The organism is Duffyella sp. Ts4, from assembly GCF_051851875.1.
Taxonomy (GTDB): Bacteria; Pseudomonadota; Gammaproteobacteria; order Enterobacterales; family Enterobacteriaceae; genus Duffyella; species Duffyella gerundensis.
Window position 1 is genome coordinate 227,145 of the sequence record NZ_JBLYPN010000003.1, and the last position, 57,213, is coordinate 284,357.

At 56.1% G+C, this 57,213-nt stretch carries 52 protein-coding genes (2 of these 52 running past the window's edge); 18 read left to right on the forward strand and 34 right to left on the reverse strand.

Annotated elements, in window-relative coordinates:
• Together ACJY2L_RS06485 and ACJY2L_RS06490 are read right to left on the reverse strand one after the other, a co-directional pair.
• Positions 1-1,012, reverse strand: the 5' portion of a protein-coding gene (locus ACJY2L_RS06485) for a flagellin N-terminal helical domain-containing protein (RefSeq protein WP_439213272.1). The gene continues 437 nt to the left of window position 1, outside the view; only the first 1,012 of its 1,449 coding nucleotides appear in the window; the start codon lies at positions 1,010-1,012; its stop codon lies off the left edge, out of view.
• 213 nt (positions 1,013-1,225) lie between these two features.
• The gene (locus tag ACJY2L_RS06490) at positions 1,226-1,879 is read right to left on the reverse strand and encodes an SDR family oxidoreductase (RefSeq protein WP_439213273.1); all 654 of its coding nucleotides are present in this window, start codon (positions 1,877-1,879) and stop codon (positions 1,226-1,228) included.
• A 200-nt stretch (positions 1,880-2,079) separates the two neighbouring features.
• Between ACJY2L_RS06490 and ACJY2L_RS06495 the strand changes: the two genes are divergently transcribed.
• Entirely contained in the window at positions 2,080-2,490 is a 411-nt protein-coding gene (locus ACJY2L_RS06495; protein WP_439213274.1) for a GFA family protein, read from the forward strand.
• Between the two features lie 63 nt (positions 2,491-2,553).
• Here ACJY2L_RS06495 and nhaA read toward each other — a convergent pair whose 3' ends face one another.
• Positions 2,554-3,741 carry a Na+/H+ antiporter NhaA gene (nhaA, locus tag ACJY2L_RS06500; protein ID WP_439213275.1) on the reverse strand — a complete coding sequence of 396 codons (1,188 nt, stop codon included), beginning with the start codon at positions 3,739-3,741 and terminating at the stop codon, positions 2,554-2,556.
• 431 nt (positions 3,742-4,172) lie between these two features.
• On the opposite strand from nhaA, the gene ACJY2L_RS06505 reads away from it, so the two are divergent.
• Entirely contained in the window at positions 4,173-5,255 is a 1,083-nt protein-coding gene (locus ACJY2L_RS06505) for a helix-turn-helix domain-containing protein (RefSeq protein ID WP_439213276.1), read from the forward strand.
• On the opposite strand, the gene ACJY2L_RS06510 is transcribed toward ACJY2L_RS06505, so the two are convergent.
• The 4 genes from ACJY2L_RS06510 to ACJY2L_RS06525 all read right to left on the reverse strand — a co-directional run bounded on the left by ACJY2L_RS06510 (position 5,221) and on the right by ACJY2L_RS06525 (position 9,002).
• Positions 5,221-6,246, reverse strand: coding sequence for an alpha/beta hydrolase family protein (locus ACJY2L_RS06510; protein ID WP_439213277.1), 1,026 nt, complete (start codon positions 6,244-6,246; stop codon positions 5,221-5,223). The genes ACJY2L_RS06505 and ACJY2L_RS06510 overlap by 35 nt on opposite strands.
• A gap of 169 nt (positions 6,247-6,415) precedes the next feature.
• Positions 6,416-6,991, reverse strand: coding sequence for a pyridoxamine 5'-phosphate oxidase family protein (locus ACJY2L_RS06515; protein WP_439213278.1), 576 nt, complete (start codon positions 6,989-6,991; stop codon positions 6,416-6,418).
• A gap of 122 nt (positions 6,992-7,113) precedes the next feature.
• Positions 7,114-8,028 (reverse strand): ATP-grasp fold amidoligase family protein, encoded by a 915-nt coding sequence (locus tag ACJY2L_RS06520; RefSeq protein WP_439213279.1) that lies wholly within the window; start codon positions 8,026-8,028, stop codon positions 7,114-7,116.
• Between the two features lie 188 nt (positions 8,029-8,216).
• Positions 8,217-9,002 (reverse strand): MipA/OmpV family protein, encoded by a 786-nt coding sequence (locus tag ACJY2L_RS06525; RefSeq protein WP_439213280.1) that lies wholly within the window; start codon positions 9,000-9,002, stop codon positions 8,217-8,219.
• Positions 9,003-9,280: 278 nt separating this feature from the next.
• Here ACJY2L_RS06525 and ACJY2L_RS06530 point away from each other — a divergent pair, with 278 nt between their 5' ends.
• From ACJY2L_RS06530 to ACJY2L_RS06545, 4 genes are read left to right on the forward strand one after another with little or no spacing between them, the layout of a single operon-like run.
• On the forward strand, positions 9,281-10,423 hold the full coding sequence (locus ACJY2L_RS06530) for an efflux RND transporter periplasmic adaptor subunit (protein ID WP_439213281.1): 1,143 nt from the start codon (positions 9,281-9,283) through the stop codon (positions 10,421-10,423).
• Positions 10,420-13,509, forward strand: coding sequence for an efflux RND transporter permease subunit (locus tag ACJY2L_RS06535; protein ID WP_439213282.1), 3,090 nt, complete (start codon positions 10,420-10,422; stop codon positions 13,507-13,509). Before ACJY2L_RS06530 ends, ACJY2L_RS06535 begins: the two co-directional genes overlap by 4 nt.
• Before the next feature lie 2 nt (positions 13,510-13,511).
• Positions 13,512-13,886: a helix-turn-helix domain-containing protein gene (locus tag ACJY2L_RS06540; protein WP_439213283.1), complete on the forward strand. Its 375-nt coding sequence runs from the start codon at positions 13,512-13,514 to the stop codon at positions 13,884-13,886.
• Positions 13,886-14,011, forward strand: a complete 126-nt coding sequence (locus tag ACJY2L_RS06545) for a hypothetical protein (protein ID WP_439213284.1) — start codon at positions 13,886-13,888, stop codon at positions 14,009-14,011. Before ACJY2L_RS06540 ends, ACJY2L_RS06545 begins: the two co-directional genes overlap by 1 nt.
• Before the next feature lie 94 nt (positions 14,012-14,105).
• Here the strand turns inward: ACJY2L_RS06545 and fucP are convergent, their stop codons facing one another.
• From fucP to ACJY2L_RS06580, 7 genes are all read right to left on the reverse strand, one after another.
• The gene (gene fucP, locus ACJY2L_RS06550) at positions 14,106-15,344 is read right to left on the reverse strand and encodes an L-fucose:H+ symporter permease (protein ID WP_439213285.1); all 1,239 of its coding nucleotides are present in this window, start codon (positions 15,342-15,344) and stop codon (positions 14,106-14,108) included.
• 111 nt (positions 15,345-15,455) lie between these two features.
• Entirely contained in the window at positions 15,456-15,800 is a 345-nt protein-coding gene (locus ACJY2L_RS06555; protein ID WP_187485339.1) for an L-rhamnose mutarotase, read from the reverse strand.
• On the reverse strand, positions 15,797-16,573 hold the full coding sequence (locus ACJY2L_RS06560; protein ID WP_439213286.1) for an SDR family oxidoreductase: 777 nt from the start codon (positions 16,571-16,573) through the stop codon (positions 15,797-15,799). Before ACJY2L_RS06560 ends, ACJY2L_RS06555 begins: the two co-directional genes overlap by 4 nt.
• Entirely contained in the window at positions 16,551-17,411 is an 861-nt protein-coding gene (locus tag ACJY2L_RS06565) for an amidohydrolase family protein (RefSeq protein ID WP_439213500.1), read from the reverse strand. The genes ACJY2L_RS06560 and ACJY2L_RS06565 overlap by 23 nt, the downstream gene beginning before the upstream one ends.
• Before the next feature lie 19 nt (positions 17,412-17,430).
• A complete protein-coding gene (locus tag ACJY2L_RS06570) occupies positions 17,431-18,708 on the reverse strand; it encodes an L-fuconate dehydratase (RefSeq protein ID WP_439213287.1) in 1,278 nt (425 codons plus the stop codon).
• 27 nt (positions 18,709-18,735) lie between these two features.
• A complete protein-coding gene (locus ACJY2L_RS06575; protein WP_439213288.1) occupies positions 18,736-19,578 on the reverse strand; it encodes a fumarylacetoacetate hydrolase family protein in 843 nt (280 codons plus the stop codon).
• A gap of 47 nt (positions 19,579-19,625) precedes the next feature.
• A complete protein-coding gene (locus ACJY2L_RS06580; RefSeq protein WP_067436428.1) occupies positions 19,626-20,366 on the reverse strand; it encodes an SDR family oxidoreductase in 741 nt (246 codons plus the stop codon).
• A gap of 222 nt (positions 20,367-20,588) precedes the next feature.
• On the opposite strand from ACJY2L_RS06580, the gene ACJY2L_RS06585 reads away from it, so the two are divergent.
• Positions 20,589-21,341 carry a FadR/GntR family transcriptional regulator gene (locus tag ACJY2L_RS06585; protein WP_187488006.1) on the forward strand — a complete coding sequence of 251 codons (753 nt, stop codon included), beginning with the start codon at positions 20,589-20,591 and terminating at the stop codon, positions 21,339-21,341.
• Between the two features lie 204 nt (positions 21,342-21,545).
• Here the strand turns inward: ACJY2L_RS06585 and ACJY2L_RS06590 are convergent, their stop codons facing one another.
• The 6 genes from ACJY2L_RS06590 to ACJY2L_RS06615 are packed head-to-tail and all read right to left on the reverse strand — an operon-like array spanning position 21,546 to position 29,085.
• Positions 21,546-22,763 (reverse strand): M20 family metallopeptidase, encoded by a 1,218-nt coding sequence (locus tag ACJY2L_RS06590; RefSeq protein WP_439213289.1) that lies wholly within the window; start codon positions 22,761-22,763, stop codon positions 21,546-21,548.
• A 10-nt stretch (positions 22,764-22,773) separates the two neighbouring features.
• Entirely contained in the window at positions 22,774-24,408 is a 1,635-nt protein-coding gene (locus ACJY2L_RS06595; protein ID WP_439213290.1) for a dipeptide ABC transporter ATP-binding protein, read from the reverse strand.
• Entirely contained in the window at positions 24,408-25,235 is an 828-nt protein-coding gene (locus tag ACJY2L_RS06600; protein ID WP_067436416.1) for an ABC transporter permease, read from the reverse strand. The genes ACJY2L_RS06595 and ACJY2L_RS06600 overlap by 1 nt, the downstream gene beginning before the upstream one ends.
• Complete coding sequence (locus ACJY2L_RS06605) at positions 25,228-26,175, reverse strand: ABC transporter permease (RefSeq protein WP_187488002.1); 948 nt, start codon at positions 26,173-26,175, stop codon at positions 25,228-25,230. Before ACJY2L_RS06605 ends, ACJY2L_RS06600 begins: the two co-directional genes overlap by 8 nt.
• A gap of 9 nt (positions 26,176-26,184) precedes the next feature.
• A complete protein-coding gene (locus ACJY2L_RS06610) occupies positions 26,185-27,783 on the reverse strand; it encodes an ABC transporter substrate-binding protein (protein ID WP_439213291.1) in 1,599 nt (532 codons plus the stop codon).
• A gap of 21 nt (positions 27,784-27,804) precedes the next feature.
• Positions 27,805-29,085, reverse strand: a complete 1,281-nt coding sequence (locus ACJY2L_RS06615) for a M20 family metallopeptidase (protein WP_439213292.1) — start codon at positions 29,083-29,085, stop codon at positions 27,805-27,807.
• 79 nt (positions 29,086-29,164) lie between these two features.
• Here ACJY2L_RS06615 and ACJY2L_RS06620 point away from each other — a divergent pair, with 79 nt between their 5' ends.
• Both ACJY2L_RS06620 and ACJY2L_RS06625 read left to right on the forward strand, forming a co-directional pair.
• Complete coding sequence (locus ACJY2L_RS06620; protein ID WP_439213293.1) at positions 29,165-29,935, forward strand: GntR family transcriptional regulator; 771 nt, start codon at positions 29,165-29,167, stop codon at positions 29,933-29,935.
• Positions 29,936-30,214: 279 nt separating this feature from the next.
• Positions 30,215-30,619 (forward strand): H-NS family histone-like protein, encoded by a 405-nt coding sequence (locus tag ACJY2L_RS06625; protein WP_439213294.1) that lies wholly within the window; start codon positions 30,215-30,217, stop codon positions 30,617-30,619.
• 247 nt (positions 30,620-30,866) lie between these two features.
• Here the strand turns inward: ACJY2L_RS06625 and ACJY2L_RS06630 are convergent, their stop codons facing one another.
• The 5 genes from ACJY2L_RS06630 to melR form a co-directional block, all read right to left on the reverse strand.
• A complete protein-coding gene (locus ACJY2L_RS06630; RefSeq protein WP_439213295.1) occupies positions 30,867-31,391 on the reverse strand; it encodes a GDYXXLXY domain-containing protein in 525 nt (174 codons plus the stop codon).
• Complete coding sequence (locus ACJY2L_RS06635; RefSeq protein ID WP_439213296.1) at positions 31,378-33,603, reverse strand: DUF4401 domain-containing protein; 2,226 nt, start codon at positions 33,601-33,603, stop codon at positions 31,378-31,380. The genes ACJY2L_RS06630 and ACJY2L_RS06635 overlap by 14 nt, the downstream gene beginning before the upstream one ends.
• A 591-nt stretch (positions 33,604-34,194) precedes the next feature.
• Positions 34,195-35,253 carry an NAD(P)H-dependent flavin oxidoreductase gene (locus ACJY2L_RS06640; RefSeq protein WP_439213297.1) on the reverse strand — a complete coding sequence of 353 codons (1,059 nt, stop codon included), beginning with the start codon at positions 35,251-35,253 and terminating at the stop codon, positions 34,195-34,197.
• A 153-nt stretch (positions 35,254-35,406) separates the two neighbouring features.
• Positions 35,407-36,690, reverse strand: coding sequence for a globin domain-containing protein (locus ACJY2L_RS06645; RefSeq protein ID WP_439213298.1), 1,284 nt, complete (start codon positions 36,688-36,690; stop codon positions 35,407-35,409).
• A 209-nt stretch (positions 36,691-36,899) separates the two neighbouring features.
• Positions 36,900-37,829 (reverse strand): transcriptional regulator MelR, encoded by a 930-nt coding sequence (melR, locus tag ACJY2L_RS06650; RefSeq protein WP_187487989.1) that lies wholly within the window; start codon positions 37,827-37,829, stop codon positions 36,900-36,902.
• Between the two features lie 271 nt (positions 37,830-38,100).
• Here melR and ACJY2L_RS06655 point away from each other — a divergent pair, with 271 nt between their 5' ends.
• Both ACJY2L_RS06655 and melB read left to right on the forward strand, forming a co-directional pair.
• Positions 38,101-39,456, forward strand: a complete 1,356-nt coding sequence (locus tag ACJY2L_RS06655) for an alpha-glucosidase/alpha-galactosidase (RefSeq protein WP_439213299.1) — start codon at positions 38,101-38,103, stop codon at positions 39,454-39,456.
• A gap of 84 nt (positions 39,457-39,540) precedes the next feature.
• Positions 39,541-40,965 (forward strand): melibiose:sodium transporter MelB, encoded by a 1,425-nt coding sequence (gene melB, locus ACJY2L_RS06660; RefSeq protein ID WP_439213300.1) that lies wholly within the window; start codon positions 39,541-39,543, stop codon positions 40,963-40,965.
• 80 nt (positions 40,966-41,045) lie between these two features.
• Here melB and ACJY2L_RS06665 read toward each other — a convergent pair whose 3' ends face one another.
• From ACJY2L_RS06665 to ptsJ, 3 genes are read right to left on the reverse strand one after another with little or no spacing between them, the layout of a single operon-like run.
• A complete protein-coding gene (locus tag ACJY2L_RS06665) occupies positions 41,046-41,522 on the reverse strand; it encodes a hypothetical protein (protein WP_439213523.1) in 477 nt (158 codons plus the stop codon).
• A gap of 38 nt (positions 41,523-41,560) precedes the next feature.
• Positions 41,561-42,286 carry a type 1 glutamine amidotransferase gene (locus ACJY2L_RS06670; protein ID WP_439213301.1) on the reverse strand — a complete coding sequence of 242 codons (726 nt, stop codon included), beginning with the start codon at positions 42,284-42,286 and terminating at the stop codon, positions 41,561-41,563.
• Positions 42,287-42,323: 37 nt separating this feature from the next.
• Complete coding sequence (gene ptsJ / locus ACJY2L_RS06675) at positions 42,324-43,643, reverse strand: MocR-like B6 salvage transcription factor PtsJ (RefSeq protein ID WP_439213302.1); 1,320 nt, start codon at positions 43,641-43,643, stop codon at positions 42,324-42,326.
• 267 nt (positions 43,644-43,910) lie between these two features.
• On the opposite strand from ptsJ, the gene ACJY2L_RS06680 reads away from it, so the two are divergent.
• A complete protein-coding gene (locus tag ACJY2L_RS06680; protein ID WP_439213303.1) occupies positions 43,911-44,330 on the forward strand; it encodes an ASCH domain-containing protein in 420 nt (139 codons plus the stop codon).
• A gap of 84 nt (positions 44,331-44,414) precedes the next feature.
• On the opposite strand, the gene ACJY2L_RS06685 is transcribed toward ACJY2L_RS06680, so the two are convergent.
• Positions 44,415-44,939 carry a VOC family protein gene (locus tag ACJY2L_RS06685; RefSeq protein ID WP_439213304.1) on the reverse strand — a complete coding sequence of 175 codons (525 nt, stop codon included), beginning with the start codon at positions 44,937-44,939 and terminating at the stop codon, positions 44,415-44,417.
• Positions 44,940-45,068: 129 nt separating this feature from the next.
• Here ACJY2L_RS06685 and ACJY2L_RS06690 point away from each other — a divergent pair, with 129 nt between their 5' ends.
• Positions 45,069-45,998, forward strand: a complete 930-nt coding sequence (locus ACJY2L_RS06690; protein ID WP_439213305.1) for a LysR family transcriptional regulator — start codon at positions 45,069-45,071, stop codon at positions 45,996-45,998.
• An 82-nt stretch (positions 45,999-46,080) separates the two neighbouring features.
• On the opposite strand, the gene ACJY2L_RS06695 is transcribed toward ACJY2L_RS06690, so the two are convergent.
• A complete protein-coding gene (locus ACJY2L_RS06695) occupies positions 46,081-47,139 on the reverse strand; it encodes an SDR family oxidoreductase (RefSeq protein WP_439213306.1) in 1,059 nt (352 codons plus the stop codon).
• 96 nt (positions 47,140-47,235) lie between these two features.
• Between ACJY2L_RS06695 and ACJY2L_RS06700 the strand changes: the two genes are divergently transcribed.
• The 3 genes from ACJY2L_RS06700 to ACJY2L_RS06710 all read left to right on the forward strand — a co-directional run bounded on the left by ACJY2L_RS06700 (position 47,236) and on the right by ACJY2L_RS06710 (position 49,362).
• Positions 47,236-48,135 carry a LysR family transcriptional regulator gene (locus ACJY2L_RS06700; protein ID WP_439213307.1) on the forward strand — a complete coding sequence of 300 codons (900 nt, stop codon included), beginning with the start codon at positions 47,236-47,238 and terminating at the stop codon, positions 48,133-48,135.
• Positions 48,136-48,266: 131 nt separating this feature from the next.
• The gene (locus ACJY2L_RS06705; protein ID WP_439213308.1) at positions 48,267-48,896 is read left to right on the forward strand and encodes a LysE family translocator; all 630 of its coding nucleotides are present in this window, start codon (positions 48,267-48,269) and stop codon (positions 48,894-48,896) included.
• A gap of 277 nt (positions 48,897-49,173) precedes the next feature.
• Positions 49,174-49,362 (forward strand): YjfB family protein, encoded by a 189-nt coding sequence (locus tag ACJY2L_RS06710; protein WP_067436353.1) that lies wholly within the window; start codon positions 49,174-49,176, stop codon positions 49,360-49,362.
• 220 nt (positions 49,363-49,582) lie between these two features.
• Here the strand turns inward: ACJY2L_RS06710 and ACJY2L_RS06715 are convergent, their stop codons facing one another.
• A complete protein-coding gene (locus ACJY2L_RS06715) occupies positions 49,583-50,056 on the reverse strand; it encodes a GNAT family N-acetyltransferase (protein WP_439213309.1) in 474 nt (157 codons plus the stop codon).
• 469 nt (positions 50,057-50,525) lie between these two features.
• On the opposite strand from ACJY2L_RS06715, the gene ACJY2L_RS06720 reads away from it, so the two are divergent.
• The gene (locus ACJY2L_RS06720; RefSeq protein WP_187485518.1) at positions 50,526-51,095 is read left to right on the forward strand and encodes a DUF4142 domain-containing protein; all 570 of its coding nucleotides are present in this window, start codon (positions 50,526-50,528) and stop codon (positions 51,093-51,095) included.
• A gap of 161 nt (positions 51,096-51,256) precedes the next feature.
• Here the strand turns inward: ACJY2L_RS06720 and ACJY2L_RS06725 are convergent, their stop codons facing one another.
• The gene (locus ACJY2L_RS06725; protein ID WP_067436345.1) at positions 51,257-52,522 is read right to left on the reverse strand and encodes an MFS transporter; all 1,266 of its coding nucleotides are present in this window, start codon (positions 52,520-52,522) and stop codon (positions 51,257-51,259) included.
• A gap of 54 nt (positions 52,523-52,576) precedes the next feature.
• Complete coding sequence (locus ACJY2L_RS06730) at positions 52,577-55,684, reverse strand: beta-galactosidase (RefSeq protein WP_439213310.1); 3,108 nt, start codon at positions 55,682-55,684, stop codon at positions 52,577-52,579.
• Between the two features lie 205 nt (positions 55,685-55,889).
• Between ACJY2L_RS06730 and ACJY2L_RS06735 the strand changes: the two genes are divergently transcribed.
• Positions 55,890-56,960, forward strand: coding sequence for a LacI family DNA-binding transcriptional regulator (locus ACJY2L_RS06735; RefSeq protein WP_439213311.1), 1,071 nt, complete (start codon positions 55,890-55,892; stop codon positions 56,958-56,960).
• A 74-nt stretch (positions 56,961-57,034) separates the two neighbouring features.
• Here the strand turns inward: ACJY2L_RS06735 and ACJY2L_RS06740 are convergent, their stop codons facing one another.
• Positions 57,035-57,213, reverse strand: the 3' end of a protein-coding gene (locus ACJY2L_RS06740; RefSeq protein ID WP_209502571.1) for a GNAT family N-acetyltransferase. The gene runs 361 nt beyond the window's last position; the window shows 179 of its 540 coding nt (coding positions 362-540); its start codon lies off the right edge, out of view — the gene reads right to left on this strand; its stop codon occupies positions 57,035-57,037.

Sequence of the window (57,213 nt, forward strand, 5' to 3'; positions counted from 1 at the left end):
TAGGTTCCGGCAGCACTCCCCAGGTCAGGTTGCTGTTAAACGATCCGTTGCCAACCACCACCACAATCAAATCTTCCTGTACGTTATCGATGGCAAGGCGTTCCAGCGAATTACTGGCAATTTTGCCGTTGTTAACGTCGCCGTTGGTGCTGTCTTCATAACGATCGCCATCACCGCTATAGGTAATGTTCATGCCGTTATAGTTCAACGCGCTGCCAGCGCTGGCCCACACCGGGCCGCCGTCAATCAGATCTGTGTCGTTATAGCTCGCGCCAGCTGCGAAGCCGTTAGCGGGCACCAGCAGTTTTGTGGTTGCCGTAGCGTTATCCGTGATGCCTTTACTCACCCATGTGAAATCGGGCTCGCTGCCATTGATCGGCGTACCGGCCAGATGCCTGCCGTCACGGGTGAAAAGCTGCACATCATCATCCTGCGCCAACGAATCGAGGTTGATCACGATATTTGTCGCCCCGGCAGGAATGTAAGCCAGCGGCACTACGCCTGAGGTGAATGAGTAATTCTTACCGGCTTCAGGAAACCGGGTGTTGATCGGCTGAACGTTGCCCAGCAGCACCGGCGGCAAATCGGGCTTACTGGTGGTCAGCGGATACTGCCCAAAAATTTCAGTCTGGTTGGCAATCTGGTTGATACCGGCAAGAATTTGCTGATATTCGCCGTTTATGCTGATGCGGTCGGCGCTGGATAGCGTGCCGTTGGCCGCCTGGATTGACAGGCTTTTTGCCCGGATAAGCAGATCACTCACTGAGCCAAGGCTGCTTTCGGCAGTTTGCGCATAGCTGATGGCATCATTAAGGCCGCGCGCCACCGCGCTGTCCGCGTTGATACTTGCGGTCATGCGGTTGGCAATCGCCTGTCCCGCTGCATCATCCTTTGCATTGTTAATTCGCATCCCTGACGACAACCGTTCAATGGTCTTGCTGAGCACTGAGGTCGTGTTCAAACTATTTTTGTTTGCCACTGCCGCAGCGTCATTATGATTAATCGTCAACATAGTCGCTAAATGCAATTATAAGGGTGATGTTATTTATCGGCCCCGAAAGTGGCGGCTTTAGCGGTTAACCGCACAATCTCGTTGCTAAATTTGCACGTGGATGATGATGGTGGAGGATTTTCAGCAAAAAAGGGTGTGAGGCCTTGTGTGATAAGGCGTGGCGGGCAGGCAAAGATTTGGCTTATGCCGTGCCATAAGACACGGCATCATGCCTTAGCGCGGCAACGATTGCAGCGCATCGGCCACCGGCATCGCGCCTTCGGTGAGCTCAATAATGGTGTGATGCACCTCAGGCCGATCGATCAGTGCCGCCAGCGTCGCCGCAACATCAGCGCGCGGAATAGTGCCATAAGCAATCGCCAGCCCGGCGTGAATCAAGCCATGTGCCGGCTCATCGGTCAGCGTACCAGGACGCACGATGGTCCAGTCCAGCGCGCTGGCCGCCAGATACACATCTGCCTGGCGTTTAACGCGCATATAGTTTTCAAAGCCTTCAGAGGGGGTTTTGCCACGACCTGCATCGGGGAAGGCGGAAACCAACAGGAATCGGCGAACGTGAGCCGATTCGGCGGCGTCGACCGCCAGTGCCAGGCCCGCGCCATCGATCGCATTGGTCAGCTCGATGCCCGCGCCACCGGCACCGGCGGTAAAGATTACCGCGTCATGGCCGGTTAACAGCGCAGCCAGCGCATCGCGGCTCAACGCCTGTATATCGCCCGCTACCGGCGTGGCGCCTGTTTGTTGCAGCGTGTCGGCCTGTTCAGGCTTGCGATGCAGAGCAGAGACCTGATGTCCGTTGTCGGCAAGCTGTCGCGTCAGATGAATGCCCACTTTCCCGGCTGCGCCAATAATGAATACCTTAGCCATGTTCTCTCCGTTGTCATAATGAATGCATAATCCGGCCAGGCAGCTAATGTAGCGCATGACCGGGCCGCCCATTTTACCGCCCCTGCGGTTTTATCCCGGCTGACATCTGCGTTACGTTAGTGCGTTCGCATCCCTCGCCGGTTGTGGCTGCTATGCTTTTCGTGAAAATGTTATTAATCCTGTTGGCTGTGGAGATCGCTATGTCAGAAAAATTGTCTGCCCAGTGCCATTGCGGCGCGGTGGTATTTAAGGTTGCGCTGATCGACGGATTTAATACTATTCGCCGCTGCAACTGTTCTTATTGCCGTATGCGTGGTGCGGTGGTGGTGTCCGCCGCGCTGTCAGGCATTGAGGTCATTAAAGGCGAAGATAAGCTGAGTGAATACCGTTTCAATACCGGTGTCGCTGCCCATTATTTCTGTTCGGTGTGCGGCATTTATACCTTCCACCAGCGTCGCTCAAACCCCGATCAGTATGGCGTCAACGTCGCCTGCATTGCGGGCGTGTCGCCATTTGATTTTACGTCGGTGGAGGTAACGGATGGCGTTAACCATCCGAAAGATGGCAACAGCAGCGGTATCGTCGGGCATCTTACCTACACGCCGGTTTGATCGGCAGCGCAGCATCAGCGAAAAAAAAGCACCGGCTAAACCGGTGCTTGTTGTAGGACGCCATTAATTTCCCGATCGGGCAGGGGAACCGCAGAAGCGCAGAATTAGCATGCCAACCAGCGCAGCCACCACCGAACCGGCAAGTACGCCTATTTTGACCTCATCGACCCGTTCCGGGCTACCGGCAAAGGCGAGGTTGCCGATAAACAGGCTCATGGTAAAGCCAATCCCGCACAGCACCGATACGCCGTAGACCTGCATCCATGAGCTGTTTTCCGGGCGCTTCGCCAGACCCAGGCCAATCGCCAGCGCAGCAAGGCCAAACACGCCAATCTGCTTACCGAAAAATAGTCCCAGCGCCACCCCCATCGGCACCGGCGCGGCCAAAACATCAAAGGTCATACCGGTCAGCGCCACACCAGCGTTGGCAAAGCCAAACAGCGGCAGGATCAGGAAGGTGATCCACGGCGCGATGCTGTGTTCCAGCCGCTCCAGCGGCGCAACGGAATCAGCAGTATTGCCCTGCAGCGGAATAAACAGCGCCAGCAAAATGCCCGCCACGGTGGCGTGCACGCCCGACTTCAACATGAAGAACCACAGCAGGCCGCCCACCAGCAGATAAGGCAACAACCGGGTTACGCCTGCGCGGTTCAGCCCCAGCAGCAGCGCCAGCATCGCGGTTACGCCAGCCAGCATCCACAGTGAGATATCGTTGGTATAGAACAGGGCAATAATCGCTACTGCACCCATATCGTCGAGAATCGCCAGCGCGGAAAGAAAAATCTTCAGCGAAGCGGGCACGCGACTGCCTAACAGCGCCAGCACGCCGAGCGCAAAGGCGATATCGGTGGCCGCCGGAATCGCCCACCCTTGCAAGGTGGCGCTGTTATCGGCGTTGAACCAGACATAGATCAGCGCCGGCACCGCCATACCGCCCATGGCCGCAAAGCCGGGCAGAGCGCGTTGACTCCAGCTCGACAGGGCACCGGCGATCAGCTCACGCTTGATCTCCAGCCCGACCAGCAGGAAAAACACCGCCATCAGGCCGTCATTGATCCAGTGCTCAACCGATAAACCACCGATATAGGCGTGCAGAAAGCCTTCATAACTTTCACGCAGCGCGGTGTTGGCAATGATGATTGCTGCCGCCGATGCCAGAATCAGCACGATGCCGCCTGCGGCTGGTGAGCTGATAAAGGCGCAAAATATGCTGCCTGCACCGTTTGGGGTTTGAGAGTTGTTTTCTGACATATTATTTCCTGGAAAACAGGCGACAGTCTGTGAATATGATCGATCCACGGGTTAAAATATGACGGCTTAAACTCGCACAAACTGCGCTGATTAATACAATGAATTAGATAGCGTTTATTCTAACATGTTGCTAATTGTAAATTGGGAGGCGAGCGTAAAGTCAGGTAAAGCTAAAGGCAGGGACATTTTTGCAGCCTGCGCATCACAAGAGTAGGTTTTTTGAGAAAGTCGTACAGGTTCTTCCGTACCACCTGCTTTCTGCCCGAAGCCTCAATACGTCACAGTGCGGTCAGCAACGACGTATCAACACAGGGGATAGCTATGCGCGATAACGGGTTACAATGAGATGGGTTTTGACGGTTTGGCTTATATTGGGCAATTAAAAATCAATTTATATTTTCGCTCTCTTCATTCACGACAGGATGTAACTTATGCCCGCTATTCCTCTTCCCTTTATCACCGCACTACTTCTGCTGATTATTGTGGTCAAGGGGGTTAAAAAAAGCCGCTTTTCTGTAGGAACGAGCACGTTTATGTGCGCCTGCATCATCATGATGTTGTTGGCCGGTTTGCGGTGGAGCAGCCAGTTTAATCTGATCGCTTACCTTCAGCCTGTTTTGGCCAGTATGATTCCTGCCGTTGCCTGGTGCTGTTTTACTGTTCATCATAAACCCTCACACCGGCTATTTATTCCACTACTCTTTGCTGCTCCGCTTGTGACGGCTGTGCTAATGGCATATCCGCTGGTCTGGTTTAGCGTTGATGGTTTCATCACGCTGCTATTTGCGGGCCACGGAATGGCACTCTTGTGGCCTGTTATTAAATCATCCGGCATCGCCTTAACTAGTTGCCAAAAACAGGTGGAAAGCAACATCAAGGCTGCTGCCATTGTTGGCGCAGGGTTATGCTTTTCTTCTGTAACAGACCTGTTCATTGCCATTGATTTTGCTTACTTCGCTGGTCATCATGCTGCGGCAATCGTCGCAGCAGGTCATACTGTTTTGCTAATTGCACTGGCATTCGCAATAACAGATGTCACGCAAAAAGAGCAGACGAAAAGCGACAGGCTCCTGACTGAGGTTGAACCTGAATATGTTGAATCTGTATATAGTGAGGCTGAGCAGCTGGAGGACAAAACGATTTGCCAGCAAATCGCCCAGCTGCTTGCAGAAAAACCGCTGTATACCGATCCTGATTTAACGCTGTCATCTCTCGCCCGAAAATTATTGATTCCAGGCAGAAAAATATCACGTGCTATCAATCGCATTGAAGGAAAAAACTTCTCACAAATGATCAATAGCTACCGCATCGCGAAGGCGAAACATCTATTATTAAACTCATCGCTCACGGTAACTGAAATTATGCTGGAGTCAGGTTTTCGCACTAAATCGAATTTTAATCGTGAATTTCTTCGAGTGAGTAAAATGAATCCTGGCGAATTCCGTAAAAGAGGAGATTTCACCAGCGTTGGAAATATTTCTACTCATTCAGCTCTCGATTTAAAAAATGAATAATGTGATATTGAATAGCGCCGTGAAGTTTACTTCTGATATAAGGTTTTCCATCGTCACAAATAATGCCATCACCCGGAGAGGCGTCGTCAATAATACGCCTGGCATCAGGTTTACACCGTTGCATAAAGCTAAAGTGGGTCGCATTGGGCAGAATGTGTAGAGTAGATTCGTTTCCTGGTAAAAGATTTGCCAGTCTCACTGATTCCGCCTCTGCTGGCAGGTCGGCAATATTTGTGCCTGCGGCGATTACTAACACCGGTATGGAAAGATGCGCCAGGCTTGTTTCTGTGAATCCACGCGTTAAGCCTGCATCCAGAGTGATTACCGCCCTGATGCGTTTATCCTGCAGTGAAGATGAAAATTGACGATCGGCTTCAGGCAGATTCAAGCCCAATGTCGGAATTAATCCGCATATCGTTTGGGAGAACGGCTCTTCACAATCATGGCGTAATTGGACAGGTGATAGTTTTGCTCCGGCCAGCGCCATCACGGTCCAGCCACCTAATGAATGGCCAATAGCAGCAATACGCTTATCGTTAACGCTGCCGATCAGTGCTGAATGCCCCAAAGCATAATCTATTGTACGCGTCACATCTTTAGGCCTTAACCATAATTTGGCGGCTTCTGTTGGCGATCTGTCCGCTGTAGTCGTTCCTGGATGATCCGGTGCAGCCACGATATAGCCTTTAGCGGCTAAAGCAGCAGCCAACCAACTCAGGTTTTTCCAGCTCCCGCCATAACCGTGAGAAAGGACGATCAACGGGTGATGCTTACCTGTAGGCGTTGCATTCATGATGACATTGATTCCATAAAAAACGCGGTTTTCTCCTGCGGGCGTAACAGGCGCTTTGGCTAAGGTTGGATACCAAAAGGTAAGGTGAAGAGGTCGCTCATCAGCTGTGATGAGCAATGTCTGGCGAAACCCCGTAGCAGCCTGAGACGAAGAAAATGCGGCCCAAAGCAGAATGAAAATGAACATTTTTTTGAACATGTCAGCACCTGTTAATTGATAAAAAACATCTATATCAAGGTGCTAATGCTAATGGCGACCTGAAACAGGATTCAGGTCGTAGAAATGATGCTGGCAAATTGCTTAAAGGGATAAGTGCATACGATGGCACTGTCGTTTCTTACGCTGTTTACATTAATACAGTGATTAACTACGGATTCACCCAGCGTGCGGCGGCCAGTTCGCCCGCATCGTTATAAGGCAGCAGGGCGCGCTGATTGTTGCCGCGCTGCAGTTGATACCAGTCGAGCAGATTAACCTGCACGATAATGACGCCGAAACGCGCTTTACCCGCGCGGTTATCAGCAGACTCTGCCGGTTGATCGGTGCTGATATCACGCGCCTCGTCCGGCGGGCCGCCGGTATAGGTGGATTGCGTATGTGCAGGCAGCGAATGCCAGACGCGGCTGGCCAGCTCGCTGTCGGCATCATAGCGCTGCGCGTTGCCCTGCAGGCGCAGCTGTAGCCGCGATTGCTGGCCGTATCCCAATACCGTGACGCGCGGATTGACAGCGAGTTCCTGCCATTTTGCGCTGCGAATATCGGTATGAAACTCCAGTTGCCGCGTCGCCTGTGTGGCCCGGCGCAGCACCAGCGTTCGGGCCTGCGCCTGGCCATCGGCGTCAACCGAACTGAGGCTTAAATAGCGAAACGGATTGTCAGGCTGGCTCACGGCCTCTGCCAGCGTCTGCCAGGCCGAGAGGTCAATATCCTGAATGGGGGTCATTGCATTGCTTCCTGTAGCCGTTGCTGAAGGCACCTGGCCGATGTTTTCACACCCGCCATTGTCATTACGGTTTACTGACCGAGCAAAAATTATAGTCCGCTCAACCACCTTCAGCTGACAAATTAGCCGCGCCGGGTTTTTACCGGCGGGTTCATCTCCCACATTTCGCCCAGAATAAAATCCCAGGACACCGGCGCGATTTTCATCAGCCCGTTGCAGGGTGCAAAGGTCATCTCGCTAAACCAGAGATCATTATTAAAGTCGAGGAACAGGTCGATGCGGCAATAGTCGATGTTCTCCGCTAACCGCTCAGCGATGTTCAGCATGGTTCTTATCTGCGTCGGCCTGGCGATAGCGCCTGGCGTGTTGCTGTAGCCCATCGTCAGCGGTAGCAGCTGCCAGTTCTCATCATAAACATTCACATACTCTTTGCCGTTGGCATCGGTAAAGTCCGCTTCGATAATTTTTGCCCGCGATGAAAAGCAATGAATACGATAAAGCTCGGGCGCAAGCACGGTTGCTGAGCGGCTTAAGGTCTCAATAAAGGTTTCACAGATAATCAACGGCGAAATATCGCGATAGTGCGTCTCCCGGCTGGCGTAATACATGTTTTTGGCCAGCGAGAATTTCATTTTGGCCCTGGCCTGCTGCCAGTCGAACGTCGTTTTATCTTCGCAGACGATCGCGCTGCCGCAGTCGTGATTGCATTTCAGCACAAACTTATCGGGCAGGTTAGCCAGATTAATCTCCTCGGGCTGCTGATAGATACCAAAAACCGGCACCAGATAAGCGGCGCCTATTTTCTTACTGACATATTCCCGTACCGCCCACTTGTCGGCCAGGCGGGTATATAACGGGTTTTTATCGTAGATCATGCGGTAATTGATTTTATCGTTCAGCGAGCAGGGCGAAATAATATTCAGGCTGCGTTTGAATTTGGCCTGGAATTTATTCAGCCGATAGCGTCGGTCGCTGATAAACCATGAGCGGGCAATTTTAAACCGGTACTCAAGGGCTTTAAGACTGTTTTTGAGCATATGCATGGTTGCCTCTGGTCTTATCATTCGTCAGAGAACGCTCGCTACCGCAGGCAGGGCAATAAATCGGCGGCGTCAGCAATCATGAACTGATACGCCGCCAGCCAGCAGCCGAGATGGAGTGCGACAACCGCCAGTAAGATAAGGTGATGTTTTTTCATCAGCGATCTTCCTGTGGTCTCGCGGCCTTAAAAGCTATAGGTCAGCGCCAGCATGCTGGTCAGACCGCCACGACGGGAAACGATTGGGCTGTTTTTGGCGTGATCCCCCAGCCAGGCGTAATCGGCGGTCACGCTGGTGCCCCAGCCTGAAGGAAACTGATGGCTCCAGGTCAGGCTGGTGTCGGTACTGTAAAAGCCGCCCGGTGCGTCATAACGTGCGTAGCCGCTGCGCTGACTCTGCTCAGCGCTGACGCCATAAAAGGTGTTCATGTAACGCGCATCGCCAAACAGGCCGGCCATCTGAAGCGCCACGGTATCGGTTGCGGTTTGCCACGGAATCAGGGTAACGGAAGGGCGATACTGCACACCCTGACCGTCGGTGAGCGGCAGCGTGGCTTTGCCTTCCAGCACCAGCCACGGCGTCACCGACCAGCCAACCGCAATCGCGGTATTGGCCACCGATTTAATCTTGCCCATGCCCTTTAATTTGTCGGAGCCGTCCCGCCACTGCGAATCTTTCTCATCACGTCCGAGGCCGTAACCCAGCGTGTGCTCAAGATAGAGCCCGTTATCCGCCTGCAGGTCATAGCCGATGCCTTTTTGTGAATCGACAAAAAACGCGCCGTCACGTGCCTGAAACACCGGCGCCATTGACCAGTGCTGCTTATCAGCACCGCTGTAGCGCGGCGAGTTAACCCCGGCAATGCCGACCGTCACGTTATTCGCCGGTGGCGCGTCGTCAGCACAGGCGGCGCCGGTGGCCGACAGCAGACCCAGTGCCAGAGCGTGGCGTGTAAGTGAGTAGGTTTTCATTATTTCCCCTGATAAATGCGCAATGCGTTGCCTGAAATTAGCGGCGAGTATGCAGAGGTGATGTCAATAAACGACCAGGGAATGATGGAGAAACGGTCAAGGTGAGATGATTTTCTGTAAAAAAAATCGGTGGCCGACATAACGCGCATTTTTGGCACCGGCAGGCGTGGCGCGGGGTGAGAATAAATTTGCCTGACTTGACCGTTCCTTGATGAAACATACAGGGAATCTGGACACAACCTGGATTGAATGGCCGTACTCAACTCAGGAACATGGCCATGACAGAGAATCTTAATCATTACGGCAGGCAGGCATTTGACCATCTCAGCCAGCACGGCCGACTCAAACCCGCCTGCTTTGCTATTTTACTGGTGCTGATGGCGTTGGTACTGGCGGGCTGCCACAACGACGAAAACAAGAAGGCGGCACCGCCGCGGCCGGTGCGCGTCATGCAGGCGCCGGTGCTCGCCGCCGGCACGCTGCTTACCCGCACCGGTGAGGTTCGTGCCCATGAAGAACTGCCGCTGGCGTTTCGGCTGGATGGCCGGTTGCTGAGTCGGCAAGTGGACGTTGGCGATCGGGTAAAGGCAGGCGAGCTGTTGGCGTCACTGGAACGTGATACCGGACAGAATCAGCTCAGCAGTGCGCTGGCCGATCTCAACAGCGCCCGTGCCGCCGAGCACGTTGCCGCGCTGACGCTGCACCGTATGCAGCAACTGATGCCAGCGGGTGCCATTTCGCGCAGTCAGCTCGACAGCGCGCGCGGTGACTGGCAGTCGGCGGTAGCGCGTCGGCAGAGCAGTGAATCCGCCTGGCGAAACGCGCGCGATAACCTGAACTGGACGCAGCTGCAGGCGCCGCAGGATGGCGTGATTACCGCCGTCAGCGCCTCACCCGGTCAGGTGCTGGGGGCCGGATCGACCGTGGTCACGCTGGCGGCCAGCGACAGCCGCGATGCGGTGTTTGACGTCGCCGATCCGCATCTCATCGCGCAAAATGCCGCCACGCCGTTTACCGTTTCCTTATTAAGCGATCCTGAGGTGCACGCCACCGCCCGCCTGCGCGATATCAGCCCGCAGGCCGATCCGCAAACCCGTACCTGGCACGTCCGCCTGACGCTGATCGATCCACCCGCGGCACTGGCGCTGGGCGCTAACGTACAGATCGCTCAGGCGCAAAGCGGGCCGGGCGTGATGACGCTGCCCGCCGCTGCGCTGACGCGCATCGAGGGCAAACCGGCGGTGTTTGTCGTCGATCGTCAGCGTCTGCGTTTGCAGATCCGGCCCGTTACTCTCGCCAGCTACAGCGCCACCGATGTGGCGATCGCCTCCGGCATCCAGCCTGGCGACACCATTGTTATCGCCGGGGTCAGCAAGCTGCGTGATCAGGAGCGCGTGACGCTCGCGGAGGGCGAAGAATGAGCCAGCCACTGAAATCGTCATTTAACCTGTCAGCATGGGCGCTGGCGCATCAGCAGCTGGTGGTGTTTTTTATGCTGTTGATCATGGCCGCCGGGGTGTTGAGCTATGAGCAGCTGCCGCGCAACGAAGATCCGCCGTTTACCATCAAAACCGCCGTGGTCAGCGCCAGCTGGCCGGGCGCCAATGTGCATGACACCACCCAGCTGGTGACCGATACGCTGGAGAAAAAACTGCAGGAAGTGCCCTATCTCGATTATGTCGAAAGTCAGACGCACGCCGGCAAAGTGGTAATTTTTGTCTATCTGCGCGATGACACGCCGCCCGCGCAGGTGCAGGGCATCTGGTATCAGGTGCGGAAAAAAATGCAGGATATCGCCCCGTCGCTGCCGGAAGGCGTACAGGGACCGCAGGTTGACGACGAGTTTGACGACACCTACGGCACGATTTATGGCTTCACCGCCGAAGGCTTTACGCCGCGCGAGCTGCGCGATCGGGTAGAAGCCGTGCGGCGCGATCTGATGACGGTGCCCGACATCGGCAAAATCACGCTGACAGGCGTGCAGGAAGAGCAAATTGTCATCGCCTTTTCGCCGAGTCGGCTGGCGGGCATGGGGCTCGATCTGGAGCAGGTAAAAGCGGCCATCAAGGCGCAAAACGCGGTGGTGCCTGCGGGCACGCTCCGCACCGACCGTGAAAAACTGTCGCTGCGCGTTAGCGGCGCGCTCACCACCGTCGACAGCCTGCGCGCGGTGACGCTGCACATTGGCGATCGCTTTATTCCACTCAGCGAACTGGCGACCATCAGCCGTGAAACCGCCGAGCCGCCAGCCGCCACCTTTCGCGTTAACGGACAGCCCGCCATTGGCCTTGCGGTATCGATGGCGCCCACCGGCAATATGCTGAACTTTGGTGAGGCGATCACCGCCCGCCTGCAAACGATTCAGAACCGTCTGCCGCACGGCATCGAGATGACGCGTGTCGCCGATCAATCCGCGGTAGTGAAGGAGGCGGTCAGCGGTTTTACCCGCGTGCTGGGCGAAGCGGTGATCATCGTGCTGGCGGTGTCTTTTGTGTCGCTGGGTATGCGCGCTGGCCTGGTGGTGGCAGCGGCGATCCCGCTGGTGCTGGCGATGACCTTCGCCTGCATGATGCTGGCGGGGATTGGTTTACAGCGTATTTCGCTGGGCGCGCTGATTATCGCGCTCGGGCTGCTGGTAGACGATGCGATGATTACCGTGGAGGCGATGGTGGCGCGGCTGGAGGCGGGCGATACCCGCTGGCGTGCGGCCACGCGGGCGTTTGAAACCACGGCATTTCCAATGCTGACCGGCACGCTGGTGATGATCGCCGGTTTTATTCCGGTGGGATTTGCCCAGTCGAGCGCCGGGGAATACTGCTATTCACTGTTTGCCGTGGTACTGATTTCGCTGCTCTGCTCGTGGGTAGTGGCGATACTGTTTTCGCCACTGACCGGCACCTGGCTGCTGTCCGCCAAAATTACCGCCAGTCACAGCGGCCCTGGCAGACTAGCGCGTGGCTATCAGCGGCTGCTGCGGCTGGCGCTGGCGCACCGGTTGCTGACCATTATCACGGCGTTGATCCTGCTGGCGCTGGCGATGTTCAGCACCCGGTTTTTGCAGGGGGAATTTTTCCCCTCGTCGGATCGCCCGGAACTGCTGGTCAGCCTGACGTTACCGGCCAACGCCTCGCAGGCGGCAACGGCGCAGCAAACTCAGCGTTTTGAGGCGTTGCTGAAAGGCAATCACGACGTCGATCGCTTCTCCAGCTATATCGGCTCCGGCGCCATTCGCTTTTATTTGCCGATGGATGTGCTGCTGGATAACGAAAACACCGCGCAGATCGTGGTGGTGGCAAAAGATCTGGCCGCGCGCGATCGCCTGCGGCAACAGCTTTCTCAGGCGCTTGATGCCCACTTCAGCGATATCACCACGCGTGTGTCGCCGCTGGAACTGGGGCCGCCGGTGGGCTGGCCGGTAAGGTATCGCGTCAGCGGGCCTGATTATAAAACCGTTGAGCAGCTGGCACGTCGCGTGGCGGATACCCTCGGCAGCAATCCGCTGACCCGCGAGGTCAATCTCACCGCCGGTGAACCTGAGCGCGTCATCGTGCTGAAGGTGAACCAGACGGCAGCGCGGGCGGCGGGCGTCTCCTCACAAAGCCTGGCGGATGCGTTGAATACCCTTTGGTCAGGCAGTCTGGTCACCACGCTGCGCGACAACAACCGGCTGGTGGATGTGATGCTGCGCGCCAACGATAGCGAAAGGCAGAACCTGAATACGCTCTCCGCGATGATGCTCACCACCGCCAGTGGCAGCAAAATTCCCCTCAGCCAGGTGGCAACACCAGAGTGGACGCTGGACGATCCGGTGATCTGGCGCCATCAGCGGCTGCCATTTATTACTGTGCAAACCGATCTGGCGCCTGGCCTGAAGGCAGAAGCGGTGTCAGAGGGGCTGGCACCGGCGATTGACGCGCTGCGCGCGCAGCTGCCGCCAGGATACCAGATCACCGAAGGCGGTGCGGTGGCGGAATCTGACAAGGGCAACGGTTCGGTGTTTGCCGTGTTGCCGGTGACCCTGCTGATCATGCTGGTGCTGCTGATGATCCAGCTACGACGCTTCTCGCGCATGCTGCTGGCGCTACTGATGGCCCCGTTTGGGCTGATCGGCATCGTGCTGGCGATGCTGCCGACCGCCACACCGATGGGTTTTGTCGCGCTGCTCGGCGTCATTGCACTGGCGGGCATGATCATTCGTAACGCGGTGATTCTGATCAGTGAAGTGGACAGCAATACCGCGGCGGGTATGGCGCGGGAAGAGGCGATTACGCTGGCTACGCACCATCGCGCCCGGCCTATTGTGCTGACCGCCTGCGCCGCTATCCTCGGCATGATCCCGATTTCGCATCAGGTATTTTGGGGACCGATGGCCTTTGTGATTATTGGCGGACTGCTGGTGGCCACGCTGGTGACCTTAACGGTGCTGCCTGCGGCATTGAGCCTGGTGATGCAGGCGGCGGAACGCTGGGAAAAACGCCGTGCTGCCGCAGCCAAAGAAGGAGAATAAAGATGAATCGACAAACGCAAATCGTTAAGGCGTTGCAGACATGGATCGAGGCCAACCTGCATCACACGTTGAGCGTGAGCGATGTGGCGGAAAAATCGGGCTATTCGATCTGGCACGTTCAGCGGCTGTTTCGCCAGGTAACGCACAAAGGCGTGGGCGAATATATCCGCGAGCGCAGGCTGATCAACGCAGCCACCGCGCTGCTGACCAGCAACGCCAGCGTGCTCAGCGTGGCGTTACAGTACGGCTATGAAAGCCAGCACGCGTTTACCCGCAGCTTTCGTAACTACTTCAGCCAGCCACCGGGCAGCTGGCGGAAAAGCGGCTGCTGCACCGCCACGCCGCTGTTCAGCGTTATCGAACCCTCTAGCGGCTGATGGCGCGGCAGGTCAGCGCCATGCTCTATGGCTACGCCGATACCCTTATTATCAATCCTTCGGCGGAGAAATATCGCGAGGCGGCCAGTGATATCCGGGCCTTTATTCGGCTGGTGGTGTCATGAAGCGCTGTTCCGATACAGCCTCTGCCTAAGGCAATAAAAAAAGGCAAACAGACGACTGGCCTGTTTGCCCTGATGAGTGCGGATGATTGCCGACTCACTGCACGGCATTGGCCCTCTGCTTCATGGCATAAAACAGCACCACCACAAAACAGATCATCGGCAGCGCGTAAGAGATAGCGGTGTTGTAATGATCGGCAATTGCACCCATCAAATAGGGCATGATTGCGCCGCCCACAATCGCCATGATCATCACCGAACTGGCACGTTTAGTCTGCTTGCCCATGTTCTTCACGCCCATGGCAAAAATGGTCGGGAACATGATCGACATGAAAAAGAAGATCGCTACCAGTGCAATCACCGAGACGTTATCAATCCCAGCCACCACCACGCCACACAGTACAATATTGATCAGCGCATAGGCCACCAGCAGCGTCGCCGGGCGCACAAAGCCCATCAGCCAGGTGCTGAAGAAGCGGCCCACCATAAAGCTGATCATGCCCACGGAAAGCAGGTACGACGCATTCTGGTTCGACAGCGTGTGCCAGTGCTCGGTGGTGTAGTTAATAAAAAAGGCACCGACGCCAACCTGCGCCGCCACGTAAAAGAACTGGGCGATCACGCCACCGGTAAAGTGACCATGCTGCCATAAACCTTTCTCGATGCCGCGCTCTGCGTCGGTGCTTTGCTCACGGATATCCGGCAGGCGAGTACGGCTAAACAGAAAGGCGATCAGCAGCACTAACACCGCAATCGCAACGTAGGTGGTTTTCACCGATGACAGGCCGTCAGCCGCGCTGCTTTGCGTGGCGGAGAAAAACAGCGAGCCGCCAATCACCGGACCAATAAACTGGCCTAAGCCGTTAAACGACTGCGAGAGATTCAGACGACGTTCAGCACCCGCCGGATCGCCCAGCACGGTAGCAAACGGGTTCGCGGCGGTTTCGAGACAGCCCAGACCGAGCGCAATCACAAACAGCGCGAACAGAAACAGGGCAAAACTGCCTGCCGACGCGGCGGGAACGAAAAGCAGCGCGCCCAGCGCATACAGGCATAAACCCACCAGAATGCCAGCTTTATAGCCGAAGCGATCCATAAAAAAACCGGCGGGCAACGCAACGATGAAATAGGCACCAAAGTAGGCCGCCTGCAGCAGCCCTGACTGCGCTTTGTTGACGTGCAACACATCCTGAAAATGCTTATTCAACACATCCAGCAGCCCGTAGGATAAGCCCCACAGGAAAAACAGCGTGGTGACCAAAATAAACGCCAGTCGGAAACTGGACGTCGTATTGCGTTCCGCATGAGCGGAAGCAGCAGCTTTGTTGGCAAACATAGTGTATTCCTCAGTATCTGGTCGTGCCTGTAGGGTAGGGTCAGCTCGAAGGGCTGGTTTTTTTATGTCAGATAACGTGAAAAATGGTCGGCCGCGCTCACGCGAGGCGTGCTACTTCTGCTCTGTCAGGGAAAAAATGCGCGTCATGGCGACCCACTTTTCACCGGCGGGGGTCCACGGCGTGGGGCGCTGATAGCGCCACATCAGCGCTTCCCATTCGCACACTTTTGGGTCTGCCAGACTGCGGCGTGCAAACTCTTCGTTGTCAAAATCCTCCGTGGTTTCCATCACCATCATTAGCCGGGTGCCCAGCCGATAAATTTCCATCTCTGCGATGCCGTAAAGCCGCAGATGCCCGGTAATCTCTGGCCAGATCTCCCGGTGATAACGCTCATAGTCGGCGATAAGCTGTGGGTCATCGACCAGATCCAGCGCCCGGCAATAGCGCCGCGTCATGTCAGTGCCCGATCGAGATGCAGATAGCCGCCGTCAACGCTCAGCCACTGACCGGTGGTGTGCGAGGCGCGCGACGAGAGCAGGAACACCACGGTATTGGCGATCTCCTGCGGCGTGGTCATGCGCTGCCCGAGCGGAATATGGGCGGTGATTTTTTGCAGTTTTTCCTCGGGGCGATCGAAGCTTTTGATCCAGCGTTCATACAACGGTGTCATCACTTCTGCCGGAATTACCGCGTTCACGCGGATGCCGTCGTTCAGTAGCGCTGCCGCCCACTCGCGGGTCAGCGCCAGCACGCCACCTTTCGCCGAGGCATACCCGCTGGTATTGCCCTGGCCGGTTAAGGCGGTTTTTGAACTGATATTGACGATGGCGCCGCGGCTGGCACGCAGGGCGTCAAGGCTCAGGTGCGCCATCAGATAATAGTGAATCAGGTTCTGCTCCAGCGATCGCACAAAGGCTTCCCGACCCGCCTCCAGCCCTACGTTGTCATTGGCTCCGGCGTTGTTCACCAGACCGTCGATAGCGCCATAACGGGCCAGCGTGCTCTCTACGGCGGTTTTACAGCTGTCTTCATCGCGCAGTTCGGTCAGCACAAAGCTGGCCTGCGGCGACAGCTGTTGCAGCCTGTTCATCAGCTCCCTGGCCGGTTCCGTGTTGCTGATGATCACCGGGATGGCACCTTCTTCCGCCAGCGTCAGCGAAATGGCCTCGCCGATCCCGGAACCGCCGCCGGTGACTAACACCACTTTATTTTGCAGATGCAGGTTCATTGTTTGTTTCCTGTAGTCGGTAGAGGGTGCTGGCATTGCCGCCATAAATAGCCGCCTGCTCATCGGCACTGAGCGCGGCCGTGGCCCGTTGGCAGAGATCCCAGGGATTGCCGTCATCTTCTGCCAGCAAACAGACCGGCCAGTCAGAGCCAAACAGCAGTCGTTCGCTACCGAAAATCTCCAACGCGGCGTCAAACCAGGGCAGCAGATCGGTGGCTGACATGCCTGCCGGGCGCGGCTCGGTCAACAACCCGGAGATCTTGCAGCTGACATGCGTTAACGCTTTCAGCGGCGCAACCTGCTGCTTCCAGTGAGCAACGCCGCGATGCAGATCGGGCTTGCCGAAGTGATCGAGCACCAGAAAATGGCGATCATGGCGCTGCGCAAACCGCACGGCGTCACTGAGATGGCGGTGCGTCACCAGCATTTCATACACGTACTCCTGCTGCTGGAGATGCCGCATGCCCGCGTTGATCGCCGCATCGGCCAGCCACGCGCCGGGGGAGGGCTCGTCCTGCACCAGATGGCGAAAACCGCGCAGCAGCGGATGGGCTAACTTCTCGAGATCATGCTGCAAATCGGCAGAAGAGAGATCGACCCAGCCGGTTACCGCGCGCACGATATCGGTGCTCTCGGCCACCTCCAGCAGCCACTGCGTCTCTGCCAGTGAACAACGCGCCTGGACCAGGATACTGTGCTGAATACCCTGACGCTGCAGCACCGGCCGCAGCGTTTCCGGCAGAAAATCCTGTTTCAACACCGCCATGTCATCATTGATCCAGCGATAATCGGCCGCGGTATAGCGCCAGAAATGCTGGTGGCTGTCGATTCGCATTATCGGCATTCTCCTCAGCGGCTCAGGCGTGATGCCGGTATTGGTCAATCGATGCCTGATGCATCTCAATGGAGAACCCCGGCGCCTGCGGCGGCATGTAGGCCGCGCCGCGAATATCGCAGGGATTAACGAAATGTTCGTGCAGATGATCGACGTATTCGATGACGCGGCCTTCGTGAGTCGCGGCGATGCAGAGATAATCGATCATCGACAGATGCTGCACGTATTCGCACAGCCCAACGCCACCGGCGTGCGGGCAGACCGGCAGGTTGTACTTCGCTGCCATCAGCATTACCGCCAGTACTTCGTTGATACCACCCATGCGGCAGGCATCGATCTGCACCACGTCGATCGCTTCGCGCATGATGAACTGCTTGAACATGATGCGGTTCTGGCACATTTCGCCGGTGGCCACCTTCACCGGTGCCACGCCCTGACGAATTTTTCGATGGCCTTCGATATCATCCGGGCTGGTGGGCTCTTCAATAAACCAGGGGTTGGCAAAGGCGAGGGCATTGACCCACGGAATGGCTTCATTGGTTTCCCACACCTGATTGGCATCGATCATCAGCTTGCGATCCGGCCCGATGACCTCGCGGGCGATGCGCACACGACGAATATCATCTTCCAGATCCCGGCCCACTTTCAGCTTCAAATAATCGAAACCAGCGTCGACCGCTTCCTGACATAACCGACGCAGTTTGTCATCGGGATAGCCCAGCCAGCCCGCGGAGGTGGTGTAGCACGGATAGCCTTCTGCCAGCAGTTTCTCGGTGCGCTGCGCTTTGTTGTCAGCGCGCTGCTGCAACAGCGCCAGCGCTTCCTGTGGCGTGATGCAATCGGTGATGTAACGAAAGTCGATGCAGCGCACCAGCTCCTCCGGCGTCATCTCCGCCACCAGCTGCCACAGCGGTTTACCTGCGGCTTTACTCCACAAATCCCACACGGCGTTGACCACCGCCCCGGTGGCAAGATGGATGGCACCTTTGTCCGGGCCAATCCAGCGCAGCTGGCTATCACTCGTAAAATCGCGCCAAAATTTTCCCATATTGGCGGTGATGCCCGCTAGATCGCGCCCCACAATCAGATGCTCCAGCGCACCGATGGCGGCACAGCAGATTTCATTGCCGCGCCCGATGGTGAAAGTCAGGCCGTGGCCGCTCAGCGCCGGATCGTCAGTTTCCAAAATCACATAGGCAGCGGAATAGTCGGGATCGGGGTTCATCGCATCCGAGCCATCCATGGTCAGTGAGGTCGGGAAGCGCACATCTTCAACACGTAAAGCCGTAATGGTTGTCATCGCAAATTTCCTTTAACGCGTGCTGCGTTATGCCTGCACCGTCTGCTGACGCTGCTCGCCCAGACCTTCAATTCCCAGGTGCATCACCTGACCCGCTTTGAGGTAAACCGGCGGTTTTTGTCCTAATCCAACGCCCGGCGGTGTGCCGGTGGAGATGATGTCGCCGGGTTGCAGGCTCATAAAACGGCTGAGGTAGCTGATGATTTCCGGTACGCGAAAAATCATGGTGCGTGTATTGCCGTTCTGATAACGCTTGCCGTCCACTTCCAGCCACAGATCCAGCTGATGGGGATCGGGGATCTCGTCTGCGGTGACCAGCCACGGGCCGGTGGGGCCAAAGGTGTCACAGCCTTTGCCTTTATCCCAGGTGCCGCCGCGTTCAATCTGGAACTCGCGCTCAGAGACATCGTTGATCACGCAATAGCCCGCCACGTGCGACATCGCATCGGCTTCGCTGATGTAGCGGCCGCCGGTGCCGATCACCACGCCAAGTTCTACTTCCCAGTCGGTCTTCACCGAGTCGCGCGGGATTTCGACATCATCGTTTGGCCCGACGATGGCGCTGGTCCATTTACTGAAGATGATCGGTTCTTTCGGGATCTCCGCGCCGGTCTCTTCAGCGTGATCGGCATAATTCAGGCCGATACAGATAAATTTCCCCACGTTGCCGACGCAGGCACCCAGGCGCGATGCATCGCCGACCAGCGGCAGGCTTTCGGGATCGAGCTTGCGCAGGGCATCCAGCGCAGCGGGCTGCAACGCGTCGCCTGCCACATCAGTAATATGGTCGCTGAGGTCACGTATGTTGCCCTGGCTGTCCAGCAGACCCGGACGTTCTGCACCTGCGCTGCCGTAACGTAATAATTTCATGTGTTATTTTCCTTCCAGGAAAGTCAGCGTGATGACGCCGCGGAGGATTAATTACTCCAGCCGCCGTCGATAATTTGCACCGTGCCGGTAGTGTATGAGCTGGCATCAGAAGCGAGATAGAGCGCCAGCTGAGCGATCTCTTCGGTTTTGCCAATGCGGCCAATCGGCTGCCGGGCCACAAAGGCGTCGTACACTTCAGCTTCGCTGCGGCCTTCGGCCTGCGCCTGTGCGGCGATACGCTGACGCAGCGAGGGTGATTCCACGGTGCCCGGACAAATCGCGTTGCAGCGAATGCCGCGGGTCACATAGTCCGCCGCCACAGAGCGGGTCAGGCCGATCACCGCCGCCTTGGATGCGCTGTAAGCAAAGCGGTTTGGCACGCCTTTGATACTCGAGGCGACCGAGGACATGTTGATCACCGAGCCGCGGTTACGCGCCAGCATGGCGGGCAGAAACGCGCGGATCATGCGGAACATTGCCGTGACGTTGAGATCCAGTGCGAACTGCCATTCCTGCTCGCTGCAGGTCAGAATGTCGCCGCTGTGTACCACCCCCGCGCAGTTAAACAGCACGTCGAGCGGGCCGCTTTCTGCGGCGAGGGCGGCAATGGCCTGCGCATCCGTGACGTCGAGCAGACGCGGCGTAATGCCGGGAATTCCCTCCAGCGCGCTGATGTTAATGTCGGTCGCAATCACCTCTGCGCCTTCGCGGGCAAACAGCGTCGCGGTGTTAAAACCGATGCCCTGTCCGGCGGCGGTGATCAACACTTTTTTCCCTGCCAGGTTCATAGCAATTCCCCATGACGTGCCGTGTTATAGGTCTAATGGTCAGGCCATTAAAGGCGAAAAAAAGGCGTTTAAACAGGGGCTTTTTGATAAGATGTTCAGCAAGCTGCTGCTTAAAACGCATTTCGGTTAACCAACTTTTTACATGCATAAAACAAATCAGCAATATTTTTGTCGCGAAAATGCTGGCTGAATCACTTAAAAAGAATTGAACTCAGGTGTCCGATGCCGATAAAAAAATTAGAAAACCCAAGGATTTACAGGCAGATAGCTGACCAGCTTAAACAGCTGATTGATAACAACGAATTTCCGCCGGGCAGTCGCCTGCCTGCCGAGCGTGAGCTGGCCAGTCAGTTGCAGGTGAGTCGCGCTTCGGTGCGTGAGGCACTGATCGCGCTGGAGGTGATTGGGCTGGTGGATGTGCGCGTCGGCAACGGTGTGATCGTGCGTCAGCAGCCGGGCGCGCCTTCTCAGGAGCCGGTCATGTCGCAGGCGGGTCGCAATCAGTGGACCGATGTTGATGATGAGTTGAATATTGAACTCGATTTCACCGCTGAGCTGCCGCCGTTTTCCCTGCTACAAACCCGCCGGTTAATTGAACCTGAAACGGCGGCGCTGGCGGCAAGAAACGCCAGCGATGAAGAACTGGCGGCGATCAGGCAGGCCTATGAACAAAACTGCCGCGATAATCGCCAGGGTTCAGCCACCCATCCGGGCGATCGTTTATTCCACATTCGCATTGCGCAGGCCAGCGGCAATCCCGCTTACGCGTTCATTATCGCTCATCTGCTGGGCCATCGTTACGGCACCATGTTCCGCAGCCTGCAACAGCATTACACCCCGCAGGATATGCCGCACCGTTCAGAGAGTGAACACCTTGAGATTCTGACCGCGCTGGAGGCACGCGACAGCCGTGCTGCCAAAAAGGCGATGAAGGAACATCTGGATGCGGTAATCAACATCTTCGGTCAGGGATAATATTATCTTGCCGCAAGCGGGACGTGACGGTTCCAGGCGGTTTATTTTGCCAGTTCGCCAACGTTGTTTGCTCGATCGGCGATTTTAGCAGGATTTCCTGGATGAACGTGGCTCTACAATCACGCCATCATCTCTGCGGGCGGAAAACCTCTCCGCCCGCCAGTCCGATCTTATCTGTGCCGTTCTTTTGCCGCGCTGCAGTAGTCAGTTCGGCTGACAAATCTCCAGAATAGCCAGCAGATAGATGCGCACCATATCGAGAAACTCGCTGATTTCAACGCGCTCATCCGGCATGGTGTTGTACTTACCGCCTGGGCCGCAAACCACGCCCGCCATGCCCGCATGTTGATAAAGGTGTGCCGCATCGGTACCAAAAAAAGCGGGCGGCGTGATGACGCCAGTGGGCTGCTCCGTGCCGCGTACGCTTTTCCAGGCGCGATTGACCGCTTTGACGATGGGCGAATCAGGGGAAACTTCGAACGGCAGCATGGTGGGCTTATCCCGTATGCCGTCATCGAAAAGCGCCGCCTTCAGTCCGGGATGGCGTTGGCACAGTTTGTCGAGCAGTGTTTGTAGATCGGCCAGCACGCCCTCAACCGTTTGCCCTGGCGCAAAGCGCGCTGAGCCTTTTAGCCTGGCAAAATCTGCGACCTGTGGCGGCCGCCACTCTTCCAGCTCGCGTCCTAACGCACCGTGAACGGTGCCAATGTGACCACGATTAATTTTACGATGCGCCTCAGTTTTTGCGCCGCTAAAGGTCATGGTATTGATCTGGGGAATCAGCTCCACCGCTGCGCCGATAGCATCCACGGCCTCTTCGCGTTTCGACAGGTGGCGCGTATCGCCGGTCAGCTCAATGGTAAACATCAACGAACCGGCATGCATGGTGAGCGCCTGCAAATCCGTGGGTTCGGCATTGATAAAGTAGTCAGCGCGCACGCCTTGCTCTATGGCAGCCAGCGTGCCAATGCCGCCCTGCAACTCGCCAACCACATAGGTCAGAATGACATCGCCTTTGAGTGTGACTCCGGCATCGATCAGCGTTTTTAACGCGCAAAAATAGGCGGCGTCACCGGCTTTCATGTTCGACACGCCAATGCCATAGATGAAACGGTCGTCAATTTTTCCCTGCCACGGATCCACCGTCCAGCCTTCGGTCACCGGATTAGTATCCAGATGCCCATTGAACAGCAGGCTGTTGCCGCCGCCGCTGCCAGCAAGGCGGCCAATGGCGTTGAGTCTGTCGCCGGGTACCTGTTGTAGCTCGGTCTCAAGCCCCAGCTGCGTCATCTGCGCCGCCATGTATTTCGCCAGTTCGCGCTCGCCATCGGTCGCGCTGTAACTTTTGTGCTGGACCATTTTTGCCAGAAACGAGAGGCAAAATTCGCGATCAATATGATGGATTAACTGTTCAGGATTCATGCGTTTCTCATTAAGCCGCAGAGCTGGCTACGTCAGGAGTATGCACCGCTGCAAGCAGTGCGCGGGTGTAAGCGTGTTGTGCCAGCGTGGACATCTCTGCGCCGGGCAGCACTTCGACCATATCGCCGCGGTACATCACCGCCACGCGATGGGCAATCTGCCGAACCAGGTTCAGATCGTGGGTAATGAACAGGTAGGCGGTGCCATAACGGCGGCGCAGTTCCAGCAGCAGTTCGATGATGGTGGCCTGCACCGAGACATCCAGCGCGGCAGTAATTTCATCGCAGATCACCACGTCGGGCGGATGAGCAAACGCGCGGGCAATCGCCACACGCTGTTTTTGCCCGCCTGACAAGGCATGCGGATAACGCTGGGCAAACTCTGGCGGCAGACGGACTTCGGTGAGCAGACGTGCCACCGCCTGCGCCAGCGTTTCACCTGCTGGCAGGCCATACAATCGAAGCGGGCGGGCAATGATCTCGCCAACGGTCATGCGCGGATTGAGCGAGGCGTCGGGATGCTGAAAAATCATCTGCACGCGACGACGATACGCTTTATCCATCTGCGCACGTCCGTATAGCGTCTGGCCGCAAAAATCGATGTTGCCGCTGAACGGCACCAGCCCGGAAAGCGCTTTGCCTAATGACGATTTGCCTGAGCCCGATTCCCCCACCACGCCGACAATTTCGCCCTGATGTAACGTCAGGGAAACGCCATTTGCGGCACGGGTGGTATTGGCTTCACGCCTGAACAGGCGATCAAGCAGTCCCGCTTTGCCATAGTCGATGGTAATGTCATTAAGCGACAACAGCGGCTGGCTGCCCGCGGCATCCGGCACCAGCCGATGCTGCGGATCGGGCACCGCGTTAATCAATCGGCGCGTGTAGCTGTGTTGCGGTTGGCTGAACAGACTACGGGTCTCTGCCTGCTCGACAATACGGCCCTGTTCCAGCACGCAGACCCGGTTGGCTACCCGGGAAACCAGCGCCAGATCGTGAGAGATATAGAGCGACGCCACGCCGGTCTCTTCGCGCAGTCGCTCATAGAGATCGAGGATTTGCGCCGCACTGATCACGTCCAGCGCCGTGGTCGGCTCATCAAATATCAGGCAGTCGGGCTGGCAGGCAAAGGCGGTGGCAATCAGGATGCGCTGCTTTTCACCGCCGGAAACCTGATGTGGATAGCGCCGCATCATGCGTGCCGGCTGTTTGAGATCGACATCATGCAGCAGCGATTCGCCCAGCTCCTGGGCTTCCCGCGCCGATAAGCCGCGATGACGTCGCAGCACTTCTGTCACCTGCTCACCCAGAGTTAACGTCGGATTCAGCGATGCACTGGGATCCTGAAAAATCATTCCCAACTTTGCGCCGCGTAGCGTCATTAACGTCGCGGCCGATGCGCTGCGCAGGCTGTGGCCATTGAGGCGGATATCGCCCTGACGTTCGTGCGCATTGCCCGCCAGCCAGCGCATGATCGCCCAGCCTAAGGTCGTTTTACCGGACCCCGATTCACCGACCAGGCCCAGCACATCGCCTGGCATAATCTGCATATTGATATCGCGTAGCACCGGCAGAAACCGATCGCGGGATAACGCGAAGTCAAGGCTGTAATTTTCTACGGCTAATACCGGCGCAGAATCAGTCATCAGTGACTCCCTGGATTAAGTACGTCACGCAGCCCGTCGCCGAGCAGGTTAAAGCCGATAGCCACCAGCGCAATCGCCAGGCCTGGAATCATCATCATCCACGGCGCGTTAAAGAAGTAGGCTCGCGCCTCCGAGACCATCAGGCCCCATTCCGGCTCGGGCGGCTGTGCGCCTAAACCGAGAAAGCTCAGCGTGGCGAAAAGCATGATGGCAAAGGCGACGCGAATGGTGGCCTCGACGATAATCGGCGCCAGTATGTTGGGCAGCATTTCCCGCAGAATGATGTAGTGGGCCGCTTCGCCCCGCGCGATGGCCGCGCTGATGTAATCCTGCTGGCGGGCGGCCAGCGCCACGCTGCGGGAGATGCGGACCATGCCCGGCACAAACGCGATAGTGATCGCCAGCACCGCATTGAGGCTGCTTTGCCCGAGCGTACTGACAATCAGCAGCGCAAACAGCAGGCTGGGAATTGCCATTACCGCATCCATGGTGCGCATCATAAACTCGTCCAGCTTGCCGCCCAGATAGGCGCTGGCCGTGCCAAGCACCGAGCCGATGATCATCGCCAGCGCCGTCGCCAGCAGCGACAGTAAAATGGTTGAGCGGGCGCCGACCATGACCCGACTAAAGATGTCGCGGCCCATTTGGTCGGTGCCAAACCAGTGCAATTCACCGGGCGGCTTATAACGACTGAGAATAGAGATCGATTCAGGATCAAAAGGGGCAATGTGCGCTCCGCCAATCACCATCAGCAGCGCCAGCGATAAAATCAGCACGCCAGCGGCACCCTGCGGTGAAGTGAGCAAACGTTTGAACAGGTCAGGCATAGGAAATCCGCTTATCGAGAACAACGTAGGCCAGATCGGCAAGGAAATTGACCACCGAATAGGTGGCAGCCAGAATCATCACGCCCGCCTGAATAGTGGGCAGATCGCGCGCCTGCACGGCGACAATCAGTTCACGGCCAATACCGGGAATCGCAAAGATCTCCTCCACCACCACAATGCCACCGAGCAGATAACCGACATCCAGCGCGACGATGGTGATGGTCGGCAACAGACCGTTGCGCAGCGCATGGCGCCAGAGAATACGCCGCCGAGATAACCCTTTGAGCCAGGCGGCGCGCACATAATCGGTTTGCAGCACGTCAACCATTTCCGAGCGCACCATACGGGAGACGTGCGCGACCAGAATCAGCGCGACGGTGATCGAGGGCAAAATCAGGTGCTGCACGCCGCTGACGACATTTTCACTTAGCGGCACGTAGCCGGTGGCGGGCAAAATCTGCCAGACATCGGCAAACAGCAGCAACACCAGCGTGGCGGTAACAAACTCGGGAAAAGAGATGCCGATATAGGAGATGACGCTCACCAGCACATCGGCGGTCTTGCCGCGACGAACCGCGGCCCAGATACCGAGCGGTATCGCAATCACCAGCATCAGCAGCAGCGCGCAGGCCGCCAGCAGCAGCGAACGCGACAGGGCGGTAAACAGCGTGGGCCCAACCGCCAGCCCATTGCGCATCGAGACACCAAAATTGCCCTGCAGCGCCTGCGTCAGCCAGTGCCAGTATTGCAGCCAGGCGGGCGCATTCAGACCCAACCGCTCCCGCACTGCGTTCAGCGCTTCCGGCGTGGCGTTCTGTCCCAGCAGCGTCACGGCAGCATCTGCGGGTAGCAGTTGGGTAATGCCAAACACCAGCAGCGATACGATCAGCAGCGTATAAATCATCAACAGCAGTCGTTTGAGCAGATAGCTTGCGGTCATGTTCGCTCCTTACGCCGTGCGCACCGGCGCGTTAGCGGTGAGCCAGCTGTGATCGAGGCGGAATACCGCACCGCGCGGATGCAGGTGGTAGCCGCTAACGTAATCACGGCTGGCCGCGAGCAGGTCGAAAAACACAGGAATCAGCGAGGGAACCTCATCATGCATCAGCCGCTGCGCGGTGCCGTAAAGCGCGGCGCGCTGGGCGTCATCTTTTGTCTGCCGTGCGGCGCTGACCGCGCGATCAAATTCAGCGTTATTCCAGCGCGTTTCGTTCCAGGCGGCGGTTGAGGTATAAAGCAGCGAAAAAACCGCATCCTGGGTCGGCTGCATGTTGTAAAAGCCGACGTAGAAGTTGCCTTTTTTCCACACCTGATCGAGATAGGTGCTGTGTGCCATGGTCTGCACGTTGATACGAAAGCCACCCGGTTTGGCCATCTCACGCAGGGCAATGCCAAGCTGGGTGCGCGTGGCCGGTTTATCGGAGGCGATCAGCGTAATATCCAGACCATTTGGATAGCCAGCGGCTGCCAGCAACCCTTTGGCTTTGCCGTAATCCACCGCTTTTTTAGTCAGGTCAGCGAAGTAGGGGTAGGCGGCGTTAATCGGCGTATCGTTGCCCGGCGAGCCAAAGCCATCCGCAACAAAATCCACCGATGCCTGACGATCCACACACAGCGCCAGCGCCTGGCGCACGCGCGGATCGTTAAAGGGCTTCTGATCGCAGCCCATGTTGACGTTAAGAAATTGACCCGAGGCTACCCGCAGCGGCAGCACGCCAGAGGAGGCGGAGAGCCGGGCAAATTCGCTCGACTGCGCGCTGAGCATCAGATCGCTGTCCCCTGAAATCAGCGCCGAACTCTCTGCCAGGCCGTCGGGGTAGACCACCACTTCCACGCCATCAAGATAGGGGCGCGTCGGATCGTAATAATGCGGATTGCGTTTCACCACGATTTTGCGCTCCGGATCGTAGGAGACCAGCTGAAATGGCCCGGCACCGAACGCCGCTTTGGTTAGCGAAGTATATTGACCCTGCGCGATGGCGGCGGGGATCACTTTAGCCGCCGGATAGGCCAGCATCACTGGCAGATCAGCGTAGGGCGAAGCCGTTTCAATCAACAGGATGGTCGCATCTTTGGCGCTGACCCTGGCAATCGGGCCGATATTGTGCAGCGCCGGTGAGGCATTTTTCGGATCGAGCAGCGCCTGCAGGCTGGCCACCACATCGACAGCGGTCAGCGGCGAACCATCGCTGAATTTCAGGTTGGGTCGCAGCGTGAAGGTCCACTGCGTCAGGTCTTCGCTGGCCTGCCAGGAGAGGGCCAGATCCGCTTCGGCTTTCATCTCCTGCGTCAGGCGGGTCAACCCGCTGTAAAGCAGTTCCGCCATCAGGTATTCCGGATTGACGCGCGCCTGATGCGGATTGAGCATGCTCACCGCCTGATCGACGCTAACGCGTAATACACCGCCCCGACGCGGCGAACCGCCGGGCGTGGCGCTGGCGGCTTGGGCGGCAGATGCTGGCAGCGACCAGGGCAACGTTGCCGCCCCGGTAAGTACGGCAGAACTGGCGATAAACTGACGGCGGTTAAGGCCTTTCATTGCGCGCATGTTCTCTTCCTCATTGGTGAGTTAATGACCCTGGGTTGGCTGAAAATCATCGGCGAGATACGCCAGAATGGACTGCGAAAGGGCAACAAGATCCGCCATCGTGGTGTATTCATCGGCGGCGTGCGTGCGGTTATCCGGGCGGGTTAGCCCACCCAGTAATATTTCCTGAATGCCGGCCTGCTGAACCCAGCCCATATCGGAGCTGGTGGACGATCCCCAGGGCGTAAACTCATCGGGCCTGAAGCCAAATCCCTGCGTCAGCGCGGCCTGCCAGCGTGGCCAGTGCGGTCCGCCGGGATCGGCGACCGGAGCCAGATGCCCAATCATCTGTTGCGTCACATCCAGCGCGCGGCTGTCGCGCATTGCACGGTCGATGCAATCAGTCAGCTCCTTCCACACATCGTCAAAGGCTTCTTCCAGGGCGTAACGGCGGTTGATCAACAGTTCAAAACGTTCCGGAATGGTTGAGCCTTTGCTACCGCCATGCGCCGCTGCCAGCGTCAGCAGAGAATTCAGCGGTTTACCGTTATAGTGCGGCGGGGCGGGCATGGCTGAGATGCGCTGTTCGACCTGCGCTTTCAAATCAGCCAGCGCGTTCATTAACGGCAGGGCCACTTCGATAGCGTTGATGCCGTGTCCGGGATCGCCGGAGTGCGCCGAACGACCGGTGATAATCACTTTACAATCGATGCTGCCAAAACAGCCTGACCAGATACGTGGCACCGCGCCGCCGTTGAAGCTAAGAAGATGGCCGTTGAACAGGTGCTGTTCCGCCAGATAGCGAATACCGGGATACAGGCCGCCTTCTTCATCAGTGCAGAGCAGAAAAACCGGGTTAAAGCGCAGAGGCAAACCGCAGGCCTGTGCCGCACGCACCGCCGCCAGCGCCGCGGCAATGGTGCCTTTCATATCTGCTGCGCCACGCCCAAAAAGTTTGTCTTCTGCCTGCGTCAGCGCCAGCGGAGGAAAATGCCAGCCGTCACCCGCTGGCACGGTATCGGTATGGAAATAGAGATTACAGTTTTCAGCCGCCCCAACGTTCAGCGAAGCCAGCAGATTAACGCGTTCTCCCTGCGCGCTGTTATCGGGCGATCGCCACAAGGTTTCCGGCACGGAAACACGCTGAAGCGTGAAGCTCAAAGGTGCCAAAAGTCCGGCCATCAACTCGCAGAAATCGCCATAACCGGCACCCGGTGGAAAGCAGGTGTCCACGGCCAGCATGCGTTGTAATTCTTCTTTGATCTGCTCGCCGTCGCAGGCTATCAGCTCTAATGCCTTGTTTAATCTTCTATTTGTGGTCATAGCGCTTTCGCTTCTTGTATTTCTATATAGTTTATAGATAATGCAATTCAGTAACCGTGGTCAATCGGTAATCGAAAACATGCAAAAAAAATATGACGCAGGCGATGTTCCTCAATTTGGCAGACTTCGCGACAGCGAAGGTGCCCCGCTTTATGAAGTGGTTAAGCGCTATATCAGCGAGTCGATTTTGCAGGGCGAGCTGACCGCAGGCATGATCCTGCCCAGCGAAAACAGTCTGGCAGCGCGATTTGGCGTCTCGGTGGGCACGGTGCGTAAGGCGCTGGCGGCGCTCACCACCGAGGGAATGTTAATGCGGCGGCGTAAAACCGGCACCGTGGTGACCGGCTGGGCGCCGCTGCATAATCTCAGCCACTTTTTTCAATATTTCCGTCTGCATGACAAGACGGGCGGGCTGCTGTTGTCGGAAACGCGGGTGCTGGATTATCAGCTGGGCGAGGCCAGCGACACGGAAGCTCGCCAGTTGCATATTGCGGCGGGTGACGCGGTGGTGCGGTTGAAGCGGTTACGCCGGGTCAAAGGGATCGCGGCAATGCATGAAACCTTGATCCTGCCTACGGCGCGGCTGGCTGATTTCCCACAGGCGGAGCAGTTGCCGCCGCTGCTGTATCGCTATTTATTCGAACGCTACGACATCCGTATTGCTGCGGTACGCGAGCAAATTACCGCGACGCTGGCCAACGAAGAAGATGCCGCGTTGCTCGAACTGAACCTGCCGCACGCCATTATGGTGATTGATGAAGTGTCGTTTGATCAAAGCGCAGTGCCGGTAATTCTGGCGCATCATCGCTTCAGTACGGAGCATTTTATGTATGTGAATGAGGTGAGATAAAAGAGGTTATCCACCCGCCTCATCATAAACCGTGCTGTGCCTAAATCAGCAGCCATTATGCGCAAAAAGCAGGCATGCCCTGCGAAATCTGGGTAATGAGATCGCTTTGGTTTTCGGCCTTATGGCGACACAGGCGGCGATGTGGGCATTAATCAGGCAAACACACAGCTCAGGCTAACTTAGCGCGTCATCAGGATCGGAATCAGACTTTATCAATGTTATCCTTATTGATTGTGTTAGATATCAATGCGTTTTTGATTTTAGTTTTGAGGTTTTTGTATGAGTGAAATTCTGAGCAGCCTGAACAATCTTCGCACCCTGCGTGCCCATTCTCGTGACTACGCGCTGGATGTGCTGGAAGAGATGCTGCAGAAGTTAGAGGTGGTGGTCACTGAGCGCCGTGAAGAAACTGAAGCCCAGGAGGCTGAAGCGCGTGATAAGGCTGAAAAGCTGGCGATGTACCGCGAACTGCTTCAGGAAGATGGTATCAATCCGGCAGATCTGCTGAGCGGCAAGGAAAAGCGTGGCAGCGACATGAAGAAAAAGCGTGCGCCGCGTCCGGCTAAATACCAGTACACCGATGCCAGTGGCGAAGTAAAGCAGTGGACCGGGCAGGGACGCACACCTTCAGCGATCAGGATTGCGCTTGAGAATGGCAAAAGCCTGAGCGATTTCATGCTGTAAGCAACGGCAGGCAGCGTTGTCGGCCTGCATTTTAACGGCGCGTACAACGCTTCTCGCAGAGTGCTGCTGTCGGCACCTGCTGCATCTGCGCGTGGAATGAAAAGGCAATGAGCCAACCCTCATTTCGGCTCTTTCTGCGGTTCCCGTGCCTGTTAGCGGATGAAAAATCCTCATCCGCCTCCTGCGTAATGAACCGGTAAAACCCCGACAGGGCTAGTGTTGATGTTCCATGCACAGATGCTGTTGGCTACGGCGCTATTGCCTGGCCATTTTCATCCAGCAAGGCGGTGAGCAGCGCGGTGCCATCCTCTGCTACCCGAAAAGATCCGTAACGCGCCCGATCGAAGCGTTTGCCTTGACCTTCCTGAAAGAACCAGGCATTGGTGCCAACGGTCAGCGTCCCGGCATTAATGTGATATTTCATCCGCAGCTGATTGGATTTCAGTGGCGCACCCTGGTCAAACTGCGCCTGCGTGACCCGACGCTGCGCATCAATATCCACAATCAGGGTGCCGCTGGTGGGTGCCGGTATGAATCGGCTCTCCTGATGCCGCTGATAAAATGCCAGCTGTAACGGTTGAGTGATCGCATAATTGAGCGCCATATAATCACCCTGCATTAGCGAGCGCGGATCGACCGGAGCAAGGTCTAAAATCACCACTGCGCCCTGTTTCAACAGCCGCTCCTTTTGCCAGATGCTGATATTCACCGCCACCAACGCCAGGACAATCACCCCTAACGCCAGCCATTTTCTCAGGTTACTGGTTTTCATAAACACTCCCGCTACGCGTCGGTAACGCCTTTTTGGTCGCAAAGGCCACCGCCAGCAACACGCCCCCTCCGATCAACAGCAGCACTGACTTATGCAGTAAATTCACCCCAAGAAAGTAATACCAGCAAGAGACGTAGAGCAGCAGAAGACAAAACGCTATCCCGAGAATGCCCCGGCTGCCCTGAAAACGCGCCATCATCAGTAATGTCAGTCCCAGCCCAATACCCGGCGCATAGATTGCCGCGCCGCCGCATAATATCGCTGCCAGCAGCGGCAAAGGCGTTTTTTGTGTGAAGAACAGGTAGAGCGCGCTCAACGTTAAACCGGCCGCGATGCCCATGCCTGTGCCCGATTGCAGGCTAAAAAACGGCGATGTGCTCCAGAAGATATCTGCGATCCATCCAGCATTGATGGCAGTGAAACTGACAATGACCAGGCCCGCGGCAATGCCGTAGATTATCGGCAGCACAGCATCCGCCATCGGCGTTGCCTGTAATCTGAGTTGCTCTCTGACCATCCATAACAAAAACGCCACCAGACCAGCCACCAGCGCTGAGAAGAGAGCATATCCGGTTACCGGCGATAAGTGCCGACTGGTGAGATCGTTCGCCAACAGCACGGCCAAAAACGTCATCGCGGTGATCGCCATAAACCGGTAAGTACGATCGGGCATCACAATGGCCATCACCATCAGTACCGGTAACGTGCAGAGCGCCACCACCAGAAATGAGGATTCCCAGCTGGGGTCAACAAACAGATAGAGACCGACACAGAGCCCGCCGGTGGCGGCAATTGCCCATGCCAGCCCGACGTGATTTTTGCCTGCGCCTGCTGCGCGCAGCAGCACGCTGGCCAGCGCAGCGAAAATCAGCGAAGGCACGATAAAGACCACGGCATTCGGCTCATCAAGCAAGCCCGTCATGTAGAGAATCAGCGCCAGCAGCAGCAAAACGATGAGCGCTGAAACCCAACTGCCGAGGCCGAGTGCAAGCCGCAGATACCAGGGCAGTTCCGAGGTGTGATCGTGCAGCTGAAGTTCCTGCACCTGTGGGTAGCTCAGCAAATCATGCTGGCGTAATGCGGTTATCAAGCCGTTGAGTTCGGAGGAGGGGACATCAACCGGATCGCGTTCATACAGCGTGCGGCGCCAGTGCAGCAGCAGGGCACCGTTTGCCGTCAGCCAAAAGGCCATTAGCAGGCCACAGAGCATCACTGCTTCCACAGACTCCCATGAGTTGCTGAAAAAATCCGTGATCAGGACGCAGCCGGTGACCGCCAGGCTGACGGTTCCCAGCGTTAGCATGCCGAGATCCGGGAAGCGATAACGGTAGAGGTAATAGCCCACCAGCAAGGTAATAAGCCAGAGGCCGGTGATCAGTGAAGTGTAAAATCTCTCGTTCCACTCAGAAAAATTCCCCATCACAATGGAAGCGATATTCCCGGCGGCGATCATGGTGAGCAGCAGCAACAGAAAGCCGGCCATGATGTAGCTGAACCAACGGCTTGCCAGCCAGCTTTGAGGATCGGCAGCGAGCGCCCGCTGCGCCAGCGTTTCCCGCAACACCAGGCACAGCGTCAGCACCAGCAAATACGCGTACATCGCGGTTTCGGGCAACCAGCCGAAGTGATTAAACATCAGGCTGTCCATGAACGTAGCAGACAACGTGACGTAGTAGAGGTGAAAGGCCAGATTGGCCACCAGCCAGCTGCAAAACCACAGGCTGTCCTGCCGCGCGATCAGCGCCAGCGGCACAAGAATATAAAGCCAGGCTCTGAACAGCTCCCAGCTGTTGGCACCGGTCTGATAGATCTGCCCATATAACGCAAACAGCGCGCCAAAGCTTAATCCCGCCGCCAGCAGCGCGCTGCGTGCCAGGCCCTGATACCAGCGCCACCATACGATCGCCGCCAGCGCAACAATCAATAACTCTGCCAGCGCGAACTTAGCCATTTTCGGCATCTGCGCCCAGTTCCAGGCGATGAAAAACAGGGCGCCGGCAACCAGCGAGAGTAAACCCAGCAGCGCCAGCAACGGGACAAGAAAAGCGCGCCACTGCGAGGCATTGGGCCGCACGCCCAAAAAGCGGTAAACCTGCTGGCCGTGGTCAGGCGTCAGGCTGCCCGCTTTTATCAGCCGCGCGGTCTGGCGCGCCAGGTACGCCGCCGCCCGTGTCGGCATCCAGCTGACATCGCCGGGTATCGTATTGTTCATGAGGTCCCTGTTTTTATGGATGTTCCGTTAATAATGCCTGCTGATACCCCACGAAGCCGCAACATCCACGCCGTATCAGGATTCGCATTGAGGCAATAAACAGGTTTCGCCGGAAATATCTGGCAATCACAGCTTTCATACCAGTAAGGCACGATGGGCGCAATCAGCACGGTGGCCAATAATACAAGGTCAATGAATGTGTGAGCAGTGCAGCAAAATCTATTGCGGATATGACTGACGTAATAGTTGAACGTTCGACAAGGGTATTTGAAGGGTTAAGAGAAAAGAAAGTAAGCGAAAGGCGAAACACATAGCATCATTTGGTGCGGTGGTTACGTCTGGACATATCGCAGCCGGGCAGTTGCTTAATCACAGCGACAATTCTTTAACTGATGTACAGTATCAGCAATATCAGCAGGATAGTTACTGGCGTAATCACCCGACCGCCACCTTTTCATGCGTGTGCCACTCGCCGCTAATGTCCTGGAGCTTTACCTGCAACGTGCATCAATTATCCGTTGATACATGTAGCCACCTGACTAAGCCCGCAGCGGCATCATCGATAGCATAAAGCCGTTGCGGCAAGCACTCTCAGCTCGCCTGCCACTCCGCAACCAGCGTACGGATAAGCGCGGCGGCAGGCATTTCGCGGGCCAGCGTGGCACCCTGTCCGGCCCACTGCGCACCAAAGCCGTGGGCACCTTTTGCTGATGCGGCGGCGGCAATGGCTTTACCCAGCGCGTAAGTCAACGGATAAGGTGGAATGCTGTCGCGCGTGAAGACCTGAGCAAAATGGCAAAAATCATTATTAATGCATCTGGCGGGACGGCCAGAGATCGCCGTGGTCATGACCGTACTGGCAGCCTGTTTGCTTTTCAGCGCCTGGCGATACGCGTCGTTCGCCGCGGATTCCGGGCACAGTATAAATGCCGTACCCATCTGCACGGCGTCGGCGCCCAGCCTTAACATGGCGTCGATGCCCGCTCCGTCCATGATGCCGCCCGCACCGATCACCGGCAGGCGCGAAGCTTTTTTCACGGCCTGCACAAGCGTAAAAGTGCTCAGCTGATCATCCGCTTCGTCAGGGCAGAACAGACCCCGATGTCCGCCCGCCTCGATCCCCTGCGCCACGAAAAAATCGATGCCAGCCGCTTCTGCCGCCAGTGCCTCTTTCACGCTGGTGATGGACGCAAGCGTCACAATACCCCGGCTTTTTAGCTGCCGCAGGACATCGGCGGCGGGAAGGCCAAAGTGGAAGCTGATTGCTGCCGGTGCGGCGGCGAGCAGTACCGACATCATTTCTGCATTGTTGTGAAAGGATTGATAAATCTCCGATAACGCCTCGGGCGGCTCGGCTTCGTAACGGGTAAACAGCTCGTGAAAGCGCGCAATCCACGCCTTTTCCAGCGGCAGGTCACGCACCACCGGCGCATGACAAAACACGTTGACGTTGATTGGCCCTGTGGTCAAAGACGCCGTTTTCTCGATCATGGCCCGCGCCTGATCGGGCGTTGAGGCGCCGACACTGATGGAACCCAGCGCACCGGCATTGCTAACCGCTGCCGCCAGCTCCGGTGTCGACACGCCCGCCATCGGTGCCTGAACGATCGGGTATTGCAGATTAAGCGCCTGGCACAAGGTTGCTTTCATGTTCTCTGCCTGATTGATTGCGGTAACAGGGAAGGTGGTTGGCTGAAGCATGCACACGATGAGCCGGGTAGCTATTTGCCACCCTCCGCTTGATAGCATTGCCGTCGTCGTGGTGCTGCTAAAGAGGCTCCCATTTCCGGGAGCCTTCCAGATTTACAACGACACGCCGCCGGTGCCGAACGCTTCGCTGTGAATATTTTCCTGGGGAATGCCGAGCGCCAGCAGCGCCGCGTGCTGATGCTGCATAAAGGGCACCGGACCGCACAGATAATAGTCAGCCTGTTTAGGCAGCAGGTGCGCGGGCACGTCGCTGAGGTCAAGCCTGCCCAGCGCCTGATAATCCTTGCCGCGTACGTCACCTTCCGATACTGATTCATAAGCCACATACAGGTGAAGATGGCTGTGATGTTCAGCAAGCTGCTGGATTTCGCGGCGCATGGCATGCACTTGCGGGCTGCGCGCGGCGTGAATGAAACTGATCTGCTTTTTACTCTCGGCTATCGCACCGGAAGGCAGCGTTTTGACCTCCTGCGATAATGCGCCGTTATCAGGCTGAGCATTGTCCGTGATGAGCTGGTTGAGCATAGCGATCATCGGCGTCAGGCCGATGCCCGCGCTGATAAGCACATTGTCACGATCGGGATTCACGAGGAAAAAGTTACCGGTTGGCGCGCTGACTTCCAGAGTATCGCCTTCAGCAATCACGTTGTGCAAGGTTGAAGAGACGTAGCCCGGATCCTGATTTTCCGCCCGCGAATCTTCACGCTTCACTGAAATACGCAGGTATTTTCCGCCAGGGCTGTCGGACAGGCTGTACTGACGCGGTTGTTTAATGCCGAGCGCCGGCACCATCACCCGCACGGTAATATACTGGCCCGGCTTATAGGTCGGCAGGGCGTTGCCATCTTTGGGCACCAGATAGAAAGAGGTGATTTCGCTGTTCTCTTTCTCTTTCCGCGCGACAACAAAGTCACGCCAACCCAGCCAGCTGCCCGGTGTTTTCTCCTGCTGCGCATAAAGGGATTTTTCCGTGGCGATGAAGAGATCGGCCAGCTGCTGATAGGCCGAAGCCCAGGCGGCAATCAGCTTATCTTCCATTGAAATGTTCAGCACCTCGCTGATGGAGTGCAGAAGGTTTTCACCCACGATGTCGTAATCGGGCGCCTGAATATTCAGGCTGACATGTTTATGGCAGATCAGCTCAACCACCGGCGCGAGCACTGAAGGGTCGTCAATATTTTCAGCATAAGCCAGCACGGCACCCGCAAGCGCTTTAGCCTGCGCGCCGCTGCGCTGGTGGCCCATATTAAAGGTCTCTTTTAGCTGCGGATTATTCTTCAGCATGCGCCTGTAGAAATAATCGGTCAGCGCCACGCCATTTTCCCTGAGAACCGGAACGGTCGCTTTCACAAGATCTTTCTGTTCTGAAGTCACCATAGCTGTTCACCTCTGTTTAAAGTTGTATTTAAAATGCATGTTTAAATAGTAGCGCTTTGGCCAGCATTTGTGAACATAAATCGTTGATCGCGCCGCGTAAAAGCGGGCAACGCACGGCCAGCGTTTAAGATCGTAAATCAGCGTTTGTATTGCCCTGCATTGCTGATCGGCAGCGTTCTTACACGAAATGACGGCTTTCAGGTAACAACTTACCCAATCGTGCCTCTCTGTTGCCTGAGCTTGCGATAGTGCTGTGGCGACATGCCAACATATTTATTAAAGGTGCTGTAAAAGCTGCTGCTGGAGTGGAAGCCCGCCGTCAGCGCAATATCAAGAATGGATTTATCGGTATCGCTTAACAGCGCCCGCACATGATTAACCCGCATCGCCGTGATGTACTGCTTCATGGTCAACTGCATCACGCGCTGAAAGATACCCATCGCATAGTTTGGGTTGAGCTTGACGTGTTCTGCCACGCTTTCAATGGTCAGCGGCCGATCATGATTGGCGCCGATAAATTCCAGCATCTGGCTGACATAAAAGCGGGCATGACGCGAGACGCTATTGCCGCTGCTGCGCGAGCGGGCGGTTTTATTCACCAGAATCGGCTGCCAGCCCGACAAGCTAAAGCGCTTGAGCATCAGCCCGATTTCATCAATCGCCAGCTGACGGATTTGCTCGTTTGGGCTGTTTATCTCCTGCTGCCAGCGGCGAACCTCAAACGGACTCAGCTGTTGAGCGGCGAGGGATTTAATCACCATGCCGTGCGTCACGTGATTGATCAGCTGTTTGTCCAGCGGCCATGAGAGAAACAGATGCATCGGCAGATTAAATATCGCCATATTGCTGCAGCTGCCCGGACAGGTGAGTTGATGCGGCGTACAGGCCCAGAACAGCGTGATGTGTCCCTGTTTGATCTGCACCACTTCATTGTTAATTAAATATTCCACGTCACCGTCGAACGGCACGTTCACTTCTACCTGACCATGCCAGTGGCAGGCATCCATATATTCCGGAATGCGCAGCTCAATATCCATGCGCTGGTATTCAGAATAGAGCGACAGCGGGCTGCGCGTGGTGCTGTCGGTACTGTTGCACATATGCGGATCGGGCGGCAGAGGCGCTGAGGTGAAATCCATGATGTTCTCCGTATCCTGAATTATCAGAAATTGTTGCGCAGAATCTGAAAACTTACCGTGAACTGACGAAGGGTTTCCGCAAATGAACAGGTTAACCTTATTGTTTCCTTTGAATATTCTTCTTTCCTGATGAAAAAGTACGGAAACCTCAGATTAAAACAGGCAATCAAAAAAATCGTAGCTTTCAGGAAGGTTCATCCGGGAAGAGGGAAGAGAAACAAAAACCGGCATGCCACTCTGACAGCGTTCAAATACGCCACGGAGAGAGAACATGTCAGCACCCAAAATTACCTTTATCGGCGCGGGCTCCACGATTTTTGTCAAAAACATCCTGGGTGATGTTTTTCATCGTCCGGCGCTGAAGTCTGCCCACATTGCCCTGATGGATATCGATGAAACCCGTCTGGAAGAGTCGCACATTGTGGTGCGTAAACTGATGGACTCCGCCGGTGCTCACGGCGATATCACCTGCTACACCGACCGCAAAAGCGCCCTCAAAGGGGCAGACTTCGTGGTGGTTGCCTTCCAGATTGGCGGATACGAACCCTGTACCGTCACCGATTTTGACGTCTGCAAACGCCACGGACTGGAACAAACCATTGCCGATACGCTCGGCCCGGGCGGCATCATGCGCGCCCTGCGCACCATTCCTCACCTGTGGCAGATCTGTGAAGACATGACCGAGGTCTGCCCGGATGCCACGATGCTTAACTACGTGAACCCCATGGCGATGAATACCTGGGCGATGTACGCGCGCTATCCGCACATCAAACAGGTCGGGTTGTGCCACTCCGTGCAGGGCACGGCAGAAGAGCTGGCGCGCGATCTCGATCTTGATCCCGCCTCGCTACGCTATCGCTGCGCCGGTATCAACCATATGGCGTTTTATCTGTCGCTGGAGAAAAAAACCGGCGAGGGCGACTACGTCAGTCTCTATCCTGACCTGTTGAAGGCTTATGAACAGGGCACCGCGCCGAAACCCAATGCGCATGGCAATGCACGCTGTGAAAATATCGTGCGCTATGAAATGTTCAAAAAGCTGGGCTATTTCGTGACCGAATCCTCAGAGCATTTTGCCGAATATACGCCGTGGTTTATTAAGCCAGGTCGTGAAGATCTGATTGAGCGTTATAAAGTGCCGTTGGATGAATACCCGAAACGCTGCGTTGAGCAGCTGGCCACCTGGCGCAAAGAGCTGGAAGAGTATAAAAGCGCCGATCGCATCGATATTAAACCTTCGCATGAGTACGCCAGCACCATTATTAATGCGCTATGGACCGGCGAGCCAAGCGTGATTTACGGCAATGTGCGCAACGATAATCTGATCGATAACCTGCCGCAGGGCTGCTGCGTCGAAGTGCCCTGTCTGGTGGACAGCAACGGCATCCAGCCAACCCATATCGGTACGCTGCCGTCACATCTGGCCGCCCTGATGCAGACCAACATCAACGTGCAGCACTTATTAACCGAGGCGATCCTCACCGAAAATCGCGATCGGGTTTACCACGCCGCGCTGCTCGACCCGCACACCGCTGCCGTGCTGGGGATTGACGAAATTTATGCATTGATCGATGACCTGATTGCCGCCCACGGCGACTGGTTACCGGCGTGGCTGCATCGCGTCTGACCGCACATGCCGGGCGTTCTGCCCGGCTACTGATCCCTCTACTAACAGAAGGCGGGCGCTGGCAACAGCGGCCCTGTACCCTGGATGAGCATATCAATTACAACAAAACTCAGTTACGGATTTGGGGCATTCGGTAAGGATTTCGCTATTGGCATCGTCTACATGTACCTGATGTATTACTACACCGATGTCGTTGGCTTATCGGTAGGCGTTGTCGGCACCCTGTTTTTAGTGGCCAGGATTTGGGATGCGATTAATGACCCGATCATGGGCTGGATTGTTAACTGTACGCGTTCCCGTTGGGGAAAATTTAAGCCGTGGATTTTTATCGGCACCCTTGTTAATTCGCTGATGCTGTTTTTGCTGTTCAGCGCGCATCTGTTTGAAGGCACAACGCAGATGGTGTTTGTCTGGGTGACCTATATTTTATGGGGCATGACCTACACCATTATGGATATTCCCTTCTGGTCGATGGTGCCGACCATTACGCTCGATAAACGTGAGCGCGAAAAGCTGGTGCCGTTCCCACGCTTCTTTGCCAGCTTAGCGGGCTTTATCACCGCAGGCGTCACCTTGCCCTTTGTGAATTATGTGGGCGGCAGCGATCGGGGGTTTGGCTTTCAGATGCTAACGCTGATCCTGATCGCCTTTTTCATCGCCTCGACGATTATTACGCTGCGTAACGTGAAGGAAGTCTACTCATCGAACAACGCGGCGGAAACAGAAAGCCGCCTGACCTTAAAAGCCATCGTCGCGCTTATTTATAAAAACGATCAGCTCTCCTGCTTGCTCGGCATGGCGCTCACTTACAATATCGCATCCAATATTATCTCCGGATTTGCGATCTATTATTTCACCTATGTGGTTGGCGATGCCGATCTCTTTCCCTGGTACATGTCTTATGCTGGGGCCGCCAATCTGCTGACGGTGATTCTCTTTCCGCGTTTGGTGAAAAAGTTTTCGCGTCGTTTGTTGTGGGCCGCGGCCTCAGTGCTGCCGATTCTGGGCGGTGGCGTACTGCTGTGGATCGCGATGGTGGGTTCTCACAACGTCTGGCTGGTTTCTCTCGCCGGTGTGTTGATGAACGTGGGTACGGCGCTGTTCTGGGTATTGCAGGTGATTATGGTGGCCGATACCGTCGATTACGGCGAGTACAAACTCAGCGTACGCTGCGAAAGCATCGCGTATTCCGTGCAGACGATGGTGGTCAAAGGTGGTTCAGCGTTCGCCGCGTTCTTTATGGCGCTGGTACTCGGCATCATCGGTTACGTACCGAACGTAGCCCAGGCGGAAAGCACGCTGGTGGGCATGCAGTTCATTATGATTGCGCTGCCCGCTATCTTCTTCCTGATCACGCTGTTGCTTTATTTCCGGCTCTACAAGCTGAATGGCGATATGCTGCGCAAAGTGCAAATTCATCTGCTGGATAAATACCGTAAACCGCAAAGCGTGGTGATACCGGCATCGCGAGAAATCAGCCTCACTAAGCCTTCCGAAGCAGAAGCCTGACTGCATTAGGGAAATGCCATTCTGATGAGATTGCGGGCACGGATGCCCGCTTTGCTGTTTCAGGTCGGCAGTGAAACCGGTCAGGCACATTCCCGCTCAAGCGGCAGAAACCGCTCTGCGAACATATCGTGCTGATAGCCTGCCGCCGCAAAAAGATGCTGCCGGGATTCATCGACCGCCGCCCGCAGCCGCACGTCCGCCACGCGGCGGAGATAGATATTATGGAAATAATCCTTTTGGGTATTGCCGTTGTTATGCAGCTTCAAATCCGTTGCTCTGAGATGGCTGGCCCCTTTGATATGGATACCGTCGCTGCTGTTCTCCACCTCAACGTTGTTAAGCGTGATATCGTTACAGCCCGTTTTTTCGCCAGCGGTCGGGTCGCCGGCGCAGTTGAAAAACAGGCCAATCTGATCGGTGCGCAGATCCTGACTGTCAGGGCGTTGATCAAGCGTACCGACCCGTTTTACGTCAGTGATTGCCAGATGATCGATCGCCGTGGCGGTGAGTAGCGGTGCATTAACGGTGCGTGCGATGGCAGGGTTCCAGGTAATCACCGTTGTCGGCCCTGCGCCCGTTAGCGTCACATTGCTTTTCAGGATCTGGCTGTTATGTACCGATCGGCCAGCTTGTCGAGGAAGGTAAACAGCGTCTGATTCATCTGCTGATAATCATGCGCACGCAGTTCAGCAGGCGTGTGTACAAAGCGGTATTTGTCCGCCTGGCTAAGCTCTTTTTCAGCATGCGCGATCAGCAATTCCACGACTTCTGGCGTCAGCTCCATATGACACTGAAAACCGTAAACCCGATCGCTGTAAGCGACGATTTGGCGCGGGCAGCCTTCGCTGTAAGCGATGATCGTGGCATCCGGCGTCAGGCCCGGCATGTCGTTATGCCAGTGTCCGACCTCCAGCTCAGCGCCAAAATGGCTAAACAGCACATGCTGCTGTCCGGCCTCGGTGAGAGAGATCGGAAACTTGCCAATCTCTCTTTCCGGGCTGTGCTCAAAAGCAGCGCCCAGCGCTTCGCCAATCAGCTGTGAACCCAGACAGATGCCGAGCACCGCTTTACCCGCATTGACCGCCGCGGCAATGACCTTCTGCTCAGCCTGCGCATCAAAGTGCGGGCAGACGTCGCGCGTGGTGGCGGGATCCTGTGGGCCGCCCATAACGATAAGAAAATCGATCTCTTCCACCTGCGAAGGCAACGCATCGCCTGCATAAAGCCGCGAATAACTTATCTGATGGCCCTGTTTTTCGGCCCAGATTTCATAAGCGCCCGGCGCTTCGAAGCTTTCGTGAATAATGAAATGTACGCGCATGCAATAAACTCCGTGGTGTCGGCCAGAAAGGTGCCGGTTATTTGAAAAACGCCGCTGTCGGCTGCGATAAAGCGGACAGCAGGGCAGACAATGACTGAACAAATGACCCGGCTTCTGCCGCGTCAAGATCGGAAACGGTAATGCGCAAACCATGCGCCGGTTGAGATAATCCAAACACTTCGCCGCCGCGTACCAGCCAACCCTGCAAGGCCAGCTGCATCACCAGATCGGTGCTGTCGACGTTCAGCGGCAGCCAGACGTTAAGCCCATCGTGCCGATCGGCGAGCTGGATATCATGGTGTCGCAACAGATCGGTCAGCGTCTGTCGGCGAACGCGATAGGTTTCCCTGACTGCGGCAATGTGCGCATCAAAATCCGCCGCGGTTAATGCTGCGCCGGCGACGTGCTGAATGATATGGCTGACCCAGTTGGTTCCGGCATTCAGGCGCTGTTGCAGGCGTAGCGACGTTTCGCGATCGCTGGCGACAAAGGCGAGACGCATATCTGGCCCGAGAAATTTAGAGGTTGAGCGGATAAGCGCCCAGTGCCGCGTGGTTTCCGGAATGATGTGGTGATAATCCTGGGTTGAGAGCAACGAAAAGTGGTCATCAACGATCACCAGCACCTGCGGATAGTGTGTAAGCAGATGGCGAATACGCTGCGCCCGCTGCGCACTCAGGCCAAATCCGGTTGGGTTGTGCGCCCGTGGCGTCACGATCAGCGCCTGCACACCCGAAGCCAGCAGATCCGCCAGCGGCGCTTCCAGCATGCCCTCTTCATCCATCGGCACAGCCGCCGCCTGCAAACGGTTGTGCATCAACGTACTGATGCTGCTTAAAAAACACGGATCTTCTACCGCAACCCGATCGCCCGCGATGAGATAGCCGTTCAGCAGTCGCTCGGTGGCATCCACCGCGCCGCTGGTGAGATTGATTTCATAAGATCCGGTTACGTCAACATCCATCCAGCCGCGACCAATGGCTTCCATCTGCTCACTGACTGCCCGTTCACCGTACAGCCCTGGCGTGATGCGCACCGGCATCACCTGCGGTAGAAAATCCACGCAGGGATTGCCACCCGCCAGATCGCGTAGCGCCAAATTTGGTGGCGAGCCTTCCATCGCCACCACTGGCGCGGCAAAACCACGGATCACCGTGCCATTGCGCCCGCGTGACTGGGCAAATCCCGCATCCGTCAGACGTTTGTAGGCGGCGGCCACGGTATTGCGATTCACTGCCAGTGAGGTGGCCATTTCGCGTACCGGTGGCAGGACGTCGCCCGATTTGAGTTCGCCGGACTGGATTAACGCTCTGACCTGCTCGACGATTTCGCCTGCTGTTTTACCGGATAGTTTCATTGATCTGTGACAATATTTTATTTGACCTATGACAATATTAAACTGGCTCAGGAGAGCTGTCTACCACAATGAACGCAGATTAACAAAGCCCTCGCTGGTGATACGCAATCGCGTCACGACAGGCGGCTTGTCAGGAACGGCGGTGCTGCGCTGAGATCATGGGATTAACAGGCTTTGGATCGCAAAACGGCACTCAAGCTGTTGCTCCGCCCGGCAAAATGGTGTGATTTGGCCCGTAATAAAAACCATGACTTACCAGGGACGATGATGACCACCCTTGAAGCAGTAAAAAACGCCTATCCAGGCGCGCTTGTCTGGCAGTTTGGCGATAGCCCGCAGCTGGCTGATGAGCTCGCTCAACGGGTGTTAAGCGGACTGAAAACGGCAACCTGCTGTTCCCGGGTTGTCTGGCAGGAGGAGTTTGCGCGAGGTGAAGCGCCCTGCGAGGGCAGCGACAACATCATCCTTAGCGGTAGCGGCCAGCCGCTCTGTGTGATCCGCACCGTCAGAACGCAAAGCATCCGTTTCTGCGACGTCACAGAGGCACTGGCGCGCAAAGAAGGAGAAGGGGATTTGAGCCTGGCGCACTGGCGGGAAGGGCACAAACGCTATTTTGAACGCGAAGGCACCTATTCTGAGGTCATGGAACTCATCTTCGAAGAGTTCGAGCTTATCGCGGTGTGCTGAGCATTCGCCCGCGATCGAAGCCAGCAGAGAACAGCACCGCTGAAGCCATAACGGATGCACCTTTGCAGGCGCATCCGATGAGACTTATGGCTTCCAGCGTCGCAGAGGAGTGTGATCTTCATAGGGCAGTTTTGCAGGCAATGATATCAGCTCAATGACGCTGCCCCACGGCGTGCGGCCATAACAGAAGAAATTATTCTCACCCACTTCCGTTGGAAACATCAGCGGCTGCGGAGCGGTAAACATTTTGCCCCCGGCGCGCTCAAACAGGCGGATAGCGTCGTTGATATCATCAACGTAAACGGCAAAGTGCTGGAGCCCGTAATCGCTGGGCCGCACCGGCTGGCTCTGTTGCGGTCCCTTCATTTCAAACAGCTCAAGTCCCGGCCCGTGCTTCAGGGTCATCATTCTGACCGTGGTAATTTTGGTTCCCGGAAACAGGTTGAGAATGCCTTCCGGCTCCTCGCCCTGAACGTCGTCGTCTGACGGCGCAACAGAGTCATAAATTACTTCTGCGCCAAAGGCGTCGGCAAAGAAACGCGTGGCCTCATCGATATCAGAAACGGTGATACCAACGTGATCCATACCGCGGATGATGTCAGTGGACATGGTGTGCTCCCTGTAGAGTAAAAATGAGTTTGCCGCCCAGGACGGCAACCTGATGTTTCGTGCTGGATTGAGTCTGCTATAGAATTAAACATCGATAAACACGCTATGCGTCGCCACAGAGTCAACTTTATGTCTACCGAGTTAGCAGCAGAATCCCTGCGCGGAATCACCCACTTTGTCGTTACGGCAAAATCGAGCAGCTTTACGGAAGCCGCGGAGCAGCTGGGGATCACCAAATCAGCGGTTGGTAAAAGCGTGGCGCGGTTGGAAGAGAGGCTGGGAACGCGGCTGTTTCACCGTTCAACCCGCAAACTGAGCCTGACCAGTGACGGCGAAGCCTATCTGACCAGTTGTCTGTCGGCGCTGGAGATTCTGGATTCTGCTGAAAATACCCTGAGCCGTCGTCAGGAGAACCCTGCCGGCACGGTGCGTATCGATATGCCCGCCTCCTTTGGCCGAAACCTGATGATGCCGCTGCTGCTGGAGATCATGACCCGCTATCCGGCCCTGCGGCTGGCGTTGACCTTTAACGATCGGTTAATCGATCCAGTTGAGGAGGGCGTGGATTTAGTGTTGCGCCTGGGCGAGCTACAGAGCACCGATGAGCTGATTGCCCGCTGTCTGAGCCGTCAGCGTTTGATGTTGTGCGCTTCACCTGTTTATCTTGCTCAACACGGCACGCCTGACAGCCTCGAGGCGTTGAAAAAGCACTGCGGCATCATGGGTTACCGACGCGGCGCGCCGCTGGCCTGGCGACTGCGCGCGGCGGGCGAACGGGAAAGCAAATTCATCGCCGCGGCCTCGCATCAGATCAGTGACGGCGATGCCATGCTAATGGCCTGCCTGGCGGGGGCGGGTATTGCGCAGTTTCCGGAGTCGATGGTCAACAGCCATATTGATGCAGGCAATCTCGTCGCCATCATGGTCGATCATATGCCGGTTCCGGTTGAGCTGAATGTTCTCTGGCCGCGTACCCGGCATCTCATTCCAAAGGTGCGCATTATCGTTGATGCGCTGCTTAAAAAAGCCGGTGAAGGCTATTTTGGTGAACTAAGGTAAAGTTTTAGCGAGCGCCTGCGTGGCAGGCGCAATATCGTCACGAAACCCTTCCTCAGCCGCGTGATCACCGCTTGTAAAAGGCTCAGGGAATAACCTGTTGTGCCCGCAGTTGGTAAAACAGGCTAAAAAACATCTCATCAGTTGCGATACCGCCTTCAAAGCCTGCCCGTCGAAGTTTGCTGCCGTCGCCAAACATGTCGTACTCCCAGCCAAAGACGAAATCGGCAAAGTGTCCGTCGCTGAGTTTCAGAATATCGGCTTCGACCAGCTGATGTTGCCTGGCCAGATCGCGCCATGCTGCCTGATAATCCCTGAATAATTGCGCGCACGATAGCCTGACGGGCGGCGCACTGGGCAGCTCAAACCACTGGGCAATGCGCGGCCACAGCTCGCTCCATCGCCATACATCACCATTGTTGACGTTAAAAGCCGCATTGCCTGCGCCCGGATGTGTGGCGGCCCAGAGCGTCGCGTCGGCAAGTAATCCTGCATCGGTGTGATCGACAATGCTATGCCAGGTTTGCGCCGAGCCGGGAAAACGCAGAGGGAGATTTTGCGCCCGACAAAGCGACGCATATAACGCAATGCTTAATGCCAGATTCATCATATTGCCGGTAACGGCGCTGCCCACCACGCCAGGCCTGATGGCATTCCAGTGCCACGGCTTACCCTGCTGAAAGTCGCTCAGCCAGGCCAGCTGCGCACCATTGAACTCAGCACCCGGCACGCCTGGATCGCTTTCCCGTGCCGGTGTTTTGAACGGGCCAAGATGGGCACCGTAGACTTTATAACCCTGCATCAGGCTGATGGTTTCCAGCGGAGCGACGTTTTCCATCGTGGTGACCAGATTGCGCAGCATCGTGACATTCGGCTCAACCATCTCTGACCAGCTGGCTGCATTCAGCCAGGCACTGTAGAAAATATGCGTGACGCCATGCAGCTTGCTCAGAACGCTTTCGCTCTGTTGACGGTCGGTGAGATCGACTTTCACGGTCGTAACGTTTTCATCCGAAACGCGCTCATGGCGTGAAAGCGCCATCACATCCCATCTATTTTTCAGTAATACTCTGACTAGCTGGCTGCCAACAATTCCGTTTGCCCCGGCTACCAGTGCGACGTGTTGAGTATGCGCTTTTGACATATTTATTCTCCGGCTCAGTGAAAGCCGCATTGTGCGGGAGAGAGCATGTGTCAAAAATCCCCGCAGCCGGATAGGGCTTATAAGTAAAACCATTAAATGAATAATAAACTCACTGCGATTCGTACATTTCTGTTGGTTACTGAAACCGGTTCATTCTCTGCGGCCGCACGCCAGACGGGCATGAAGCAGTCAGCGGTGAGTCAGCAGATTGCCTCACTTGAGGACGAACTGGGCGTTGTTCTGCTGCATCGCACCACGCGGGCGATGGCGCTGACGGCCCAGGGAGAACACTATCGCCGTGAAATGCAGCCACTTTTGGCGGCGATGGAGGAAGTGGAAAATCAGTTAAAACCTGAGGAGCAACAGTGGCAGGGCAAGGTGCATCTACAGCTCCCCAGCGGCGTAGGACAACTTTTTCTGGCGCCTCTGTTGGCCTTACAGAAAGCGACGCCGGGCCTGAATTTAACGCTGTCGCTTGACGATCGTATGGCGGATCTGGTCAGTGAAGGCGTGGATGTCGCGCTACGACTCAGCGGTAAAGCCCCGGAAATCCATGCGGCAAAAATGCTGACGCGGATTGAAACGGCTCTTGTGGCCTCTCCGGATTTTGCTCACGTCACTTCACTGAACGAGCTGCTTTTACAGCCGCATATCCGCTTCAGCGGCCTTGCGCAGGATCAACCGCTCACGCTGATATCGATGCAGGAATCGATAGCAGTGAACGTAAAGACGGTGATGCGGGCAAATACCAGTGAAGCCCTGCTGCAAGCGCTGCTGGCGGGCATCGGCATTGGTGGTATGCAGTTACCGCTTGCCGTTAACGCATTGCAATCAGGCGCGCTGATCCGAGTACTGCCTGAATACCGTCTGCCCGATCGCTATCTTTATGCCGTATTTCCGGACGCGCGATTTATTCCGGTCAGGGTAAGGCGAATTGTTGCGTTGCTTGAAGACCTGGCGAAAAATCTTCCGGTTATTACGAACACCGGTGTGTAAACGCCGTTAGCGACCTGATGGGCAGGCTTATCGGAGAGAGAAACCACAAAGCCAACGCGCAGAGGGTAAATTCCCGCGCCAGTCGATATAATAAGAGCACCGGCTAATCCTGTTCGCTTGCGGAGAATATCATGGCGCTTTCTCACGAATTGATTCTGATCTACACCACCTATTTTGTCGCCACTGCCAGCCCCGGACCCAGCAATATGGCTATTATGGGCACGGCAATGAAGAAGGGGCGCGGCGCAGCACTGGCGCTGGCAGCAGGCGTAATAGGCGGTTCGATGTTGTGGGCGCTATTGGCGGCATGCGGCGTCCTGACCGTGCTGGCGACCTTTGCACAACTGCTGATCGTGTTGAAAATTGGCGGTGGCCTCTATCTGTTATGGCTGGCGTTTAAAGCAGGCAAATCTGCACTGCGCCGTACGGATGCCGCTGAATTTGCCAGCAGCACAGAGAGCCTGGCCTTTGGCAAGCTGTTCCGTCAGGGGATTCTGATGCACATTGGCAATCCGAAAGCGATTCTCACCTGGGTCGCCATCATGTCGGTGGCGCTCAAGCCGGACGCGGCTGCCTCTACTCTCCCGATGATCATCAGTGGCTGTGCGGCGATTTGCGTGGTGGTGTTCTGCGGTTATGCCGTGCTGTTTTCTACCGCCATGATGGCTGCATTTTATCGCCGTATCCGCCGCGCGCTGGATGCCTTGCTGGCATGCTGCTTCGCGATGGCCGGACTGAAGCTGGTATTCAGCCGCAGTTAACCTTTGTGCCGTATTGCCTGAAGGCCGCTTGTTGGGCTGAATGGGTTTCAGCTATTCAGTATCGAAAAGCCGACATGCGAGAGCAGACAGGCGTGAGCGGTATGCCCGTTTCAGACCGCTGCTGTGGGTCAGTGACCGCGTTAAACGTAAAATAATGGACACCTGTCACAGTGGATTATGACGGCACTAAAGTTTGAAGGCCAGCGGCCGATAGGTCTTTCAGGCTTTCTGAAAGCCTTTTTAACGTACTACCAGCTGTATTAATCAGGAGAGCAAGATGGATGTATCACAAATTACATCACTGGCTATCGGCCTTGATAACCTGGATCTGGGTAATAAAATAAACACCTTAGTACTGAAGAAGTCTCTGGATAATCAGCAAGCGATGGCAACGGGGATCCTCGAATCCATTCCTCAGCTGCCTGCGAATCCCGCTATCGGGCGCAACATCAATACCACGGCCTGATTGTTCAAGTGCACCACTGCGGCATGCGTGTTATCGCAATATTAAACACTCCCCGATCCGGGGAGTGAGTTCTTAATAGCAGGCAGTAAAGTCAGGCAGTAACGCTGCGATCAGAATGATCACCCTGTACTGTGCACGAAAATCGACATCAGCCCCTTGAGCGGAACCGTTGGCTCGCCAGACGACCCGTTTACATTCATCCCGCCAGTTCGAATCACCTTCAACGAAGCTTTATCATCATATCTGTACAGCGCAGTTCAGCCTGCGCAAGGGCAGAGGAATAGACGCTTTCCCGCACCGGCACAAAACCCTGCTGCGCATAGAAGGTTTGCGCATTCGGCGTTGAGGATAAGGTTAATTGCTCAAGGCCACGCTCACGCGCTTCCCGTTTGATAGCATCCATAATCAGGCCACCCAGGCCTCTGCCAGTAAAGTCAGGTAAGGTAAAAACCGCCTCAACACTGCCTGAAGCGAGATCAAGAAAGCCGGTCGCTACCGGCCGGTTATCCGGGTCGACAGCCACAAAAAACGGATTCGCAATAATCACCTTCCTGTAACTTTCCGGCATGTTTTCCGGGGTCCAGGCGGTAATAATGGCCTCGTCATAACTGTTTTTACATCCATAACGGATAGCCTGGTTACGGATATTCCAGCATGCTTCTGCGTCAGCAGGCACGGCAAGTCTGACCTTCATCGCTTCTCCTTGTCTGTTTTAAACCACTTAACCCGCTGCCTGGCTTTCCAGGCACTTTAATGGGCATTGATTAAAAGGCCTAAGCCTCAACATTCTTTCTGGTGCCACTGTACTGCATCGTGTTTCAACTCTCGCTGTTGAGGTCTGACGGCAGCGATCGGGTTAATACTTGCTTTGAATATTTCCAACCTGATGCGTTTGTACATACAAATCACCTGCTGTTGTAGCGTTATGGCTACGCTCATAAAATGTTGAAGAACATACCCACGATGACTCAACCTGCTCGCCGGGCACTGTCCACGTCGTTAACTCCCGCTATTTCCTGCCGCTTCCCTTGATAATCACAGCCTAAACTGCTGGCAAAAATCACCGATCCACTATACTGACCATTGCACTTGTCATTTCCTTACGAGACTGCGCAAGGCGTATTACCTGCTCGAGTCTCATCCATGACCTTCAGGAGAACAAAATGCAAAACAGTAAAACGCTAAAAGGATTGCTGGCGGTATCGGCAGTGGTCGCCATGTTCAGCACGGCTGGCGTGCAGGCGCAGACGGCCACCAGCGGCGCGCAGAATGCCCCCGCAGGCCAGGCCGGAGCGAACACGACACTCAGTGCCGGTGACGAAAAAGCGGTCAAAGATATGGCGCAGGCCAATATCAACGAAATCGCCGCCGCTAAGATGGCCCTCACCAAGGCGCAAAGCAGCGAAACCAAAGCATTTGCTCAGAAGATGATTGCAGACCACGGTGATGCCTTGACCAAGGTAAAAACGGTCGCTGAGCAGAAGGGCGTAACACTGCCAACTGAGCCAGACGCCAAACACAAGGCGATGGCGGCCAAACTGGCGGCGAAGAGCGGCGATGCTTTTGACAAAATGTATATGGAAAACGCGGGCATAAAGGATCACAAGATGGTGCTGTCGACGCTGCAAAGTGACGCAACGAAGATCAAAGATCCCGACGTGAAGGCGCTGGCTGACGCCCACACACCGGTTGTGGAGCAACATTTGAAGTCTGCCCAGCACATGGCGATGTAACCTGGCAGGTTGAATAAAGAAACAGGCTGTCCGGTGCAGGCAGCATCCTGCGACCCGGACGGTCTGTGTTCAACAGGCTCCAGAAAGCCCCGTTAAGAATGGCCTTGTTGACCGGATTAATGAAAGGCTAATGCGTGCCCGCTCTGCACGGGCACGCATCCTCAGGTCGCGCTCTTATAACGGGTGGCCGGTAGCAGGGTTTTAGTGCCTTTCAACGTAAACATCGAAATCACCGTAAAGGCCAGCGTGAGGCAGCCGAGAACAAGATAAGCCTGATGGAAACCCACGGTGTCATACATGCGTCCAACCCATGTTGACAGCACGACGCCTGAAAGTTGCTTCGATAAATTAAATCCTATCAGGAACAACGTTGCCGACAGCGTTGGGTTAAAGGCTGAAGAGATATATTTAAAGGTGCCCACCAGCAGGAACGGCAGCTCAAACATATGCAGCATTTTTAGAATAACCACTTCCGTGGCGGATGAAGCAAAAGAGGAACCTAAAATGCGTGTTGACATGATAACGCCGGCGATCAGCAGCGCATTCTTCGCACCAATGCGGTTCACAATCGCCGGGGCGAAAAACATGATCAACGCATTCAATAATTCTCCGCCGGTGGTGACGAAGCCAAATACTTCAGTGCCGCGTTGCGGGCTGGAGAAAAAGCCTTTAAAGAAATTAGCGAACTGTTGGTCGAAGACGTCATAAACACTCGCGACGCCCACCACGTAAACCATAAATCCCCAGAAGCGTGGCATCCGCAACAGCTCGGCGGCGGTGCGCAAAGAGAACGCCCGCTGATTGGCACCCAAGGCATCAATCACCCGTTCGGTGTTGCTGCCTTCCGGGCGCGATACCCATAACAGTACGCCCAGCACCAGGGCAAAGCCGGACGCGATCCAGAAGGTGATATTGGGATCGATGTTAAACAGAATGCCGGTAATGGACGCACATAACGCCCAGCCCACGCAGCCGGAAACGCGGACTTTGCCATATTCAAAGCGGTTGGCGCGACTGACGCGTTCAATGTAGGCCTCGACGGCGCCGGAGCCGCTGGAGAAGACGACGCCCAAATAGATGCCGCCTGCCAGCGCGCCAGCAAAGATATTAATTTGCAGCAGAGGTGACAGCACAAAAATAAAGAAGGGCGCAAACAGGATCAGTAAAACCGTGATAATCCACAGCAGATGTTTACGCAGCCCAAGTTTATCGGAGACCAGACCGAATACCGGCTGGAAGATAATCGAAAACAGCGAAATAGAAGAAAATACAATCCCGGTTTCTGTTTTGGTCAGATGGTTAACTTCCGCCAGCCAGACCGGGAAAAAAGGAAAGTAGGCCGACATAATGAAATAGTAGAAGAAAAAGAACAGCATAAAATAGATAAAGTTATGCCGTTCTCTTGGTGCCAGTTGTGAGAGTTTCATTGTGACTGTTCCATCGGGTTATGCCGTTATGCCAGGGGCTTGCGCCCCTGATTATTATTGGAAATGCAGCGTTAACTGATATTGCCACCGTGTGTCGAGCAATAACCATTGCTGCAGTACGCTGGGCGTCCAGGAGTCATCACCGCCGACGCCCATATGCTGGCCATCAAGGGTTATCCAGACGCCATCTTCCGGCTGCATCCAGTGCCAGTGATCCGTCTCCATTAACTGCTTCGTGCTGTAAGGCTGTACCGAGAAGTGAAAATCACCTGAGACATGCCAGCGGCCCCAGTCCAGCGCTTTGCTGTCGCAACGCAACCCATTTTCAGTGGGGAAAATGTACGGCGTACTCATCTCATCGAGCGGGCGCTCCCAACGGGAGAAACAGGCGCTGGTGCGGCGATCCGGGTAGTTCTCATGCGGCCCGAATCCCAGCCATGAGACCGGTTTATGCTGATCGGGCACCTGAAAATGCAGCCCAACGCGCGGCAACGGCGGCAGCGTGCTCGCGCGTTCACCATCGATGGCTAAATGCAGCGTGCCCTGTGCGTCAAAGGTCATGCGCCAGTGGCTGACGATCACCACGTCATCATTGCGCAGATAGTGCCAGCGGCTATCGATCACCACTTCGTGCGGCAGGCGCTGCGCGTCACACTGCACGCACCGTGCGGTGAGATGGTAAAGGCCTGCGCTTTTCCAGCGCTCAACCCAGGCGTTAGGATCGATGCGTTCCACTTCACTGACGCCAATATCGTTATCCAGCGGCGCGCGCACAAACTGGTCACGCAGCGGCGTCAGAAGTTGCTCTACGCCGTCGACCTGCCAGTGCGTCAGTAAGCCGCTTTGACGATCAATAATCCACTGCTGTACGCCGCTGCGAACTGTCCAGGCGGTGTCACTGTGGGTGAGCTCAGGGGCATCTGCTGCCGGGCCAGGCGTTTGTAGCACCAGCGGTGCGGCGAGGGCAAACTGTTGCCAGGCGACGCGGTGTCCGGCATCGGACCAGGCCGTGCGATCTGGCTGAATAACTTCCAGCGTCAACCACACTTCTGTGGCACCGGCGGGCAGCGTCAATTCCTCGGATAGCGTGACCTCAGCGTACGCTTCAGGCGCAAGAGCAAGCGTTGTATGGCCTGCGGCAAGGGTTTCCCCTGAGGCCTGCACCCGCCAGTGCAGCTCTTCATTATCCGTGGTGCGGAACAGATATTCGCTGGTCAGGCTGATACGCAGTGGGTTTTGCGACACCAGCGCAAACTGGAAGTACTGCTGCGCATGCATCGCTTCAATCAGCGACGGGTGAGGACGGCGATCCGGGAATACCAGGCCATTCATGCAAAACTGCCGATCGTTGGGCTTATCGCCAAAATCACCGCCGTAGGCCCAGCCAACGCTGCCATCGTCGAAGGTTTTGGTAATGGCCTGATCGGCCCAGTCCCACACAAATCCTCCCTGCAACCGGGGGTAATCACGAAACGCCTGCCAGTAATCGACATAGTTACCGAGGCTGTTGCCCATGGCATGCGCGTATTCGCACAGGATCAAGGGCCGCTGCTCGCCGGGCAGGCTGATCCATTTTTTGATCCCCCATTTCGGCACCGCCGGAATAAGCAGATCGCTTTCGACACGGGCATACATTGGGCAGAGGATGTCGGTGGTGGTGCTGTTGGCGCCGCCGCCTTCATACTGCACCGGGCGTGACGGATCGTTACGTTTGAGCCAGTGATACATCGCTTCGTGATTGCCGCCGCCGCCGGACTCATTGCCCAGCGACCAGATAATGATCGACGGATGATTGCGATTGCATTGCACCATCCGCGTAACGCGGGCGCTCCAGGCCGGTAACCACGCGGGGTCGTCGGAAAGGCGGTTCATCGGCACCATGCCGTGAGTTTCAATGTTGGCCTCATCCACCACGTAGAGGCCATAACGGTTGCACAGCTCATACCAGCGCGGCACGTTAGGGTAATGGGAGCAGCGAACGGCGTTGAAGTTATGCTGCTTCATCAACAGAATGTCCTGCACCATATCCTCTTCGGTGACGACCTGCCCGCGCTCAGGGTGATGTTCATGGCGGTTGACGCCACGAATCAACAAGGGTTTACCGTTCAGTTTCAGTAAGCCATTGCTGATTTCAATCCGACGAAAACCGATGTCCCAGGCTTCAGCCTCGATCAGCATGTCGCCGCACCACAGCGAGACCACCGCGCGATAGCAGTGGGGCGTTTCTGCACTCCACAGCGCCGGGCGCGCGACGGGAAGGCGCATCACGGCTCGTTCGGCGTAATTGCCGCGCTCATCGATTGTCGGCGATCCAGGCGGCTGACGATGGCTCGCGACCTGCTCGGCGTTATCCCACACTTCGACGTTAATCGTCAGGTTTTCAGGCAGCTGTTTCAGGCCGGCGACGCTCACATTGACCACCAGCTCAGCATCGCGGTAAAGCGCATCAAGCTCTGGCGTGAGCTGAACATCGCTGAGGTGCAGGATCGGTTTATTCAGCAACCAGACGGAACGGAAGATGCCGCTCATCCGCCACATATCCTGATCTTCCAGCCAGGTGCCTGCGCTCCAGCGCATCACCATGACGCAAAGACGGTTCTCGCCCGGCTCAAGCGCGGCGCTGAGATCAAAGGCTGCGGGCAGGCGGCTGTCCTGGGAGTAACCGATCCATTCACCGTTGCACCACAGGTGAAAAGCTGAGTTCACGCCATCAAAAATAATCTGCGTCTGACCTTCAGTCCGCCAGTTTTCCTCCACGCTAAACGTCATTGAGTAGCAACCGGTAGGGTTCTCTTCCGGTACCCGCGGTGGCGTCGTTTCAATGGGGTAACGGACGTTGGTATAGATTGGCGCGTCGTAGCCTGCCATTTGCCAGTTCGACGGCACGGTTGTGCTGCGGCTCTCTGCCAGATCGCTCTCCAGCCAGCTGGCGTCCACCTCAAACGGGCTGCGGGCATAAGCGAACTGCCACTGGCCATCCAGCAGGCGGCGCTGTGCTGAGGGTTGATTTTCGCGGGCTGCACCAAGGTCACGCCAGCTGGCAAATGTGGGATGGGCCGCTAAACGGTTCAGGTGCGTAATGGTCTGGTTTTGCCAGTCTTCACGGGCAAGAACATCATGAAATTGCAGCCCGGAAGAGGCAGGACGATCGAGATGGCGCATAAAGTTACCTGACAGGTCAAAGAAAATGTCATTCGCTAGACAAGACAGGTTGAGTTATTAGATATTTTATTGATAACAACAATATTGCTGAGATTGAAACTCATTAACGATCACGAAACAGAGCGAAAAGCAGCAAGATTTGTCGTAATGTAGACAATAAATGTTAGCGATCGACATTTATGCCCGACAGGCACAGGAGAAGAGGATGCAGCGCCGTACGTCAACGTTAGAAGATGTGGCGCGTGAGGCCGGGGTATCCCAGCAAACCGTCTCTCGCGTGTTGAACCGGCCCGACGTGGTCTCTGAGCGCACCCGCAACCGAGTGATCCACGCCATGCAGGCGTTGCACTATGTGCCTAACCGATCGGCGCAATTACTGGCAGGGAAATCGGCACCGTCGATCGGCCTGATCACCGCATCGTTGACGCTGCATGCGCCTTCGCAAATTGCCGCGGCGATCAAAAGCTACGCTGGCGCGCACCAGCTGGAAGTGGTCATCGCGATGCCGGTGATGGTGGATTACGCCTCGCTTCAGGGCCGGCTGAATGAGTTCCGTGCGCAGAATATTCGCGGTGCGATTATCAATCTGCCGCTGGAAAGCAGCCTGGCGGAAAAGCTGGTGAGTGAGAATCCGGATATTTGCTGCCTGTTTTTAGATATCTCACCGGAAACCGATGTCTGCTGCGTGCGCTTTAATCACCTCGATGGTTGTGGCGCCTGCGTCAGCCATCTGTGGGAACTCGGGCACCGGGATTTCGGTTTGCTGGCCGGTCCCGAAAGCTCGGTTTCAGCGCGTATGCGATTGAGCAGCTGGCGCGAGACCTTGCATCGGCATGGTGTCAGTAATGCGGTGACGGTTTTTGGCGACTGGAGCGCGGCCAGCGGCTGGCATAAAGCGTTTGAGTTGCTGCATCAGCACAGCCGCATTAGCGCCATCGTTGTCGCCAACGATCAAATGGCGCTGGGTGTGCTCAGTGCGCTGGCACAATTACATCGCACCGGCAGCCGGGCCGTTTCGGTCACCGGCTATGACGACACGGCGGACAGCCTCTATTTTCAGCCGCCGCTAACGACGGTTGCGCAGGATTTCAATAAGCTGGGTAAACGGGCGGTTGAATTACTTATCCAGAAGATGGCCGCGCCGCAAATCAGAATTCGTGAGCTGCTGCCGACCCATTTAATCATCCGGCAGTCGACATGGCCTTATGGTCAGCAGAATCAAAATGAGCAAGACAGCGTCATTGCGCAATTAAAAACGCTGGTGGAAAAGTTGTGAAATTTTGCACCTGTTCCCCAGGCTGGAAAGCCGGGATCGCTTTCCTGACCGCTGTGACGGCGCGCGATAGCTTCTCAGTCGGCAGCAGAATGTTGCGGTCGTATGAGTAAGCGGACTTGCTTACCTCGATAACAGCGATGATGCTGAAATCGAAAACCATATCGCTCAGCCAGATAATTGGAACGCTGGTTCTCTTCAGCGATGATGCAGCATATGTCAGAGGGCAATGTGTTATCGGCCCAGTGCAAAATGG

Bases quoted from the DNA above. Each gene is read 5' to 3' on its own strand.
- melR (WP_187487989.1), bottom strand. From the start codon at position 37,829: ATGGATTTCACCTCAGCGCCTCTGCCGCCCGATCCGCATATGTGCAAC.
- ACJY2L_RS06690 (WP_439213305.1), top strand. From the start codon at position 45,069: ATGTCTACCGAGTTAGCAGCAGAATCCCTGCGCGGAATCACCCACTTT.
- ACJY2L_RS06495 (WP_439213274.1), top strand. From the start codon at position 2,080: ATGTCAGAAAAATTGTCTGCCCAGTGCCATTGCGGCGCGGTGGTATTT.
- ACJY2L_RS06570 (WP_439213287.1), bottom strand. From the start codon at position 18,708: ATGACAACCATTACGGCTTTACGTGTTGAAGATGTGCGCTTCCCGACC.
- ptsJ (WP_439213302.1), bottom strand. From the start codon at position 43,643: ATGAAACTATCCGGTAAAACAGCAGGCGAAATCGTCGAGCAGGTCAGA.
- ACJY2L_RS06555 (WP_187485339.1), bottom strand. From the start codon at position 15,800: ATGACGCGGCGCTATTGCCGGGCGCTGGATCTGGTCGATGACCCACAG.
- ACJY2L_RS06540 (WP_439213283.1), top strand. From the start codon at position 13,512: ATGAATCGACAAACGCAAATCGTTAAGGCGTTGCAGACATGGATCGAG.
- ACJY2L_RS06655 (WP_439213299.1), top strand. From the start codon at position 38,101: ATGTCAGCACCCAAAATTACCTTTATCGGCGCGGGCTCCACGATTTTT.
- ACJY2L_RS06685 (WP_439213304.1), bottom strand. From the start codon at position 44,939: ATGTCCACTGACATCATCCGCGGTATGGATCACGTTGGTATCACCGTT.
- ACJY2L_RS06715 (WP_439213309.1), bottom strand. From the start codon at position 50,056: ATGAAGGTCAGACTTGCCGTGCCTGCTGACGCAGAAGCATGCTGGAAT.
- ACJY2L_RS06635 (WP_439213296.1), bottom strand. From the start codon at position 33,603: ATGAACAATACGATACCCGGCGATGTCAGCTGGATGCCGACACGGGCG.
- ACJY2L_RS06645 (WP_439213298.1), bottom strand. From the start codon at position 36,690: ATGGTGACTTCAGAACAGAAAGATCTTGTGAAAGCGACCGTTCCGGTT.
- ACJY2L_RS06640 (WP_439213297.1), bottom strand. From the start codon at position 35,253: ATGAAAGCAACCTTGTGCCAGGCGCTTAATCTGCAATACCCGATCGTT.
- ACJY2L_RS06490 (WP_439213273.1), bottom strand. From the start codon at position 1,879: ATGGCTAAGGTATTCATTATTGGCGCAGCCGGGAAAGTGGGCATTCAT.
- ACJY2L_RS06530 (WP_439213281.1), top strand. From the start codon at position 9,281: ATGACAGAGAATCTTAATCATTACGGCAGGCAGGCATTTGACCATCTC.
- fucP (WP_439213285.1), bottom strand. From the start codon at position 15,344: ATGTTTGCCAACAAAGCTGCTGCTTCCGCTCATGCGGAACGCAATACG.
- ACJY2L_RS06515 (WP_439213278.1), bottom strand. From the start codon at position 6,991: ATGACCCCCATTCAGGATATTGACCTCTCGGCCTGGCAGACGCTGGCA.
- nhaA (WP_439213275.1), bottom strand. From the start codon at position 3,741: ATGTCAGAAAACAACTCTCAAACCCCAAACGGTGCAGGCAGCATATTT.
- melB (WP_439213300.1), top strand. From the start codon at position 39,541: ATGAGCATATCAATTACAACAAAACTCAGTTACGGATTTGGGGCATTC.
- ACJY2L_RS06595 (WP_439213290.1), bottom strand. From the start codon at position 24,408: ATGACTGATTCTGCGCCGGTATTAGCCGTAGAAAATTACAGCCTTGAC.
- ACJY2L_RS06625 (WP_439213294.1), top strand. From the start codon at position 30,215: ATGAGTGAAATTCTGAGCAGCCTGAACAATCTTCGCACCCTGCGTGCC.
- ACJY2L_RS06710 (WP_067436353.1), top strand. From the start codon at position 49,174: ATGGATGTATCACAAATTACATCACTGGCTATCGGCCTTGATAACCTG.
- ACJY2L_RS06520 (WP_439213279.1), bottom strand. From the start codon at position 8,028: ATGCTCAAAAACAGTCTTAAAGCCCTTGAGTACCGGTTTAAAATTGCC.
- ACJY2L_RS06575 (WP_439213288.1), bottom strand. From the start codon at position 19,578: ATGAAATTATTACGTTACGGCAGCGCAGGTGCAGAACGTCCGGGTCTG.
- ACJY2L_RS06510 (WP_439213277.1), bottom strand. From the start codon at position 6,246: ATGTTCAAAAAAATGTTCATTTTCATTCTGCTTTGGGCCGCATTTTCT.
- ACJY2L_RS06720 (WP_187485518.1), top strand. From the start codon at position 50,526: ATGCAAAACAGTAAAACGCTAAAAGGATTGCTGGCGGTATCGGCAGTG.
- ACJY2L_RS06590 (WP_439213289.1), bottom strand. From the start codon at position 22,763: ATGAATCCTGAACAGTTAATCCATCATATTGATCGCGAATTTTGCCTC.
- ACJY2L_RS06505 (WP_439213276.1), top strand. From the start codon at position 4,173: ATGCCCGCTATTCCTCTTCCCTTTATCACCGCACTACTTCTGCTGATT.
- ACJY2L_RS06545 (WP_439213284.1), top strand. From the start codon at position 13,886: ATGGCGCGGCAGGTCAGCGCCATGCTCTATGGCTACGCCGATACCCTT.
- ACJY2L_RS06525 (WP_439213280.1), bottom strand. From the start codon at position 9,002: ATGAAAACCTACTCACTTACACGCCACGCTCTGGCACTGGGTCTGCTG.
- ACJY2L_RS06735 (WP_439213311.1), top strand. From the start codon at position 55,890: ATGCAGCGCCGTACGTCAACGTTAGAAGATGTGGCGCGTGAGGCCGGG.
- ACJY2L_RS06630 (WP_439213295.1), bottom strand. From the start codon at position 31,391: ATGAAAACCAGTAACCTGAGAAAATGGCTGGCGTTAGGGGTGATTGTC.
- ACJY2L_RS06580 (WP_067436428.1), bottom strand. From the start codon at position 20,366: ATGAACCTGGCAGGGAAAAAAGTGTTGATCACCGCCGCCGGACAGGGC.
- ACJY2L_RS06535 (WP_439213282.1), top strand. From the start codon at position 10,420: ATGAGCCAGCCACTGAAATCGTCATTTAACCTGTCAGCATGGGCGCTG.
- ACJY2L_RS06670 (WP_439213301.1), bottom strand. From the start codon at position 42,286: ATGCGCGTACATTTCATTATTCACGAAAGCTTCGAAGCGCCGGGCGCT.
- ACJY2L_RS06725 (WP_067436345.1), bottom strand. From the start codon at position 52,522: ATGAAACTCTCACAACTGGCACCAAGAGAACGGCATAACTTTATCTAT.
- ACJY2L_RS06560 (WP_439213286.1), bottom strand. From the start codon at position 16,573: ATGAACCTGCATCTGCAAAATAAAGTGGTGTTAGTCACCGGCGGCGGT.
- ACJY2L_RS06680 (WP_439213303.1), top strand. From the start codon at position 43,911: ATGACCACCCTTGAAGCAGTAAAAAACGCCTATCCAGGCGCGCTTGTC.
- ACJY2L_RS06705 (WP_439213308.1), top strand. From the start codon at position 48,267: ATGGCGCTTTCTCACGAATTGATTCTGATCTACACCACCTATTTTGTC.
- ACJY2L_RS06620 (WP_439213293.1), top strand. From the start codon at position 29,165: ATGCAAAAAAAATATGACGCAGGCGATGTTCCTCAATTTGGCAGACTT.
- ACJY2L_RS06600 (WP_067436416.1), bottom strand. From the start codon at position 25,235: ATGCCTGACCTGTTCAAACGTTTGCTCACTTCACCGCAGGGTGCCGCT.
- ACJY2L_RS06610 (WP_439213291.1), bottom strand. From the start codon at position 27,783: ATGCGCGCAATGAAAGGCCTTAACCGCCGTCAGTTTATCGCCAGTTCT.
- ACJY2L_RS06695 (WP_439213306.1), bottom strand. From the start codon at position 47,139: ATGTCAAAAGCGCATACTCAACACGTCGCACTGGTAGCCGGGGCAAAC.
- ACJY2L_RS06700 (WP_439213307.1), top strand. From the start codon at position 47,236: ATGAATAATAAACTCACTGCGATTCGTACATTTCTGTTGGTTACTGAA.
- ACJY2L_RS06605 (WP_187488002.1), bottom strand. From the start codon at position 26,175: ATGACCGCAAGCTATCTGCTCAAACGACTGCTGTTGATGATTTATACG.
- ACJY2L_RS06615 (WP_439213292.1), bottom strand. From the start codon at position 29,085: ATGACCACAAATAGAAGATTAAACAAGGCATTAGAGCTGATAGCCTGC.
- ACJY2L_RS06585 (WP_187488006.1), top strand. From the start codon at position 20,589: ATGCCGATAAAAAAATTAGAAAACCCAAGGATTTACAGGCAGATAGCT.
- ACJY2L_RS06730 (WP_439213310.1), bottom strand. From the start codon at position 55,684: ATGCGCCATCTCGATCGTCCTGCCTCTTCCGGGCTGCAATTTCATGAT.